A 57,671-nucleotide genomic window follows, 5' to 3' on the forward strand; every position below is an offset into this window, starting at 1 on the left:
GGTGAAAAATCGGCAAGATCCAAGTCGCCGCCGCCGTCGAAGCTGTCAACGCCGTTCTTGAGGTCGATGCCTTCCTGGGTGTCGGTGAAATCGTCGCCGCCGTAGACATAGGTGTCTTCTCCGGCGCCGCCGAAGCCGTGGTCATTGCCCGCGCCGCCGATCAGCGTGTCGTCGCCAGTGCCGCCGCGCAGGAAGTCATTGCCATCGCCGCCGTCCAAGTAGTCGTTTTCGTCGCCGCCCTCCAGAACGTCATCGCCTTCGTCGCCGTAAAGCTGGTCGCGGCCTTCATCGCCATAAAGCGTGTCGTTGCCTTCGTCTCCGGACAGCAGGTCGGCCCCCTGACGGCCGGCCAGAGTATCGTTACCATCGGCCCCGAAGAAGATATTGGCGGCGCGGTCGCCCAGCAGGGTGTCGCCGTTGTCGGTGCCGAACAGGTTTTCGATGCTGACGAGGATCTCGCCATCCGCAATGCCCCGCGACCCGGCGCGATAGATCAGGTCCACGGAGACGCCCGAAGTGCCGCCCAAGGCGTTGTAGGACACCGAATCCGCGCCCGCGCCGCCGTTCAGCAGGTCGGCCCCGGCGCTGCCGTTGAAGAAGTCGTCGCCCGCAGCCCCGGTCAGGTTGTCGGCCAGCGCCGAGCCTTGTGCGCCGAGGTCGTCATCGCCCGGGGTGCCGGTGGCGGTGGTGCCCGCCGCAGCCGGGGTGACGATGGCGCCGCCCAGATGTGACAGGTCGATGCGTCCGGTGAAGTCGGTGAAATCGTATTCGAAATCCAGCCCGCGTCCGCCGGTGGCGAAATAGTCGTAAATCACCAGCGTCGGAATGCTGCCGCCGGTTTCGGTCAGCGCCAGATCGTCGGTGCCGGTGCGCGCGAAGGTGACATCGCCGCGCGCGACATTGTCGAAGTAGATGCGCGCGCCCTGATGGGTCTCGCGGGCAATGAAGTCGGCGCCATCGCCGGAGCGGAAGGCGTAGGTGTCCAGCCCGTCACCGCCGACCATGATGTCGATGCCAAGGCTGGAGACGAGGATGTCGTCGCCGCCATTGCCGAAGAGGTTGCCGTTGCGCAGGGGGGCGACAAGGAAATCATCCTGATCCGAGCCCTGGATCAGCATTTCCTCGATGTTGCGATAGGTCAGGGTGTTGGTGCCGTCGCTGAGGGTCAGCCCCGCCGCGAAGGACGGATTGGCGGCGAACATGGCCGTCAGATCGGCACGGCTGGTGGAGGCGCCGGTCAGGGTGGCGCCGATCCGGGTGCCGGCCTGATCGAGGATGGCGAAGCTGAGCGCGCCGGTGGTGGCCTCAATATTCAGAATGTCATAGTCGCCCCCGGAACTGCCGCCGTCCACATCCGCAACCCCGCCGCGATAGGTGATGACGTCATCGCCCAGCCTGGTGTTGGCCCGGTCCGGCGTGGCCTGCGTGCCGCCGGTGCCCAGATCGACGATGTCATCGCCATCGCCGGTGTCGATGCTGTCGGCCAATGCGCCGCCGAACACCGTGTCATTGCCGCTGCCGGTGCGCACATGCAGCCGTTCGAACCCGCCGACATAGGTGCCGTTGCCGATGTCCTGCACGCCGGAAAACCCGGTGAAATTGCCGTCTTCGTCAAAGGCCTGCGTGCCATCTGCGGCGGCATCCCCGGCATTCTGGTCGCTGTCGGCATAGAGGGTCAGATCGGCGGTCTCGGCACTGAGATCGGCGGCGAACAGATCGGCGTCCCCGGCCTGATCGCCGCCGTAGTTGATGAGCCCGTTCTGATAGAGCACCAGATCATCGTGATCGTGCGCGCCGGCCACGTTGACCGCCTCGATCTCTTGATAGAGCAGCGATTCCCCGTGCGAGCGGGCCACCATCAACTCGGCCAGCGGCAGGTTGTCCAGCGCCGTATCCAGTTCGGCGCGGGTTGCCCCGGCGCCCAGGTTGCCGGTGCCCAGGGCGGTGAAGCTGGCGTCAAACAGCGACCATTTCAGCCCTTCGCCACGCCCGCCCATGACCAGGTGATCCAGCCCGTCGCCGCCGCTGATGAAGTCCGAGCCGTTGCCGTCCCAGAACAGCAGGTCGTCGCCGGCCTCGCCATAGATGCGGTCGTCGCCGTCGCCGCCCTGGATGATGTCGGCACCGTCGCCGCCGAACAGGCGGTCTTCAAGCGCGCCGCCCTTGAGGCGGTCGTTGCCGCTGCCCGCCTTGACGATGCCGCGTTCGAAGCCGCGCAGGAAGACGCCGTTGGCCAGGGTCACCCCGGCGGCGTTCTCGGCGCCGAAGGCCAGGTCGATGCCCACCTGCTGGGCCGAGAAATCGGCGGCGAACACATCGCCGGGACCGCTGCCCTCGCCACCCGCGTCATAGGTGGCCCCGCCTTCGTAGAAGATCAGGTCCGAGGCAGAGTCGCTGCCGGTGACATTGACATGCTCGATGCCATGGTAGCTGAGGAAGGGATCGTTTCCGGCAAAGCCCAGCGTGTCGCCAAAGCGCATTCCCCGGCCCAGCGTCAGGGTCTGGCCCGCGACGGGGACGATGAAATCCGCCAGCAGCCCCATCGCCCGTTCGATGTCATCGGCCGAGGCGGTGGCGTCGAACACCTCGCGCGTGGGGGTCGCGGTGGTGATGGCGGTGGGGGTGTAGAGCCCGTATTCCAAACCCTGCGATCCGGCCTCGGCCGCGACGATCAGCCAGTCCTGCCCGGCGTCGCCGTGCAGGATATCGGCGCCATCGTCGGACCAGAAGAAGATGTCATCGCCATCACCGCCTGACAGGTCGTCGCGTTCCTGGGTGATGGTGCCGGGGGTCAGAAAGCCGCGCAGATCGAAGACCATGCCGTTGAAGGGATCGAACTCGCCGCCGTTGATCAGGTCATTGCCTGCGCCGCCGTCAAAGCCGTCGCTGTAGCGCCCGCCAAGGAAATGGTCGGCCTGGTCGGTGCCAATGGCCACGATCCGTTCAAACCCGTCAATGACCGTGTCGCCGAAGGTCAGAACCTGGTTGGCGCCGGTCTGTTCCAGCCGGTTGGCGGCCACCAGATAGACCCCGGTGGTGACGTCCTTGCGGGCTGCGTAGGTCCCGAAATCAGCCAGCAGGGCGTCTTGCATCTGGCGGTCGGGAGACCATTCGCCATCGCCGCCAAAATACTGCAGCCCGCCGGTGTAGAGGACGGTGTCCTCGGAGAAATCCGAGCCGATCACGTCGATGGCCTCGACATCCGAGTAGAAATCCGCGCCAACGCTGAATCCCAGTTTGCCGTAGCGCAGGAAGTCCTGATCCGCCGGGTTGGTCAGCGACGCGTCGACGTTCAGCGGGGTGTTCTTGATCCGGACATCGCCGAAACTGCCGCCGTCGTGAACCTCAAGCACGTCGAACATCGCGCGCACCGATTGGCGTGCCGTGGCATAGGCTTCGGTATTGCCGTCCACCACCAGTGTCAGGTTGATCTCGGTCGCCACGTTTTCCGGCGCGGCGCTGGTGCGATTGATGTCGGTGGCCTTGAAGACGCCGATATCAAACCCGGTTCCGCCGAACACCGCGTCCGACAGTGCCGTATGCTGACTGCGGTCTTCGATGTCGAAACTGTAGTAGATGACGTCGTCATCCGCCCCGCCAAATACATAGTCCTTGGCCAGATCCGGCGAGAGCTGGATGAAATCATTGCCGCCCGACGCTTCGAACCAGTCTTCGTACAGGCCGCCCGACAGGAAGTCGTCCTGATCGCCGGTGCGCAGGACGAAGGCTTCGATGTCTCGCAGGGTCACGCTGCCGGCCACTTCCACGCCGCTTGCGTAATTGGCCTCGGTGCTGTCGAAGCTGATCGCGGTGTTGGGAAAGATGTGCTTGAAATCCGCAATGAAAACATCGCCCACGACGACGTCGCCAAAAACTCCGCGCGTCTCGCCCCCGCCATCGAAATACATGCCCTGGCTGTCGCGCATCACCATCACGTCGCCGTTGGTGCTGCCCTGAACCTGCGCGGTGCGCTGGTTCTTCAGGATATTGTCTTCATTTCCGGGGGTATATTGATAGGCCACATAGGTCGAGTTCGCGATGCCGTTCAACAGGGCGACCTTGTGGTCGATCGAGGCGTTTGCGTAGATGAACGTGGGATCGGTGGTGCTGTTGGGGTCGATATCAAGAAGTGCGTCGGAAAAGCCGGGGGTGCCGTCGTCCACCGAAACGGTTGCACCCAGAACATCGTTGACCACGGTGTTTCCGGACACATCGACAACGGTGTAGGTGTTGTTTGTGGTCAGGGTTACGTCGGCCGAGACATTGCCAAGCCAAACCCGGGTGACATCCGACGTGCCCGGTGCGGGATTGTTGAACCCGGCCAACACATTCCGGACATCCTGGTTGGGATCGTTGCCCCACAGGTGCCCAAAGGTGGCAACCGCACTGGCCACGTTTTGCGTGACGGCGGCCTTGTATTCATAGACCCGCTGCGCGGCATTGGGGGCTTCGGGGTCCCATCCGGCGGGGGAATCGTCGGTGACGAAGACTTCGTAGCTGTCGGTCTCGCGGTTGAAGGACCCGGCGCTGTAGCCCCATGTGCCGGGGTCGGTGCCATTGCCGGGGGCCGTCGCGTAACTGCCGGTCGGCAGGGCAAACTTGTCGTTGTAGAAATCGAACAGCTTGGCCTGAAAGCCGCCTTCGGGAAAGGTCAGGTCCAGAAGCGGGCCAAAGCTGAAGGCCAGATCGTCGGACACCCAGGCGCCGCCGAATTCGGCTTGCAGCGCACGGATGGTCAGGGCGGCGTCGATGCCCAGCCCGACCGAATGGGAATACTGCACATCGGTCAGGTCGTAATAGCCGGTGACCGTCACCACGGCGGTGCCATCAGGCCCCAACTGGCTGGAACGCGGCAGGTCCACTTGCGCGACATTGCCCAGCGTTGTCTGGGTGACCACGTCATCGCTGAAATCCGTCGGCGTGCCCGCGTCCGAACGCAGCACCACGCGCACATCCGGCGTGGCGTCGCCGCCGCCGATATCCAGCGCCACATCCTCGGTCAGCACGGTGCCGGCGTTGGCATCGATGTCCAGAACCGTCGCCGAAAGCTCGAACTTGCCGCGCGGGACGTAAGGAATGTAGTCGGCCAGATCGAAGGTTTCGTCAAAGAACACCACGTCGCCGACCTTGCTGATGATCGGCCCGACGGGGGGGGGCAGCTTGCCGGCCAGTTCCAGAAACAGCTCGTCCACATCGACGTTCAGTTCCAGAAACTTGGTGTCCGAGAACCCCGAGCCGGATACAAGGCTGCTGCCGAAACTGTTGCCGAACGTGTCGGCGCCGGTGGGCAGGCGGGCAAAGACCTCGATCCCCGGATAAAGCTGGCCCGAAATTTCGAACTCGGGCTTGATCTCGATGATCGGGACGCGTTCTTCGATATCGATAAGCTTGAAATCGTCTTCTTCGCCCGACGCGCCGAAGGCAAACCACTGGATATCGCGAAAGCCCAGTTCGATCTCCAGGATGAAATCCAGCCCGGCACCGGGGCTGCCACTGAACCCCTTGCTGTCGATTTGCGCCGTGCGCACCGTCCATTTGGTCAGGTCGAAACTGGCGCTGGCCGGGGTGGTGGTGGTCTGGGTCAGCGAAACATTCACGCCCGGTGTATATTCCACCGCCACGTCGATGTCGTAGCTGGCATTGAAGTGGCCCGCATCGACGAGTTCGGCATAAGCCTCCAGCCCGACCATGAAATTCATGTAGGCCTCGCCCGAAACGCCCGCGACCCAGATATCGAAGTCGAAGGATTCGGTCAGTTCCGGGGCGGTATAGATCAGCAGATCGCCGGTGGAGATGCGGAATTCCCGCGCCTGTCCGGGGGCCCAGAGCGACTGGTTCGCGGTTCTGAATTCCAGCGACGTGTTCTTGACGACCATGAAGGGCCCCTTTCATGATTAAACGCGATGGCCCGGTGTCGAGCCAAATCAGATAACCATAATCGGGGTCTTCAATACATGTTAATTGACACCCGCGGGGTGAGGCGATCCGGCATTGCCCCGGGCGTCAGTCTTCCAGCAGGTGTTCGTAGCGGGCGTCGGTCAGGGTCTTCAGGAAGGCGACGATGGCGTCGATGCGCATGTCCTTCAGGGCGGGCCCGTGGGTCAGTTCTTCCAGGGCCAGCGTGTCGGGCACCGACGGCGGGCCGAAAGGGTTGCCGGTTTCGGGGTTGATCTTCCGCGCGTCCGAAACGGTGTTGTAGGTGTTGTAGAACAGCACAACGGTGCGCAGGTCCTTGAAGATGCCGTTGTGCATGTAAGGGCCGGTGACGGCCACGTTGCGCAGGGTCGGCACCTTGTATTTGCCCATGGCCTGCGGATCGGTGACCAGGGGGTTTTCGGCCAGCCCGATGTCAAGCTTGGCCGGATCGACGCCGTTCATCGCGCGCAGGGCCACATTCACCGGCACGCCGATGTTGAAGTATTCGTGGTTGGTGAACACCTCTTGCTGGTCCGCCGCGCTGAGGCCGATCTTGTGGCACTGGTCGCAATTGGTGAACTGCGGCGAGAAGAACAGCACGCGGCCCAGTTCTTCCATGTCGGTCAGGTCCGCCTCGCCGCGCAGGAAGCGGTCGTACTTGCTGTCGAAGGGCGCAAACCGGGGCGTGCGTTCGAAGGCGGCGATGGCTTGCGTCATGGCCGCATAGCCGGTGTCGGGATCGTCCAGGGTACCGGGGCCGAAGAGGGCCGGGAAGGCCTGCGTGTAGACCGGGTTTTCCAGCAGACGGGCCAGTACGGCGGCAGTGTCGGGCATGCCCATTTCGGCCGGGTTCAGGGGCGGGCCGCCGGCCTGATCCTCCAACTCCGGCGCGCGGCCATCCCAGAATTGGCCGCCGACCCAATCGCCGGCCTCGTTGCGATGAAAACCGGGGCGCAGCGCCGTATAGGTCACGGTGGGTGCGTTGCGATCGCCCAGCGACACACCGTCGTCGCCGGTCGAGGCCATGCCGCGCGGATCGGCAAAGCCGCTGTCCGGATCGTGGCAGGTGGAACAGGACTGGGTGCGATTGAACGACAGGTTTTCATCGAAGAACAACAGTTCGCCAAGCGCCTCTCGGGTGGTTGGTACCGGGGTGTCGGCATGGGCGAGGGGGGCGAGCAACAGGGAACACAGAACAATGGAAAGGCGCATGGCAAAGACTTCTTTTCTGGGACGGGTGTTTCCTAGCAGGCAGTAGAGCGGTGTCCTTGATCCCGATCAAGTTAGTCATGGCGGGCATGACTGAGGGCCGGGAGGGATGTGATCCCAAGGGGAGAAACCGCGCGACTCACGCCGCCTGCGAAGTGGTCGCTGGGGTCAATCCGGGCTGGACCGACGGTTTGCACGGGTTGCGCGGAAAGATGAGAAATAAAAAGAAAACAGTGGCAAACCTGTTTCTGAGGTACGAACCTCAAATTTTTCTTTACGGATCGGAGCACCCTCTCGTACCGTAAACCTATCCAGCGATTCGCCATCCACGGTCGCCGGCGAGAAAAAAATGGGGAGGAATGGATGTCTTACAAGAAACTGGTTTCGGCCAGCGCGATTGCGCTGTGCACATCCTCGATCACGACGCTTGCACAAGCCGATGATCTAACCTTGTGCTGGGCGGCATGGGACCCGGCCAACGCGCTGGTGGAGCTGTCCAAGGAATTCGAGGCCGAGTCCGGCCACACCATGAATTTCGAATTCGTCCCCTGGCCGAATTTCGCGGACCGGATGCTGAACGAGCTGAACTCGGGCGGCAAGCTGTGTGACCTTCTGATCGGCGACAGCCAGTGGATCGGCGGCGGGGCCGAGAACGGGCACTACGTCAAGCTGAACGACTTCTTCGATGCCAATGGCATTTCGATGGACGATTTCGCGCCGGCCACCGTTTACGCCTATTCGACCTGGCCCAAGGGCACGCCGAACTACTATGCGCTGCCCGCCATGGGCGATGCCAACGGCTGGTTCTATCGCAAGGACTGGTTTGCGCGCGACGACATCCGCGCCGCCTTCCAGGATGCCACGGGCCGCGAGCTGGGCGAACCGAAGTCGCAGAAGGAATTGCTGGAGATTGCGCAGTTCTTCCAGGGCCGCGAGATCGACGGCAAGAAGGTCTATGGCGCGGCGATCTTCACCGAGCGCGGCTCGGAAGGGATCACCATGGGCGTCACCGGGGCGCTGTATCCCTGGGGTTTCAAGTACGAGAACACGCCGGGATCCTATGACATGGAAGGGGCGGTAAACTCACCCGAGGCCGTCGAGGCGCTGGAATTCTACAAGGAGTTCTACGAAACCGCGACACCGCCGGGCTATACCAACTCGTACATGGGCGAGAGCCTGGATGCGTTCAAATCGGGCCAGGTCGCGATGGCGATGAACTGGTTCGCCTTCTTCCCCGGCTTGTATGCCGATCCCAACACCGGCGGCGACAAGATCGACTTCTTCGTCAACCCGCCGCAGAACCAGGCCGGGTCGACGCTGGGCGGGCAGGGCATTTCTGTGGTGTCCTATTCCGAAAAGAAGGATGCGGCGCTGGAATACATCCAGTGGTTCGCACAGCCCGAGGTTCAGGCCAAGTGGTGGGAACTGGGCGGATATTCGGCCCACAATTCCGTGCTGAACGATCCCGGTTTCGTGGAAAGCCAGCCGTTTGCCGGCGATTTCCTGGAAGCGATGAGTGCGGTGCAGGACTTCTGGCAGGAGCCGGCCTATGCCGAACTGCTGCTGGCGATGCAGAAGCGTATCCATGACTATGTGGTGGCCGATCAGGGCACCGCGCAAGAGGCGCTTGACCTGCTGATCGAAGACTGGACCGAGGTCTTTGAGGACGAAGGCAAGCTCTGACGCCAGACCCGGAAGCAGGCTTCGGCCTGCTTCCGACACGTCCTTCGGCATCTTGCGCCGAACCCTAGAAAAATCGGAAGTTTTCCCATGTCCGAGCGGACCATAGACCGCGTTGCCACGGCAACGCCCCAGAAAGTTGCGCGCAAAATCAAGGGACTGTCCGACAGGGCCATCGCCTGGATCTTCGTGGCGCCGACGATTTTCCTGCTGCTGGCGATCAACATCTTTCCGCTGATCTGGACCATCCAGTTGAGCTTTACCGATTTCAAGGCGAACCGCATCGGGCGCGAGGTCAAGAACATCGGGCTGCGCAACTACGAGCGTATCCTGACCGACAATGACATCTGGCTGAACATGCAGGCCACGGCGCATTTCCTGTTCTGGACGATCTTCTTCCAGGTGCTGATCGGCTTCACGCTGGCGTGGCTGATCAACAAGAAATTCAAGGGCAACGATCTGTGGACCACGATCATCGTGCTGCCGATGATGCTGTCGCCGGCAGTGGTCGGCAACTTCTGGAAATTCCTGTACCAGCCGCAAATCGGCCTGTTCAACTACATCGTGGCGTTCTTTTCGGGCAAGGATCCGTCCAGTTTCCAGATGCTGGGGCAGGTCAACCTTGCGCCCTGGTCCATCGTCATCGTGGACACATGGATGTGGACGCCCTTCGTGATGCTGATCTGTCTGGCCGGGCTGCGGTCGATCCCCGACTATATCTATGAAGCCGCCGAAATCGACCGGGCCAGTAAGCTGCGCCAGTTCTTCACCATCACCATTCCCATGGTGCTGCCCTTCCTGATGCTGGCGGTGCTGTTCCGGGGGATCGAGAACTTCAAGATGTTCGATCTTGTGGTGCAGCTGACCGGCGGCGGTCCCGGCTCCACCACCGAGCTGACCTCGATCAACCTGAAACGCGAGGCCTTCGAGAAATGGCGCACCGGCTATGCCTCGGCCTATGCGATTATCCTGTTCGTGACGGTGTTCGGGCTGGCCTCGATCTATGTCAAGGCGCTGAACAAGGTGAAGGAACGCTGAGGATGCCTGACATCAATCCCGCCCCGCGCCCCGGTTTTCTTTCAGTGAAAGTGTCCGCGTCATGAGCAGCTTTTCCGTCACCACACCGTCGAACCGGTCGAAATGGCTGGCTGGCACGCTGGTCATCACCTACGCGCTGATCACCATGCTGCCGCTGGTCTGGATCCTGTTGACCGGGTTCAAATCTCCGGCGGATTCGATCAGCTATCCGCCCAAGGCGATCTTCGAGCCGACGCTGGAAGGCTACGTCAACCTGTTCACCACCCGCACCCGGCAGACGCAGGAATTCCTGGCCGAGAACCCGCCGCAAAACTGGGCCGACGACATCGTGCGCAAGTACGACATGGTCATCGTCGGGCCGTCGAAATTCGGCGAACGCTTCCTGAACTCGGTCATCATCGGCTTCGGCTCGACCTTCCTGTCGATCTTTTTGGGTACGCTGGCGGCCTATGCCTTCAGTCGATTCAAGATCCCACTGGCCGATGACCTTCTGTTCTTCATTCTCAGTACCAGGATGATGCCGCCCATTGCCGTCGCCATCCCGATCTTCCTGATGTACCGGAAATTGGGATTGTCCGACACGCATCTGGGGATGATCCTGCTTTATACGGCGGTGAATATCAGCCTTGCGGTCTGGCTGCTGAAGGGCTTCATCGACGAGATCCCGCGCGAATACGAAGAGGCGGCCCTGATCGACGGCTACACGCGGTTTCAGGCCTTCTACAAGGTGGTGCTGCCGCAGGCCGCCACCGGTATCGCCTCGACCGCGATCTTCTGCCTGATCTTCGCGTGGAACGAATATGCCTTCGCGGTGCTGCTGACCTCGGCCACGGCGCAGACAGCACCGCCCTTCATTCCCACGATCATCGGCATCGGCGGGCTGGACTGGCCCGCGGTGGCGGCTGGCGCGACGATCTTCCTGCTGCCGGTCATGATCTTCACCATCCTGCTGCGCAAGCATCTGCTGCGCGGGATCACCTTCGGAGCGGTTCGCAAATGATCCAGTTCTTGTCCGGCCTGATGCGCCTGCGCCGCGGTCCCTGGGAAATGGTGGCCACCATCCTGATTGCCCTGGGGGTGTTCATGCTGATGCAGCCGTTTGTGCTGTGGGCCTTCACCTATTCCTTCATCGTCACGCTGGTGGGCACGGTGATGTTCATCGTCGTCAGCCACTTCCCGGAGTAACCCATGGCCCAGATCGTCATCCGGAACCTCCAGAAGAATTTCGGCGATTTCACCGCCGTGCGGGAAAGTTCCTTCACCATCGAAGACGGTGAGTTTTTCATGCTGCTGGGCCCGTCGGGCTGCGGCAAGACCACGACGCTGCGCATGATCGCGGGGCTGGAGCTGCCCACTTCCGGCGAGATATTTCTCGATGGCGAAGAGATCAGCCAGCGGCCGCCGTCCGAACGTGACATCGCCTTCGTGTTCCAGATGTTCGCCCTGTATCCGCACATGAACGTGCGCAAGAACATGAGCTATCCGCTGGTGTCGCAAGGCATGCCGCGCGCCAAGGTGCGCGAGAAGGTGGCCGAAGTGTCCAAGATCCTCGGCATCGAGGATATCCTTGACAAGCCGGTGGGCGGGCTGTCGGGCGGCGACCGCCAGCGCGTGGCGCTTGGCCGGGCCATCGTGCGCGAGCCCAAGGCCTTCATGATGGATGAGCCGCTGGGGGCGCTGGACGCCGAGTTCCGCGAACATATGGCCGAGGAGTTGCGCGCCCTGCACGACCGCATGGAGGCAACCACGGTCTATGTCACCCACGATCAGCTTGAGGCCATGCAGATGGGCGACAAGATCGTGGTGATGAACAACGCGGTGGTCGAGCAATTCGGCACCCCGCAGGAAATCTACGACAAACCCGCCACCATGTTCGTGGCCAATTTCATCGGCTCGCCGTCGATGAATTTCCTCGACTTCCAGGGCAAGGTCGGGCCAGGGGCGACCCATGTGGGGCTGAACGGCCATGACACCCAGGTGCCGGCGCTGCGCGAAGGGGCCGAGGGCGATCTGGTCTTCGGGGTGCGCCCGGAACATGTGCGGCTGTCCGACGCCAGCAATTACCGCGCCCGCGTGCTGGCCACCGAATATCTGGGCACCACCCAGATCCTGACGCTGGAAACCGCCAACGGCGAGATCAAGGCGCGGATCAGTGCGGCGACAAACGTGCAGCCCGACACCCATGTGGGGCTGGATTTCAAGTCCGAAGCCGTCACCCTGTTCGATCGCGGCAGCGGGCGGGCGTTGCGCTCGTCCCTGAATGAAGGAGTGCTGTCCCATGGCTGAGGTCACGCTGGAAGGGATCTCCAAGGCGTACGGCAAGACGCAGGCGGTCAGCGACATCACCATGACCATTGCCGATGGCGCTTTCGTGGTGCTGCTGGGGCCGACCGGGGCGGGCAAGACCACGACCCTGCGGCTGATCTCGGGGCTGGAAAAGCTCGACACGGGGCAGATCACCATCGGCGGGCGCAACGTCGGCACCGAGACCCCGGCGCAGCGTGACGTGGCGATGGTGTTCCAGCAGTATTCGCTTTATCCACACATGACGGTGCGGGAAAATCTGGCGTTCCCGCTGCGCTCGCCGATCCTGAAGACGCCCGAGGCCGAGGTGACCGAAAAGGTGCGGCGCATCGCCGAGGTGCTGCAGATCCCGCACAAGCTGGACAACAAGGCCACCGAACTGTCGGGCGGCGAGATGCAGCGCGTGTCCATCGGCCGGGCGCTGGTGCGCGATCCGTCGATCTACCTGATGGACGAGCCGCTGAGTTCGCTGGATGCCAAGCTGCGCGCCGATCTGCGGGTGGAATTGAAACGCATTCACGCCGATCTGGGCTCGACCCTGCTGTATGTGACCCACGACCAGATCGAGGCGATGACCATGGCCACCCATATCGGGGTGCTGGAGGAAGGCCGTCTGGTGCAATACGGCACCCCGCGCGAAGTCTATGAAAACCCCGCCAGCATCTATGTGGCCAGCCGACTGGGCTCGCCCCGGATCAACGTTCTGCCGTCGGATCTGTTTGCCGGAAGCCACAAGGGGCCGCTGATCGGGTTGCGCCCGGAAAACATTCGCGAAGGCAGCGAGGGCGTCGAGGCGCGGGTGATCCGCGCGGAACACCTGGGCGACCAGACCCGCCTGCATCTGGAGCTTCGGGGCCATGCGATCACCACGGTGATCGACGCCCACGAAGATTACACCGCTGACACCACGATCAAGATTAGCCCGCAGGCGCCGCTATATTTCAGCGCCGATGGCGCCCGTGTATTCTGAGGGAGGACAGACATGGCACAGTTTCTGAACGCCAAGGAAAATCTGGTGACCGAGGCCATCGACGGCCTGCTGGCAGGCTCGGGCGGGGCGTTGTCGCGGCTGGATGGCTACCCGCATATCAAGGTGGTGTACCGGTCCGACTGGGACCGCTCCAAGGTGGCGCTGATTTCGGGCGGCGGCTCGGGCCATGAACCGGCCCATGCGGGGTTCGTGGGCAAGGGGATGCTGACCGCGGCGGTTTGTGGCGAGGTCTTTGCCTCGCCCTCGGTGGACGCGGTGCTGGCGGGCATTCTTGCTGTGACCGGGGCGGCGGGCTGTTTGCTGATCGTCAAGAATTACACCGGGGACCGGCTGAACTTCGGGCTGGCGGCGGAACGGGCGCGGGCGCTTGGCCGCAAGGTCGAGATGGTCGTGGTCGATGATGACGTGGCGCTGCCGGACCTGCCGCAGCCGCGCGGGGTGGCGGGCACGCTGTTCGTGCACAAGATCGCCGGGGCCATGGCCGAGGCCGGGGCCGATCTGGCCAGTGTCGCGGCTGCGGCGCGCGACGTGATCGGACGGGTGGCCAGCATCGGCATGAGCCTGGACACCTGCACCGTGCCCGGCTCGCCCAAGGAAGATCGCATCGCGCCGGGCAAGGCCGAACTGGGGCTGGGCATCCACGGCGAGCCGGGGGTCGAGCAGGTCGAATTCTCGACCGCCATGCACGCCATGGACACGGTGATCGAAAAGCTGCGCCCGCGACTGGGCGGCGCCAACAAGGTGGCGCTGGTCAACAACCTGGGCTCGACCACGCCGCTGGAAATGTCGGTGCTGACCCATGCGCTGACCGAAAGCGGCGCGGTGGGTCATCTGATCGGCCCGGCGCCGCTGATGACCTCGCTCGACATGCACGGGTTCTCGGTCTCGGTGCTGGATGCGACCGAGGCCGAATTGCAGGCGCTGGCCGCCCCCGTGAACCTGCCCGCCTGGCCGGGGATGGCCGAACTGGTGCCGATCCGGGTCACCCCGCTGCCCGATGGTTTAACGCCGATCAAGCCGATCCCGTCGGACAATCCGCGCACCCATGCGATCATCGAACGGGTCTGCGATCTGTTGGTCGGGGCCGAGGGCAGGCTGAACGAGCTGGACGCGAAATCCGGCGATGGCGACACCGGCGCGACCCTGGCGACGGCGGCGCGGGCGCTGAAACAGGGGCTGGGGCGGATGCCGCTGGCCGATCTGACACAACTGTTCCCGGCGCTTGGCAATGAATTGAGCCAGACCATGGGCGGCTCCTCCGGGGTGATCCTGGCGATCTATTTCAACGCTGCCGGGGACGCTTGTGCCAAGGGCGCGCCGGTGCCTCGGGCGCTGGTCGATGGTCTGACGCGGGTGTCTCAGGTGGGCGGCGCGCAAGTGGGCGACCGCACCATGGTCGATGCGCTCGCCCCGGCGCTTGAGGCCTTGCCGCAGGGCATCGCCGCCGCCGCCGCCGCCGCGCGGGCCGGGGCCGACAGCACCGCCGCGATCCACCGTGCCAAGGCGGGCCGCGCGGCCTATGTGCCCGAGGAAAACCTGAAAGGACACAACGACCCCGGGGCCGAGGCCGTCGCGCTGCTGTTCGAAGGGCTGGCCGCCGTAATGGGCGGCTGATTTCGGGGTGACGAAGCCGGACGTCCATACCGCCCAGAAACCTACGGTCAACGACATCGCGCGTGTGGCCGGGGTCAGTCTGGCCACCGTGGACCGGGTTCTGAACGAACGTCCGGGCGTGCGGCGCGTGACCATCGAGAAGGTGCAGAACGCCATCGCCGAACTGGGCTATGTGCGCGACACGGCGGCGGCCAATCTGGCGCGCAAGCGGGTCTATGACCTGCTGTTCATCCTGCCCGACAACGGCAATGAATTCGTCCAGGCCCTGCGCAGCCAGATCACCGAACAGGCCGGCAAGCTGGTCAACGAGCGGACCCGGATCTCGGTCCGGCAGGCCGCCCCTTTCGAGCCGCAGGACATCGTGCGCATCCTTGACCGGCTGGAGCGGTCCTCGACCGACGGGGTGGCGGTCTTCGGCCCGGAAACCCCGGCGGTGCGCGACGCGGTGCGGCGCACCCGGGCCCGGGGGATTGCGGTGGTGACGCTGGTGTCGGACCTGCCCAGTTCCGACCGGGATCATTTCGTCGGCATCGACAATGTTGCCGCCGGGCGAACGGCGGCGCAACTGATGGGCCGGTTTGCGCGCCGGACGGGCAAGGTGCTGGTGATCACCGGCTCGCGGTTGGCGCGCGACCATCTGGAACGGCGGCAGGGCTTCGATCTGGTGATGGCGCGGGACTTTCCGCATCTGGACGTGGTCGCCTCGGTCGAGGGGCGCGACGATCCCGACCTGATCGGGGCGCTGCTGCCACAGGTCTTTGCCAGCTATCCGGACCTGTGCGGCATTTATTCTTCGGCGGCGGGCAATGCCGGGTTGATCCGCTTCCTGTCCGAGCATGATCCGGGCGGCGACGTGGTGGTGATTGCACACGAGTTGACGCCCATGACGCGCGCCGCCCTGCACGCTGGGCTGTTCGACGCGCTGATTTCGCAGGACGCGGGCCATCTGGTACGCTCGGCTGTGCGGCTGCTACGGGCCACCGCCGATGACGTGCCGTTCAACGCCGCGCAGGAGCGTATCCGCATCGACATTCATCTGAAGGAAAACACACCGCCCTGAAGGGCGGAGCATTGGGGAGGAGACACCATGAAGACCATCAAGGGCCCGGCCCTGTTTCTGGCACAATTCGCCAGCGACGAGGCGCCGTTCAACTCGTGGGACGCGATCACGAAATGGGCCGCCGACTGCGGCTATAAAGGGGTGCAGGTGCCCAGTTGGGATGGCCGCCTGTTTGATCTGGACAAGGCCGCGGCCAGCAAGGACTACTGCGACGCGTTCACCGGGCAGGCCGCCGAAAACGGGGTCGCGGTGACCGAACTGTCGACCCATTTGCAGGGGCAGCTTGTGGCCGTGCACCCGGCCTATGATACGGCCTTCGACGGCTTCGCTGCGCCTGAGGTCCGGGGCAACCCGGCGGCGCGCCAGGAATGGGCGGTGGATCAGGTGAAGAAGGCGCTGACGGCCTCGCGCCACATGGACATCGGGGCGCATGCGACGTTTTCCGGCGCGCTGGCCTGGCCCTATATCTATCCGTGGCCGCAGCGCCCGGCCGGGCTGGTCGAGACCGCGTTTGACGAATTGGCACGGCGCTGGCGTCCGATCCTGGATCATGCCGAGGATTGCGGCGTCGATGTCTGCTATGAAATCCATCCGGGCGAGGATCTGCACGACGGCGTGACCTACGAGATGTTCCTCGAACGCACCGGCAACCACGCGCGGGCCTGCATGCTGTACGACCCCTCGCACTATGTGCTGCAATGCCTCGATTACCTCGACAACATCGACATCTACCGCGACCGCATCCGCATGTTCCACGTCAAGGATGCCGAGTTCAATCCGACCGGGCGGCAGGGGGTCTATTCGGGCTATCAAAGCTGGGTGGACCGGGCCGGGCGCTTCCGCAGTCTGGGCGACGGGCAGGTGGATTTCGCGGCGATCTTCTCCAAGATGGCCGCCAATGATTTCGACGGCTGGGCCGTGGTCGAATGGGAATGCTGCCTGAAGCATCCCGAAGACGGTGCCCGCGAAGGCGCGCAGTTCGTCACCGACCACATCATCCGGGTCACCGAAAAAGCCTTCGACGATTTCGCCGACGGCGGCACCGATGACGCGGCCAACCGCAAGATGCTGGGGATCGACTGATGGTGACAGGACGCAACGAAAACCTTGGCCGCCGTATCCGTCTGGGCATGGTCGGCGGTGGCAATGATGCCTTCATCGGCGGGGTGCATCGCATCGCGTCGCGCATCGACGACAAGTTCGAACTGGTGGCAGGCGCCCTGTCCGCGACCCCGGAAAAGGCGCAGGCCAGCGGCGCGGCGCTTGGCCTGCCGCGCATCTATGATGACTACAAGCAGATGGCGATCCGCGAGGCGCGGCTGAAGACCGGGATCGAGGCCGTGTCCATCGTCACCCCGAACCATGTGCACTATGCCGCCGCGCGCGAGTTTCTGAAGCGCGGCATCCATGTGATCTGCGACAAGCCGCTGACCTCGACCCTGGCCGACGCCAAGAAGCTGGTGAAGGCGGCAGAGGCCTCGGACGCGCTGTTCATCCTGACCCACAATTACACCGGATATCCGATGATCCGGCAGGCGAAAGAGATGGTCGATGCGGGCGAACTGGGGGCGCTGCGCGTGGTGCAGGTGGAGTATGCGCAGGACTGGCTGACACAGGACGAAACTTTCAAGCAGGCCGAATGGCGCACCGATCCGGCGCGCACCGGGGCCGGGGGCTCGACCGGCGACATCGGCACCCATGCCTACAACCTCGCCTGTTTCGTCACCGGGCTGACCGCCGAAAGCCTTGCCGCCGACATCCAGGCCTTCGTGCCGGGGCGGCAGGTGGATGACAACGCTCATGTGATGCTGCGCTATGTGGGCGGCGCGCGTGGGATGCTGTGGTGCAGCCAGGTGGCGCCGGGCAACGAGAACGCGCTGAAGCTGCGGGTTTACGGCGAAAAGGGCGGGCTGGAATGGGAGCAGGAGAATCCCAACAACCTGTGGTTCACGCCGTTCGGAGAGCCCAAGCGCCTGATCACCCGCAACGGTGCCGGGGCCGGGGCCGCCGCCGGTCGCATGAGCCGCGTACCGCCGGGCCATCCCGAGGGTTATCTGGAGGGGTTCGCCAATATCTACAGCGAGGCCGCCGAGGCGATCATCGCCCATCGCGACGGGAGCGCGCCTGACCCGGCGGTGACCTATCCCACCATTCAGGACGGGTTGAAGGGCGTGCAATTCGTGGCCGCCTGCGTCGAAAGCTCCAAGCGCAACGCCGCCTGGGTGTCGCTGGACAAGTAGCGCGTCGAGCCGGGGATCTGCGGATCGCCCGGCCCGCGTTTGCGCCGCCGCGACCGGCGCTGAGAAAGGTTTAACCTCTGCCCCCTAGGCTGCGCGCCATCCGTGTCGTCTGGGAAACTGTCATGTCGCGTCCTGAGTTGTCCATTGCTGTCCCCCCGCCCGAAAGCCTGAGTGCTGCTGCCGCACAGGTCGCCAAGGGGCTGGCCCGTCCCTCTCTCGCGCCGATCCGCCTGGCTGCCATAGCGGCCGGGATCGAAGGGCTGGTGTTGTCGGTGACCTTCTGGTTCGTGCAATACGCGGCCACCCCGGTCGCGCTGTTCCATCCCGGTATGGCCGGTCTGGCCGGGATCGGCATGGCGATGCTGGCGCTTGGGCTGACGGCGGCTTTTGGCGGCTATGCCCTGCGGGTGATGGTGGACGCGCGGCGCAGCTTACCGCGCACCCTGCCTGGATACCTGTTCGCCCTTGTGGCGATGGGCGTGGCGGGCTTGGGTCAAAGCCTGCCCGGCGGCGTGTTCTGGGCCGGACTGACCGGCTTTGCGCTGGTCCTTGTGCCGCTGCGGTATTGCCTGTCGCTGGTGGCCGACTGGGCCGTGGCCAGCGGGCTGACGGCGCGCCGTGCGGTGCTGGCGGGCGGCGGCCCCGAGGCCGAGCGGCTGGTGCGTGGCCTGTCCGAGCAAAGCGGCAACGAGGTGCGCATCTGCGGGATTTTCGACGACCGCACCGGCAAGCGCGCGCCGGACGTGGTGCTGGATGTGCCCAAGATCGGCAGTTTCGACGATCTGGTGCAATTCTGCCGGCTGGCCGAGATCGATCTGATCATCCTGTGCCTGCCGCCCACGGCAGAGGAACGGATCGGGCAACTGCTGGAGAAATTCCGGGTGCTGCCGGTGCCGGTGCACCTGAGCGCCTTCAGTCAGGATTTCAGTTTTGCCGATGCCCCCGATGGCACCGCGCTGCTGCCCGCGACCTTCCGGGCGGAGCGGCGCCTGGCCAAGCGCGTGTTCGACCTGACCCTTGGTGCGGCGATGCTGGTCAGTCTTGCCCCGGTGATGCTGGCCGTGGCGCTCGCGATCCGCCTCGACAGTCGCGGTCCGATCTTCTTCCGGCAAGAGCGGCACGGTTTCAACGACAGCCTGATCCGGGTCTGGAAGTTCCGCACCATGTTTGCCGATCAATGCGACGCACGCGGCAGCCGGATCGTCACCCGCGGTGACCCGCGGGTGACGCGGGTGGGCCGCATCCTGCGCAAGACCTCGCTGGATGAACTGCCGCAGCTGTTCAATGTGCTGGATGGATCGCTGTCTCTGGTCGGGCCGCGTCCGCATGCCGTCGATGCCCGCTCCAGCCGGCAGGAACGCTTCGCGCAGATCGTGCAGGGCTATTCCGCGCGCCACCGGCTGCCGCCGGGCATCACAGGCTGGGCGCAGATCCACGGCTGGCGCGGCGAGGTCGATGACCCCGAAAGTCTGCGCCACCGGTTCGCCCACGACCTGTTCTACATCGAGAACTGGTCGCTCTGGCTGGACCTTGCCATTCTTTTGCGCACACCGCTGAGTTTGCTGGACACAAGGCGTGCGTATTGATCCGTCCGGTGTCGTCGGGGGTTGGCCTGCCCGACTGCCCGCCGTAGGGTTTTCTCAAGGGCCGACGGGGATCGGCCCGCTGAACAACCGGGAGGTTCTTGAATGAACATGTTCACACGCGCGACCGCGGCCGCGCTGACTCTGGCCGTTTCCGCCGGTCTGTCCGCTCCAGTGGCGCAGGCCGAAGAAGGCAACTACATCCTTGCCACCGCATCGACCGGCGGCACTTATTATCCGGTCGGCGTGGCGCTGGCGACACTTGTGAAAGTGAAGCTGCAGCCGACCGAAGGGATCGGCATGTCGGCCATCAACTCGGCCGGTTCGGGCGAAAACGTGCGGCTGCTTCGCGAAAATGAAGCCCAGTTCGGCATCCTTCAGGGCCTTTATGGCCACTACGCGGCCACCGGCACCGGCCCGCTGGAAAGCTCGGGCGTGCAGGAGAACCTGCGCTCGGTCACCATGCTGTGGCAGAACGTGGAACACTTCGTGCTGGCCAGCGACAAGGCCGAAACCGGCACCGTCGCCGACATGGTGGCGCTGAAAGGCGACTCGATGGCGCTTGGCACCCAGAATTCGGGCACCATCGGGTCCAACGCGGCGCTGATGGCCGGGCTCGGGGTGGACATTTACACTGACTTTGAGCTGGTGCACGCGGGCTATGGCCCCTCGGCCGAAGCACTGCAGAACGGCCAGGTTTCGGGCATCAGCACCCCGGCCGGTGTGCCCGTGGGCGCCGTCAGCAAGCTGCTGGCCTCGGCGGGGGACAAGGTCACGTTGCTGAACTTCACGCCCGAACAACGCGCTGCCGCCGATGGCGGTCGTGAACTGTGGACCGAATACCTGATCCCCGCCGGCACCTATCCGGGTCAGGCCGAGGACGTGACCACCATCGCGCAGCCCAACTTCCTGGCCACCAACGCAGATGTTCCGGAAGAAAACATCTACCTGATCACCAAGGCGATCTACGAGAACCTTGCTTTTCTGCAGGCGATCCATCCGGCGACCAAGGCGATGGCCATCGAAAAGGCAATCTCGGGCCTGCCGCTGCCCCTGCACCCCGGTGCCGCGCGGTACTATCAGGAAGCCGGGGTCGAGATCCCCGAGCGTCTGATCGCCAAGTAAGATGGACCTGAAAACCCTGGCTCAGCATGTGCTGACTGCCTTTTGCGCCACCGTAGCGGTGGCGCATCTTTACCTCGCAATTTTCCCCGTGGTGTCCGAGTTGGAGCGCAACGCCTGGCACTTCGCCTGCTTTGCCTTCCTCGCAGCACTGCTGACACCGATGACAAAAAGCGGCCATCGGACACAGACGGCGCAAGCCATCGATGCGGTATTCGGGGCCGTGGTGGCCATCGCAGCGGTGCACCTGAGCTTTGCCGAAAACGCCATCTACGCCCGCGGCGTCAAGCTGGCGCCGGTGGATTGGGCCGCGGCCTGCATCTGTATCCTGGGGGCCATCGAACTGACCCGCCGCCTGACCGGCTGGATCATCCCCTCGCTGATCATTCTGTCCATCACCTATGTGACGGTCTGGGGCAGTTGGGTTGGCGGCGTGTTCAGCTTTTCGGGGCTGAGCTGGGAGACCGTGATCTTCCGCTCGATCTACGGCGATGACGCGATGTTCGGCTCGATCGCGCGGATCTCGTCAACTTATGTCTTCCTCTTCATCATCTTCGGGGCCTTCCTGTTGCGCTCGGGCGCGGGCGATTTCGTGATTGCCCTGGCGCGCGCCGTTGCGGGCCGCTGGGTCGGCGGACCCGGCATCGTGGCGGTGATCGCCAGCGGGCTGACCGGCACCATCTCGGGCTCTGCGGTGGCCAACACCGCCTCGACCGGGGTCATCACCATCCCGCTGATGCAACGCGCGGGCTTCCGTCCCACCTTTGCCGGCGGGGTCGAGGCCGCGGCCTCGACCGGCGGGCAGCTGATGCCGCCGATCATGGGGGCAGGCGCCTTCGTGATGGCCAGTTTCACCCAGATCCCCTATGAGAAAATCGTGGCGGTCGCCGCCCTTCCGGCGCTGCTGTATTTCCTGTCGGTCGCCTTCTTCGTGCGGATCGAGGCGCGACGCACCAACCTGCCGCCGATCCCGTCGGATGGCGAGACTCTGGGCTCGGCCTTCCGCAAGGGCGGCGCCAGCTTCGTCATTCCCATCGGCCTGCTGATCGGGATGCTGGTCAGTGGCTTCACGCCCACCTATGCGGCGGTCTTCGGCATCGTCGCGGTGATCGTGTCCAGCTGGTTCACCCAGACCCGCATGGGCCCCCGCGCCATCATCGAGGCGCTGGCCCTGGGCACGCGCAACATGATGATGACGGCGGTGCTGCTGTGTTCGGTGGGTCTTGTGGTCAACGTGATCGCCACGGCGGGTGTCGGCAACACCTTCAGCCTGATGATCGCCGAATGGGCCGGGGGTCATATCCTGGTGGCGATCCTGCTGGTGGCTCTGGCCAGCCTGATCCTGGGCATGGGCCTGCCAGTGACGGCGGCCTATATCGTGCTGGCCACCCTGTCGGCCCCGGCCCTGGCCGGGATGATTGCCGACCGGGCGGTCATCGACGCATTGGTGCAAGGGGCGCTGGACCCGGCGGCGCAAGCGGTGCTGATGCTGGCCGCGCCTGAGCGGATGGCCGAATTCGCCGCGCCCATGTCGCTTGAAGCGGCCCGCGAGCTGGTGCGCAACCTGCCGCTGGAAGTGGCCGGTCCGCTGCGCGATCTGACCGTCCCGCCCGAAGTGACGCTGGCGGCCTTGCTGTCGGCACATATGATCATCTTCTGGCTCAGTCAGGACAGCAACGTCACGCCGCCGGTGGCGCTGGCCGCCTTCACGGCGGCGGCGATTGCCAAGGCGCCGGCCATGGCGACCGGCGTGGCCAGCTGGAAACTGGCCAAGGGGCTGTACATCGTGCCGGTGCTGTTCGCCTATACCCCGCTTTTGTCGGGGGATTGGGGGGCGGCGCTTTGGGTGTTCGGCTTCGCGGTGCTGGGCATCTATGCGCTGGCCGCCGGGATGCAGGGCTGCATGGAAGCCAAGGTCGGCCCCGTGTTGCGTGTCATCCTGCTGGTGGCCGGCCTGGCCTGCCTCTGGCCGGGCGCTCCGCTGATCCAGGCGGGCGGGGCCGTCGCGGTCATCGGGCTTCTGGTCCTGAACGTCCGTGGCATGCGGGCCGCCGCCGCCGCGTAAGACCTCTTCGTGGCCGGCCGTAGCGGCCGGGCCCCGATACATAAGACCCCCAGTTGCGAAAAGTGGGTGAGCAACACCCCCCGGGCAAAGGCCAGCAGGAACATCACCGTCAGCCCCAGCACGATGGTCGGCGCCGGTGCGCTGTCGAGGAAGAATGACAGATAGGTGCCGCCTAGGGCCGCGATCAGGGTTACCACAACCGAGATCCACAGCATGTGCCCGAACCGTTTCGTCAGCAGGAAGGCGATGGCACCGGGCGAGATCAGCAGCGCAATTGCCAGGATGATCCCCACCGACGACAGGGTCGCGACGATGGTCAGCGACAGGATCGACAGCAGCCCGTAGTGCAGCCATTTCACCGGCAAACCGCTGGCCTGCGCCTGTGCCGGATCGAAGGCGTGCAGCAGCAGGTCCTTCCATTTGCCCAGCAGGATCAGCGCCACAAACGCCGAGATCAGGCCGGCCGTCCACAGGTCCTGCACGCCGACCCCCAGCATGTTGCCGAACAGGATGTGGTCAAGGTGCTGGTCGGTCTCGATGCTGGTGAACAGGATCAGCCCCAGCCCGAACATGCCCGAGAAAACTACCCCCATCACCGTGTCCTGCTTGATGCGGCTGTTGGTGTCCAGAAATCCGGTCAGCAGGGCGCAGATCATGCCCGCAGCGAAGGCGCCGATGATCAGCGGGATGCCCGCGACATAGGCCAGCACCACCCCTGGCAGCACCGCGTGGCTGACCGCATCGCCCATCAGCGACCAGCCCTTGAGCACCAGGAAATTGGACAGCAGCGCCGTCGGGATCGAGATGATCGCCGCGATCCAGAAGGCGTTCTGCATGAAGGGAAACTGGAAGGGTTGCAGCAGGGTGTCGATCATTCCGCGGGTTCCACCCGTTGCGTGGCGGTCGGCGGGGCCGGGGGCGTTTTCAGTGCTGCGGCGGCCTTGCGGCGCGCGGCCAGCATGCCGTGCTTGGGCGCAACAAAGAACGTGATCAGGAAAATCAGGGTTTGCAGCACCACGATGATCCCGCCGGTGGCGCCATCCAGGAAATAGCTGGCATAGGCCCCCAGGAAACTGGTCGAGGCCCCGATCACCACCGACAAGGCAATCAGCCGGGGGAAGCGGTCGGTCAGCAGATAGGCGGTGGCACCCGGCGTGACCACCAGTGCGATCACCAGAAAGGCGCCCACCGTTTGCATCGCCGCCACGGTGCAGGCCGACAGCAGGGTGAAGAACACCACTTTCAGCAGTCCCGGCCGCAGCCCGATCGACCGCGCGTGGCTTTCATCGAAGAACACCACCATCAGGTCCTTCCACTTGGCCAGCAGCACGGCCAGAGACACGCCAGAGATCAGCACCAGTTGCAGCGTGTCCTCGGGGGTGATGGCCAGAATATTGCCCAAAGTGATGGTCTGGATACTGACCGACATCGGCGAAAGCGAGACCATGAACAGCCCCAACCCGAAGAACGAGGTGAAGATCAGCCCGATCACCGCGTCCTCTTTCAGGCCCGAGCGCTGGTTCAGGAACAGCATCGCCCCGGCCGCCAGCCCGCCCGACAGGAAGGCCCCGAAGGCGAAGGGCAGGCCCAGCATGTAGGCCCCCGCAACGCCGGGCACGATGGAATGGCTCAGCGCATCGCCGATGAGCGACCAGCCTTTCAGCATCAGGTAGGCCGACAGAAAGGCGCAGACCCCGCCAACAAGGGCCGAGACCCACATGGCGTTGGTCATGTAGCCGTAGTTGAAAGGCTCCAGAAGCAGGCTCATCGCGGGCCGGCCCCGTCGTCATCGTCATAGAAGACCAGCGGGCGTTCATCGTCGGTGATGACATTCAGGCGGCGCGGATCGTCGTCGTCGTGCAGGTCGGCGCCCTCCAGTGTGAAGTGGCGCAGCACGCCACCGAAGGCCAGTTCCAGCTTTTCGCGGGTGAAGACATCTTCAGTGCGGCCATAGCCCAGCACGGTGCCCTTCACCAGAATGGTGCGGTCGCAGAACTCGGGCACCGAGCCGAGGTTGTGGGTGGACACCAGCATCACCCGGCCCTCGGCGCGCAATTCGCGCAGCAGGGCGATGATCTGATCCTCGGTCTTCACATCGACGCCGGTAAAGGGTTCGTCCAGCAGGATCACCCGCCCCTGTTGCGCCAGCGCGCGGGCCAGGAAGACGCGCTTGCGCTGGCCGCCCGACAGCTCACCGATCTGGCGCTGGCGGAACTCGCGCATGTTGACCCGGCCCAGGGCCGCATCCACTGCCGCATGGTCGGCCTTCGACGGACGGCGCAGAAACCCCATGTGGCCGTAGCGGCCCATCATCACCACGTCCTCGACCAGCACCGGGAAGGACCAGTCGACCTCTTCGGCCTGCGGCACATAGGCGACAAGGTTGCGGCGCAGCGCTTGCCGGACGCTCATGCCCAGCACCTCGATGGTGCCGGCGGCGGCGGGCACAAAGCCCATCAGCGCCTTGAACAGGGTCGATTTGCCCGCACCGTTGATGCCCACAAGTGCGGCGATGGTGCCGGTGGGGATCTCGAAACTGGCATTGCGCAGGGCGGTGTGGCCGTTGCGATAAGTCACCGTCACGTCGCGCGCACAGATGCCGCTGGACTGCGCGGGGGCGGTGGGGGACAGGGTTTCGGCAAGGCTCATGTGCCGTCCCCGCTCAGCCCGTTCACCACGGTTTCCGAAGTCACGCGCAGCAGGTCCAGGTAGGTCGGCACCGGGCCGTCGGGTTTCGACAGGCTGTCCACATACAGCACCCCGCCATAGGCCGCGCCGGTTTCCCGTGCCACCTGTTTGGCGGGCGCATCCGAGACGGTGCTTTCGCAGAACACTGCCGGGATCGCGTTGTCGCGCACCCCGTCGATGACCTTGCGCACCTGTTGCGGCGTTCCTGTCTGATCGGCGTTCATCGGCCAGAGATAGAGCTCGTTCAGGCCAAAGTCCCGCGCGAGATAGCTGAATGCGCCTTCACAGGTCACCAGCCAGCGCTTGTCCTCGGGGATCTCGGCGATGCGAGCGCGCAGCGGCGCCAGTGTCTCGGTGATCCGGGCCTTGTAGCTTTCCGCGTTGGCGGCATAGATGGCGGCGTTGTCCGGATCGTGTGTCGAGAAGGATGCCGCGATATTGTCGATGTAGATCAACGCGTTGTCGACGCCCATCCAGGCATGGGGATTGGACTTGCCGGCATAGGAGCCTTCAGAGATCGGGATCGGATCGATGCCATCGGTCAACGTGGCCGAGGGCACATCGCTGAGGTTGGACAGGAATTGCTCGAACCACAGTTCCAGGTTCAGCCCGTTCCACAGGATCAGGTCGGCATCCTGCGCCCGCACGATGTCGCGCGGGGTCGGGGAATAGCCGTGGATCTCGGCACCGGGTTTGGTGATCGACACCACCTCGGCGGCGTCCCCGGCGACGTTCCGGGCCATGTCGGCCAGCACGGTGAAGGTGGTCACCGCCTTGAACTTGTCATCGGCCTGCAGGGGCACGGCCAGACAGCACAGCACCAGAGCCTTGGACATCAGACGCAAACGGATCACGGGGCAACCTCTCGCTGGGGGTGATGGCGGCACTATATGCAAGCCATTCGCAACTGGCAATGCAATTGCGAATTAGTCTCAAGTTAATCCGCTTTGGGTCACCGCCTAGCTTTTCGCCGTGATTGCTGCTTACCTTGGCGCGACACCTATGGATGGGATCTGATGCATCGGACAGCGACCGACAGCGGGCCAATGCGGACTGGGGCGTCTGACACAACCAGGCTGGCCTTTGCGACCCACGGTCTGACCAAGGTCTATGGCGAAGGCCGCGCGGCGGTGCATGCCCTGCGCGGCGTCGATCTGGAAATTCCGCAGGGCGAGATCGTGGTGCTGTTGGGCCCTTCAGGGTCGGGAAAATCCACGCTGCTGAACATCATCGGCGGGCTGGACCGGGCCACGGACGGAACTGCGTATTTCCGTGACCAGAACCTGTCCGAGATGAGCGATGCGGCCCTGACCCGCTATCGCCGCGAACACGTGGGCTTCGTGTTTCAGTTCTACAACCTGATGCCCAGCCTGACCGCCCATGAAAACGTCGAGCTTGTGACCGAGATCGCCGCAGATCCGATGGACCCGGACGAGGCGCTGCGGCTGGTCGGGCTGGACAAGCGCAGCGATCATTTTCCGGCGCAACTGTCGGGGGGCGAGCAACAGCGCGTCGCCATCGCCCGCGCCATCGCCAAGCAGCCCGAGGTTCTGTTCTGTGACGAGCCGACCGGCGCGCTGGACAGCGAAACCGGCCGCGCGGTGTTGCAGGTGTTGCACGACGTGAACGCACGGCTTGGCTCCACCGTCTTGATGGTGACCCATAATGCCAGCACGGCGGCCATGGCCGACCGGGTCATCCATTTTTCCGACGGCAGCATCCGCGAGGTGGTGCGCAACACCGTCAAGCTGCCTCCGTCCGAGATCGTCTGGTGAGCCCGCTGGATCACAAGCTGTTGCGCGACCTGTGGCGCATCAAGGGGCAGGCCACGGCCATCGGCGCGGTGATCGCCATGGGCGTGATGATGCTGGTGATGATGACCGGGCTGACGGCCTCGCTGACCGAAACCCGCAATGCGTACTATGAACGTTACCGGCTGGCCGATGTCTTTGCGCCGGTCAGCCGTGCGCCGGAACACCTGGGCGATCGTCTGGCCGAGATCCCCGGCGTGTCGGCGGTGCAGACGCGGGTGCAGGGGCGGGCGCTGATCGATCTGCCGGGCGAGGTGCTGCCGGTGCAGGCGCAGGCGGTGTCGCTGCCCGAGCATCGCCGGCCGGCGCTGAACGATGTCTACCTGACCGATGGCCGGTTGCCGGCACCGGGACGGCCCGACGAGATCGTGCTGCTGCAAAGTTTCGCCGCGGCCCATGATCTGCGCCCCGGCGATCATCTGCGCGCCACCATGAACGGCGCCCGCCGCAGCTTTGACATCGTCGGTTTGGCGCAGAGTCCCGAATTCTTGTACACCACCGCGCCGGGGGAACTGGTGCCCGATGATGCCCGATTCGGCGTGATCTGGATGGGGCGGCGGGGGCTGGCCGCGGCCTATGATATGGACGGCGCTTTCAACGAGGCGCTTCTGGGGCTGGCGCGGGGCGCCAGTGACGACGCGGTGATCGCGGCGGCGGATCGTCTGCTGAAGTCCTATGGCGGGCTGGGCGCCTATCCGCTGGCCGACCAGACCTCGAACCGGTTTGCCTCCGAGGAGATCGCGGGTCTGGAGGCGTCCTCGACCTCGGTGCCGCCCATCTTTCTGGCGGTGGCGGCCTTCCTTCTTTACATCGTCGTCAGCCGGATCGTGCAGGCCGAGCGCGGCCAGATCGGTCTGATGAAGGCCTTCGGCTATTCCAACGGCGAGGTCGGGCTGCACTATTTCAAACTGATCCTTGCCATCGCTTCGGGCGGGGCGCTGGCGGGATGCCTGTTCGGCATTGGCGCGGGGCGGGCGATGATCGGGCTCTATTCCGACTATTTCAAGTTTCCCTTTCTGGTCTTCCAACTGGATCCGGCCGCCTTCGTCATCGGGGTGGTGGTCAGCATCCTTGCGGCCTCGGGCGGCGGGCTGATGGTGTTGCGGCGGGTCTTTGCCCTGACCCCGGCCGAGGCCATGCGCCCCCCGGCACCACCGGACTTCAGCCGCACCGGGCAGGTGGGTCGGGCGTTGGGCCGGATTCTGGATCAGCCGTCGCGCATGGTGCTGCGCCGGATCACCCGGCAATTCGGACGCATGGCCGGGGCCACCATCGGCATCGCTGCGGGCATGGCGCTGTCGGTGTCGATGATCACCATCATGGCCGGGTTCAACCGCACCATCGACCTGACCTTCTCGGTCACCGACCGCAGCGATGTGACGGTCACCTTCACCCATCCGGTCAGCGACAAGACCCTGCTGGAACTGGCGCGTCTGCCCGGTGTCGAAAGGGTCGAACCCCTGCGCCATGTCGGCGCCGTGTTGCGCAACGGGCTGATCACCTATCGCGGCGGGCTGATCGGCCTGCCGGAAATGGCCGAGCTGTACCGCGCGCTGGACAGGGATCAGGCCCCGATCGAGCCGCCCGATCACGGCGTGGTCCTGTCGCGTGCGCTGGCCGATGTGCTGAACATCGCGCCCGGCGATACCCTGCGGGTCGAGGTGCGCGAGGGTCGGCAGCCGGTGCTGGATCTGCCGGTGTCGGGCGTGGCCGAGACCCTGCTGGGCGCACCCGCCTACATGAACATGGCCGCGCTGAACCGGGCGCTTGGCGAGCCCGGACGGGTGTCGGGCGCCTATCTGGCCATCGACGAGAACTCCGAGACCGCGATCTATGCCGCACTGAAGGATTTGCCAACGGTTGTCGGGGTCAGTCTGAAGTCGCAGGCCCGCGATGCGCTGCTGGCGCAGATGAACACCGGCGCGGGCAGTATCCGCTATGTCATGGGTTCCATCGCCTTCGTCATCACCTTCGGCATCGTCTACAACGCCGCCCGCATTGCCCTGGCCGAGCGCGCGCGCGATCTGGCCTCGCTGCGGGTGATCGGCTTCAGCAAGGGCGAGGCGGCCTTTGTCCTGCTGGGGGAACTGGCCGTCGTGACGGTGATGGCCCTGCCGTTGGGGGCGGTGATGGGGTATTACCTGTCCTTCGGGATCGCGCAGGGCTTTTCCAACGATCTGTACCAGATCCCGGCGGTCTTCGATCCCGCCAGCTATGGTCAGGCGATGATCGTAGTGCTGCTGGCCGCCGTGGTCTCGGGCGGGCTGGTAAAACGCGATCTGGACCGCGCCGATCTGATCGAGGCGCTGAAAACACGGGAGTAGACAATGGCGAGGGCAAGAAAGAGATCGCGGCTGGTGCTGACGCTGATCACCGGCCTTCTGATCGCCGGGGCGCTGGCGGCGGCCTTCTGGCCCCGACCGGTGATGGTCGATCTCGACGAGGTGACGCGCGGGCCGATGATGGTGACCATCGACGAAGAGGGCCGCACCCGCGTGGCCGAGGCCTATATCGTCTCGACCCCGGTGGCGGGCCGGTTGCAGCGGGTGGAGGTGGACCCCGGCGATCCGGTGATCCGGGGCGAAACCGTGGTGGCGCATATGCTGCCCACCAACCCGGCGGCCCTGGACGTGCGCACCCGCGAACAGGCGCTGGCGGCGGTCCAGGCCGCCGAAGCCGCGCTGCGGGTTGCGCGCGCCGATCTGAACGCCGCCATCGCCAACCGCGATCTGGCCGAGGCCGATCTGCGCCGCGCCGAAACCCTGGCCGACCGTCAGCACACAAGCCCGGCGACGCTGGACCGGGTCCAGCAGGGGTATCGCGTGGCCGAAGCCCAGGTCGAAACCGCCGAGGCCGCGATCTCGATGCGCGAAGCCAATCTGGCCAATTCACGGGCGCAACTGATCGGCTTTGACGATCAGGGGCTGGCCTCGGCCATCGGCAATCCGCGCAGCGACGACATTCCGCTTCATGCGCCCACCGACGGGCGCATCCTGCGCATCATGCAGCAAAGCGAAACCACGCTGCCCGCCGGCGCGCCGATCATGGAAATCGGCGATATCGAGGGTGCACTGGAGGTGGTGGTCGATCTGATCTCGTCGGATGCGGTGCAGGTCGAGATCGGCAATCAGGTCATCATCGAGGATTGGGGCGGCCCCACCGCCCTGCATGGCAAGGTCATCCGCATCGACCCGCTGGCCGTCACCAAGTTTTCCGCACTGGGGGTCGAGGAACAGCGCGTCCCGGTGACCGTCGACCTGTCCGGCCCGGCGGAGGAGCGCAAGGCGCTGGGACACGGCTATCGGGTGGTAGCGCGGATCGTGGTCTGGAAACAGGAAGACGCCCTGCGTGTACCCTCAAGCGCGCTGTTTCGCAGCGGCGGCGACTGGGCGGTGTTTCGGGCGCAGGAGGGCAAGGCCCGCGTGACCCCGGTCGAGATTGGCCGCAACAACGGCGTTCAGGCCGAAGTGCTGGCCGGGCTCGAGGCCGGGGATCTGGTCATCCTCTACCCCTCGACTGCGGTCACGGATGGTGCCGCCATTGCCCGCAGGGTGGTCAATTGACCTTGGTCCGGGGTTGCCGATCCGCCCAGTCTTCGTCACTGGTAAACCATCGTCTCTGCCCGCGCCGCTTGGACAGCAAGGAGCACAAATGGTTTCGATCCTGCTAATTTTTCACTTCTGTATCGTTGTCGCCTTTACCATCCGGATCCTGCTGCGCGACGACCTGTTCCCGCCGGCGCGACTGGCGTGGTTCGTGGTGCTGATCATGGTGCCGTATTTCGGCAGCGTCATCTATTTCCTGTTCGGCGAGATCGACATCGGGCATGAGGCCGACAAGCGGCACAATCGGATCTTCCACCAGATCCGGGCCAGGGCCGCCGATATGATGGGCTCGCCCCAAACATCCGACACGCTGATTGACCCGAAGTACCGCCCGGCCTTCCGCTATGCCGCTTCGATCAACGGGTTCAACCCGGTTGACGGCAACCGGGCCAGGCTGATGGCCGATGCGGCCGACACCAATGCCAGCCTGATTGCCGATATCGATGCCGCGACCGAGCAGGTGCATGTGCTCTACTACATCTGGCTGACCGACAAGACCGGTACCGAGGTCGCCGAGGCGCTGATCCGCGCCGCAGGCCGGGGCGTGACCTGCCGGGCAATGGCCGACGGGCTGGGGTCGCGCGTGATGATCAAGTCAAAGCTGTGGGCGCGCATGAAGGAAGCCGGCGTCCAGATCGCCGTGGCCCTGCCGTTGAACAATCTGCCGCGCACCCTGCTGACCAGCCGTGTCGATCTGCGCAACCATCGCAAGATCACCGTGATCGACGGCCGGATCACCTATTGCGGCAGCCGCAACTCGGCCGATCCCGAGTTTCAGGTGAAGGCGAAATACGCGCCGTGGGTCGATATCATGCTGCGATTCGAAGGCCCGATCGTGACCCAGAACGAACTTCTGTTTCTCAGCGACTGGATCGCCGCGACCAACGAGCCGCTGGACCGTTTCTCGCTGAAACCCAACGACGGGGCGGAGGGCTTTCCGGCGCAGGTCATCGGTGATGGTCCGACCGAGCGTCGGGGCGCAACCCCGCAGATGTTTTCCAGCCTGATCGCCTGCGCGCAGGACACGCTGACCCTGTCCACGCCCTATTTCGTGCCCGACGCCACCGTGCTGGAGGCGCTGTGCGCCGCGGCCCATCGCGGGGTGAAGGTGACGCTGATCTTTCCCCGACGCAATGACAGCTGGATCGTCGCCGCCGCCAGCCGCAGCTACTATCGCAAGCTTCTGACGGCGGGGTGCAGGATTTTCGAATACGAGGGCGGGCTGTTGCATGCCAAGACCCTGACGATGGATGGTCTGGTGACGCTGATCGGGTCGTCCAACCTTGATCTGCGCAGCTTCGACCTGAACTATGAAAACAACATCCTGCTGCAAGATGCGGGTGTCACGCAGGCCGTCTGCGACCGCCAGGCCAGCTATGTGGCTCGATCCGAGGCGGTGCATCTGGAGCATGTGCACGCCTGGCCTGTCCACATGCGGATCTGGAACAACGCCATCGCCACCATCGGACCGGTGCTGTGATCGACGGGGGATGACCGGGGGAGGGGATGTTCCGGATCACCGGTGTCCCCTCTGATGGCTGTTTTTCCTGCGCCCAAGCCCCCGAAAGTCGGGGCGGCGTGCACCTGGATCCGGTCAATCCGGCGCCTGAATGCTCAAAAATGAACAGTTGCCCGGCAATTGTTGCGCAGTCTCTCGTTGTCCAATTATCTGCACGCAATGGGGGAGAAGGCTGCATGATACAAGGACTGCATCGCGCGCGACCGCTGCTTGACGAACAGGGCGTGGTGCTGGAGTCCGTTCTGCAACCCGAGATTTCGGCAAGTTGGCAGCGTTGTCTTGAGCAGGGCCTCGACCCGCGCGGGGACTCGCCCGATTGCGTTCTGACGTATGAGAAATTCCACCTGCACAAGCAACGCGCCGAACGGCCCCTGATGCTGGCCCGGCCCGAGATGGAGCTTCTGGCCAGCCAGATCGCCGGGCATGACTACCTGATCGCCTTCGGCGACACCGATGGCGTGGTGCTGGACGTGCTGACCGACAGCCAGGCCGACGGCACGCCGATGGCCCGCAGCATCATTCCCGGATCGGTGTGGAACGAGGAACTGCGCGGCACCAATGCCCTGGGTCTGGTGGCCAAGCGCGCCAAGCGCCTGACCGTGTCGGGGCCGGAGCATTTCTTCGCCGCCAACGCCACCATTTCCTGTATCGCCGCGCCGGTCTTTCGCAGCGACGGCAGCCTGGCGGGCGTGCTGGATGTGACCTCTCCGATGTCGGATCGGGAGCGGCACACAGCGACCCTTGTGGGGCTGGCGGCGCTGAACATCTCGAACCGGCTGTTCGTGGAAGATCACCGCAACGAGTTGATCCTGTACTGCCACCCGCGCGAGGAATACCTGACCACCCAGAGCGCCGGCCTGCTGGCCTTCGACCGCGATGGGCGCATGACCGGTGCCACCGCCATGGCGCGCGACATTCTACCCGATATTGCGGGACTCAGATCTCGGCATTTCAGCGATGTCTTTCAGGATGGCTATGCCCGGACCCTGGACAGCATCCAATCCGGTGATACCGCTCAATTGCGCGATCGGCGCGGCTCCAGCGTTTTTGTCCGGATCCGGCTGACCCGCGGTCCGGTCATGGGACTGCGCGCACCCGGGCCGCAGCTGACACTGGGCCTGCCTGCGCTTCAGATCGACCGGTCGGACACGCCTGTACCCGCCGAGGCGCAGATCACGGGCGATGACTATATGAATAAACAGATCGCGCTTTGCGCCGAAGTCGCCGAGGCCGGATTGCCGGTGCGGATTTGCGGGCGCTCGGGCAGTGGGCTCAGCCAGACCGCGCGGGCTGTTCATGCGCACCTGCGCGGCAAGGATCGCTGCATCGAGATCGATTGCGTCATCGCCAAGGAAAGCCATCTGGATTTCTCGTTGCGCGGGCAGGTCGTGGGCGGCGCCGGGCCAGCCTTCGGGCCGCTTCTGGAAACGCGGGGCAATGTGACCCTGATCCTCGACGGGATCGAGGCCCTGGGCGACCGTGCCCTGCCGGTGACCAAGCGGCTTCTGGGGCAGCTGGATCAGGTCTCGCGCGACAACCGCGCGCCGGGAAGCTGGACCCTTCTGGTGATCGAACGCTGTTCGCAGGTTGACGCCTGCTTGCAGGACAGCAGCGCCGAGGCTTTCGACGATTTCTGGGGCCACAGCTTTTGCGTGCCGCCGCTGAGCGCGCGCATGGATCTGGGCGCGGTCTCGCAAACCATCCTGTCTGAATTCGCCCCCGCCGCGCGGCTTGACGAAGACGCCCTGCCGGTGATGCGCCAGTTGGGCGATCACCTGACCTTCTATTCTTTGCGCCGATTGCTGTTCCAACTGTCGCGTCGCGAGGCCACCGGCCTGATCGGCGCCGACCGCGTGCGTGAATTGCTGCCCTGGCTGGCCGGACAAGACCCGGTCTGCGAGGCCTGCCTTGGCCATTCCACCCGCGAAGCGAACTGCCGCCGCATCCGCAAGACCATGCGCGAATGCGATGGCAACGTCAGCCTAGCGGCCCGCCGTCTGGGCGTGTCGCGCAACACCGTCTACAAACACGCGGGCCCGGCGAAATGACCCGCCGCGATCCCGCCTTCCGCATCACCGGACCCCCGCCCGGCTGACGCTTTCGATCCCTGACCACTGCCCACGACCGCCCGAACATCGCTTCGGGCGCCCGATCCCGGCTGCCCAGCGGTTGCCGGTCACGACCGAGACTTCACGTCAACAGGAGGAAAACCGTGAAAACACTTCTTACCACGCTCGCCACCACCACGCTGCTTGCCGGTGGAGCCTTTGCGCAAGGCGCCGATGTGCCCGACAATCTTGAAAAGCTCTCGGGCTTCAAGACCACCGGCACAACCGAGTTCACCTTCATCGACCAGACCGGCCCTTTCGCGGACGGTATCAAGAAGACCCTTGAAAACATCGTGCTGCCCGATGGCTTCAAGATCGAGCTTTACGCGGTGGTGCCGGATGCGCGCCATATCGCCGTGGGCACCCAGGGCGTTGTCACCTTCGTCGGCACCCGCAAGGACAAGGTCTGGTCGGTGACCGACCGCAACAAGGATCGCGTCGCCGACGAGGTCAAGGATTTTGCCCCGTCGCTGACTTTCTCGATCCCCAACGGTCCGTGCATGTCGAAAGACGGCTTCCTGTACATCGCCGAACAGAACCGCGTGCTGCTGTTCCCGGCGGCCGAGTTCTTCTACGAAAGCCCCGACGTGGCGGCCTTCAACCTGGTGGCCAAGGGGGACCTGATCCCGGCCGAGGAGGAAAGCTACAACCACACCGCGCGGGTCTGCAAGATCGGCCCGGACAACAAGATCTACATCTCGCTGGGACAGCCGTTCAACGTGGCACCGCCCGAGAAGCTGGAAGTCAACACCGAGTTCGGCATCGGTGGCATGATCCGGATGAACCTGGATGGGTCCGAGCGCGAGGTCTACACCTACGGTATCCGCAACTCGGTCGGGCATGACTTCCATCCGGAAACCGGCGAGCTGTGGTTTACCGACAACCAGGTCGACGGCATGGGCGACGACATCCCGCCAGGCGAGATCAACCGTCAGACCGCCGCCGGTCAGCACTTCGGCCACCCGTGGTTCGGCGGCGGCACCGTGCGCACAAACGAGTATGACGACGACGAAGTTCCGGTCGAGGTGGTGCACCCGGCGGTGGAAACCGTGGCCCATGCCGCGGATCTGGGCATGATGTTCTACACCGGCAAGATGTTCCCCGAGAAGTACAAGAACGCCATCTTCTCGGCCCAGCACGGGTCGTGGAACCGCACCACGCCGGTCGGCGCGCGGGTCATGGTGACCTTCATCGATGACGAGGGCAACGCCACCATCGAACCCTTCGCCGAAGGCTGGATCGACGAGAACGAGGAATACCTCGGGCGTCCGGTGGATGTGGCCATGCTGCGTGACGGCTCGCTGCTGGTGTCGGACGACCTGGCCGGTGCGCTGTATCGCATCTCCTACGAGGGGTCCGAATGAAGACCGCAACACTCTTGATCCTGGGCGGAGTTTTCTCCGCCCAGGTCGCCCTGGCCGAGACCGCGGGCGACCGGGAAAACGGGCGGACCGTGGCGCGCCAGTGCAAGACCTGTCACGGCATCGACGGGGTGGCCAAGCTGCCCATCGCGCCCAACATCGGCGGCGAGTCCCAGGGATATCTGGTGCGCCAACTGACCGCCTTCCGCGATGGCGACCGCTATCACGAGATGATGTCGGTGGTGGCCTCGGGGCTGGACGATCAGTCGATTGCCGATGTGTCTGCTTGGTACGCCGGGCACACCGCCAGCGCCGGTCTGATGCAGGGGGTTGATGCCGGGGGCGCGCCCGAGGCCTGTGTCAGCTGTCACGGGGTCAACGGTCTGGCACAGATCGAAGACGCGCCCAACCTTGCCGGGGAAACCGTGATGTACATCGACACGCAGCTGAAGGCGTTTCGCACCGGCAAGCGGCATCATGACATCATGTCCGCCGTTGCGGCGGAAATGAGCGACGCCGACATTCGTGCCGCTGCCGAGTGGTACGCGCAGACATTCTTCACAGTTGAGCCCAACGAGTGAACACGCGCCGGGGCAGGCCGGCTATCCGTTCAAGGTCTTTGGCATCCGGATCGGGCCGCCCCGTACGGGCGGGCCGTCTTTTTCGTCTATCGCGATGATCCTCCGTACACTGGTCTTTTGCGGGCGTGCCGCCTAGCATTGCGCCAAAGCCCGCCCGCAATGACGGTGGCTTGGGTCGACGCAGCGCGTCGTGGTGATTTCGCGGTATCGAGGGGGAGGGGCGACATGACGGACCGGTCATCGCCATTGCAACTGTTCTCCAACCAGACGTTCCGGATGCTCTGGATCGCGTCACTGGCGTCGAACTTCGGCGGGCTGGTGCAGGCGGTCGGGGCGGCGTGGATGATGACCTCGCTGACCTCGTCAGAGAGCATGGTTGCTCTGGTTCAGGCCTCGGTCACGCTACCGATCATGGCGTTTTCCTTGTTGGCAGGGGTGTTTGCCGACAATTTCGACCGCCGCCGCGTGATGCTGATCGCCCAAAGCTTCATGTTCGTGGTGTCGATCGTGCTGACGGTGATGGCCTATCAGGGAATGCTGACGCCGTGGCTGCTGTTGTCCTTCACCTTCCTGATCGGCTGCGGCACGGCGTTGCACAACCCGTCGTGGCAGGCCTCGATGGGCGATATCGTCGGCCGCGAGGAACTGCCCTCGGCGGTGTCGCTGAACAGCATGGGTTTCAACCTGATGCGCAGCGTCGGACCGGCGGCGGGCGGGGCGATCATCGCGCTGGCCGGGGCGGCGGCCGCCTTTGCCGTCAATGCCTTCAGCTATATCGCGATCATCCTGGCGCTCAGCCGCTGGCGCGCGCCGGTGCGCGATACCCGTCTGCCACGGGAACCCATGGGCTCGGCCTTTCTGGCAGGACTGCGCTATGTTGGAATGTCGCCGAACCTGCTGCGCGTCATCCTGCGCGGGTTCCTGTTCGGCCTGTCCGGTATTGCCCTGCTGGCTTTGCTGCCGGTGGTTGTGCGAGAGATCTTGCAGGGCAAGGCGTTTCTTTACGGCGTGATGCTGGGCTGTTTCGGGATGGGCGCCGTGGGCGGCGCGTTGATGAACAAGCGCCTGCGCGAAATGTTCCGCAACGAGCTTCTGGCCCGTGGTGCCTTTACCGGCTTCGGCCTTGGTTGCCTTGTGCTGGGTCTCAGCCCCTGGGTTCTGCTCAGCGGGGCTGCGCTGCTGCTGGCCGGGGCCTGCTGGGTGCTGGCCATGTCGATGTTCAACGTGACCATCCAGCTTTCGACGCCACGATGGGTCGTGGGCCGGGCGCTGGCCCTGTACCAGACCGGCGCTTTCGGCGGCATGGCCGCGGGCAGTTGGCTGTGGGGCGAGGTGGCGGAACGCGCTGGCCCGTCGGGCGCCCTGACCACCGCCGCGGTACTGCTGTTTTGCAGTGCGCTGGTCGGCATCCGCCTGCCCCTGCCCAACATCGAAGGGCTGAACCTTGATCCGCTGAACCGCTTTCGCGAACCCGCGCTGCAACTGGATCTGAACTATCGCAGCGGGCCGGTGATGGTGATGGTCGACTACATCATCGATCAGGCCGATGTGCCCGAGTTCCTGACGGTGATGAGCCGCCGCCGCCGCATCCGCATCCGCGACGGTGCGCAGAACTGGGCCATGCTGCGCGATCTGGAACAACCCACCCATTGGAGCGAGAGCTACCACGTGCCCACATGGGGCGAATACGTGCGCCACAACGAACGCCGCACCCAAGCCGATGCCGAGGTGGCCGACCGCCTGCGCGCCCTGCATCGCGGCCCCAAACCCGTTGTGCATCGCATGATCGAGCGTCAGACCGTGCCGCTGCATGACGACATGCCGCTGAAGAAGACGCCGCCCGTGGAAAGCTGACCTTCGCAATTCGGCCAGTGCCGCGTAGGAGGCAAAGGTCGGGGTGTCCGCTTGACGGGTTGTCTAACAAATTTGTAGATATTGTTAGTCAAGTGGTGGCAAGCGAACGTCATGAATCTTACTTCGGCAAGCAAGCTATTGGACGGGCAGACGCCCGCCAAAGACCGGCTGGAAAGCCAGGTCTATCGCCAACTGCTCGACAAGATCCGATTTGGCACCTTTGCCATGGGCGCGCGGCTGCCAAGCGAGGCAGATCTGTGCAACGAATACGGTGTTTCACGCCCTGTTGTGCGCGCAGCTTTGTCCAAACTCCGGGATTCAGGCCTGATCGTGTCCCGGCAGGGGGCGGGATCCTTCGTCAGCAGCGGTGCGCCCGCTGAACACCGGGGCTTTGAGCCGCTGCACAGCATCAATGACATCGCGTGCTTCTTTCAGTTCCGCCGGACCATCGAGGCCGCTTCGGTCGAGATGGCGGCGGAAGATGCTTCGGCCGAGGGTGTCGCGATCTTGCGCCAGATGATTGCCGAGACCGAGGATCTGTTGGGCAAGGGAGAAGCTGGTGCCGCTGAAGATATCCGGTTTCATACAAGAATTGCCGAGTTGTCAGACAGCCGGTTTCTGATCGAGACCATGGACATGCTGCGGTCGCACTGGTTGTTTGTTGGCAATTTTGTCGCCAGTCTTGGCCTCACAGGCGCGCGCACCGGCCAGCGCATGATCGAGGAACACACCGCCATCGTCGATGCGATCGAGGCTGGCGATGCCAACCGCGCCCGCAGCGCGATGGTGAAACATATCCACGGGTCCGAGCGGCGCGTGTTCAAAGGGGGATAGGATGCCAGTCATCGAATGCGTCAGCGAGGTCCGCGCCAGTCTGGGCGAGGGCGCGGTCTGGGATGACCGCGCCAATGTGCTGTGGTGGGTCGATATCCCGCGCGGCCATGTCCACAGCCTCGACCCGGTGTCCGGTGCCGAAACCCATCACGAGGTGGGCGAACCGGTGGGATGCCTTGCGGTGCGCGAAGCAGGCGGGTTGCTTCTGGCCACAAGGTCCGGATTCTGGTTCTACGACCCGGAGACCGGCGACAAGACCCCGATTAGCGATCCGGAGGCCGACCGGCCGATGAACCGGTTCAACGATGGAACCACCGATGCGCAGGGGCGGTTCTGGGCCGGCACCATGCGGGACGGCGGTTCCGACACGCCGGACGGGGCTTTCTATCGCCTTGATCCCGACCTGACTGTCACCCTTTGGCGGGACAACATCTATACCACCAACGGGCTGGCGTTTTCGCCCGACGGCAAGCGGATGTATTTCTCGGACAGCTATCCCGCCGTGCGCACGATCTGGGCCTGCGACTATGACACCGAAACCGGAACACCCGGCACGCCCGAGGTGTTTTTCGACACCAACGCGGTGGCGGGGCGACCCGATGGCGGCACGGTGGATGCCGAGGGCTGTTATTGGCAGGCCGGTGTCAGCGGCTGGCAGGTGTACCGTCTTTCGCCCGAGGGCGAGGTTCTGATGACCATCGACATGCCGGTCGAGAAACCGACCAAACCGATGTTCGGCGGTCCCGATCTGGATATCCTGTTCGTGACCTCGCTGGCCGGCGGCCTGACCGAGGGCAGCCACCAGCCCGATGCCGGGCGCCTGTTCGCGATCACCGGGTTGGGTGTGCGCGGTGTCCCGCAAACGCGCTTTGCAGGCTAGAGGGTCATGGAGATCACCGGTCTGCACAGCATCCTGCCGCGCATACGCCCTTGGGACCGTCGTCATGGGGGCAACTCTTCGGCGGGCGCAAACGCTTTGGCCATGGGTTACCCACACCCCGCTGCGGGGATCACCTGCTGCTGCCAATCCCTGACACATTGAAAAACACTCGATCGAGGCCAGAATGCTGAAAAAACTCCTGATTACCGGCGCCAACGGCCAGCTTGGCGCGGAATGCCGGGCACGGCTGAAACCCTTTGCCGAAACCATCCGTCTGGGGGCCCGCCACGGGCTGGGCGATGCCGCGCCACACGAGGAAATCGTGTACTGCGACCTTGGCGACAAAGCCGCCGTCGAAGCCATGGTAGAGGGCTGCGATGGCATCGTGCACATGGGTGGCCAGGCCATCGAGGCGCCGTGGGACACCATCCGCAATGCCAATATCGACGGTCTGTTCAACCTGTACGAGGGCGCGCGCAAGTCCTCGGTCAAGCCGCGCATCGTCTTTGCCAGTTCCAACCATGCCATCGGGTTTCATCGTCAGACCGAACGGCTGGATGCCAAGTCTCCGACCCGGCCCGACGGGCTGTACGGGGTGTCCAAGGTGTTCGGGGAAGGGCTGGCCTCGATGTACCATGACAAGTTCGGGATCGAGACGGCAAATGTCCGCATCGGCTCTTGCGCGCCCGAGCCTGTCAACCATCGCGCGCTGTCCACATGGCTGAGCTATGACGACCTGATCCGGTTGATCGTATGCATCTTCCAGGTGCCGCGCCTGGGATGCCCGATCATTTACGGCGCCTCGAACAACGATGCCGGGATCTGGGACAATCGCGAGGTCGGCTATATCGGCTGGCAGCCGCGCGACAATGCAGAGGCGTTTCGCGAGAAGATCGACGCGGCCATGCCACGCCCGGCGGTCGATGACGTGCTTTCGCTCTACCATGGCGGCGCTTTCTGCGCTCTCGGCATTCATGAAGATTGAAGCGCGGGGACACGCGGCATGATCACGCCAACCGAATTGCGGGACATCATCCGGTCCGGTCTGCTGTCCTTTCCGGTCACCCCGTTCGATGACGATGACCGTTTCAACGACCAGGCGTTTGCCGCGCATCTGGAGTGGCTGTCGCCCCACAAGATCGCCGGGTTAATCGTGGCAGGCGGTACCGGCGAGTTCTTCTCGCTCGCCCCGGCGGAAGTGGTCGACGTGGTGCGCACCGCCCGCGCCGCCCAGCCCGGACAGCCGGTGATTGCCGGGTGTGGCTATGGCACCAGGATGGCTTGCGATCTGGCGCGCGAGATCGAAGCCGCCGGGGGCGACGGCATCCTGTTGCTGCCGCACTACCTGATCGGCGCGCCGCAGGACGGGATCGAGGCCCATATCCGCGCGGTGTGCAACGCCACCAACATGGGGGTCATCGTCTACAATCGCGGCAGTTCGGTGGTCTCGGCCGAAACGCTGGCCCGGCTGGCCGATGATTGCGCCAACCTGATCGGGTTCAAGGATGGCACCGGCGACATCGACACCGTGAAACGCATCACCGTCGGGCTGGGTGACCGGCTGGCCTATGTGGGCGGGATGCCGACGCATGAGTTGTTCGCGCAGGCCTACCGCGGGGCAGGGGTCGATACCTATTCCTCGGCGGTGTTCAACTTCATTCCCGAAACGGCGCTGAAGTTCCACGCGGCCTTTGTCGCCGGGGATGACGCCACCTGCGAAGATCTGCTGCGCACGGTCTATTACCCGTTCGCCAAGGTGCGGGATCGCAAGACCGGCTATGCTGTGTCGGCGATCAAGGCGGGCGTGGCGCTGCGCGGCTTCGACACCGGGCCGGTGCGGTCGCCGCTGACGGACCTGAACGACGACGAACGCGAGATGCTGAGGGGCGTCATCGGGGATCTGCGCTAGTCGGCGGCCATGGCAACGGCGGTGGTGTCCGCCGGCCCCGCTACCCGCGCCTTGCGTGTCAGAGCAGCCCGCGGGCAGACAGGTTGTTCATCAGCGCCCGCAGGCCAAAGGTCCACTCCGGGCATTCGGTGGCCAGATCGACCCGGTTGCGCAGCGCGCCCAGACCGGGCGCCGAGATCGTGACCACATCGCCGATCTTGTGGGTGAACCCTTCGCCCGGCACGTCCCGATCCTCGGTGGGGGCGAACAGCGTGCCCAGAAACAGCATCAGCCCGTCGGGATACTGATGGTGCCGTCCCAGCGTCTGACCCACCAGATCGGCGGGGTCGCGGCTGATTTCCGACATGCGCGAGGTGCCGTTCAGGACATAACCTTCCGGCCCGTGCACCGTCAGGGTCAGTTCCGCCGCGCGCACATCGTCCAGCGAGAACCCCTCGTCGAACAGGCGGATCATCGGGCCGATGGCGCAAGAGGCGTTGTTGTCCTTGGCCTTGCCCAGCAGCAGGGCCGAACGGCCTTCGACGTCGCGCAGGTTCACGTCGTTGCCCAGCGTTGCACCAACGATCCGGCCCGAAGAGGCCACGGTCAGCACCACTTCCGGTTCGGGGTTGTTCCATTTCGAGATCGGATGCAGGCCGACCCGCGCGCCGCTGCCCACCGAGGACAGCACCGGCGCCTTGGTGAAAACCTCGGCGTCGGGGCCGATGCCGACCTCAAGATATTGCGACCACAGCCCTTCGGCGATCAGCGCGGATTTGACCTGCGCGGCTTCCTCGGACCCGGCCCGGATGTCGCGCAGGCTTTGGCCGATGGCGGTGCCGACGCGGGCGCGAATCTCTTCGGCGCGGGCAGGGTCGCCGGCGGCCTGTTCCTCGATCACCCGTTCGACCATCGAACTGGCGAAGGTCACGCCGCAGGCCTTAACTGCCTGCAGGTCGCAAGGCGCCAGCAGGTGCGGCACATCGGGATCTTCGGGGTTGGCGGAGAGGATCGCGGCGGCCTCGCCCAGATCCTCGCCCTCGGCGCTGCGCACATAGGCGGCGGGATCGTCCATCTCGCAGATGTCGCGCACCAGCGGCGCCTTGGCCGAGGTGATGTCGATCACCCGATCGCCGCGCACCGTCACCACGGAGGGCCCCTTGGCGTCGGGGCGCCAGATTCGGCCCAGCAGGCATCCGTCGGGCAGGGCGGGGTGTTGATCGGTCATTCCGGGCTCCTTCACATCCGGGCCGCGCCGGGGGCGACACTGGCCAGCGTCCGCGGCCCCGCCGGGGGCCGCGATCATTGCGGGAAGGGTTGGCCGGAACCGGCGGCCCCGTCAACCAGCCGATGGCACCCGTCGATCAGGTGCCGGGCGCGGGTTGGCTGGCGTCGTCGGGAAAGGCGAAGTCGGGCAAGCCGTGGAAAGCATCGCGCAGCGCACTGCCCCAGCCCGACGAAATCGTCTCGTAGTAGGGATCGTCGGCCTCGATGCGGAAGACCTCCCCGTTCTTCAGGCTGCCCGCGTGATAGACATGCACGTCCAGCGGCAGGCTGACCGAGAGATTGGCCTTGATCGTCGAATCGAAAGACAGCAGCAGCAGCTTGATGGCATCCTCGAAGCTCATGTCCGGATCATAGGCGCGCACGAGGATCGGGCGGCCGTATTTGGTTTCGCCGACCTGGAAGAAAGGCGTGTCGAAGCTGGCCTCGATGAAATTGCCCTCGGGATAGATCAGGAACAGGCGCGGTTCGCCGTCGCCCACCTGGCCGCCCAGGATCATCGTGGCGTTGAAGGCCGAATTGGCCTGCTGACCGGTCAGGGCATGGGTAGAGATGACTTCTTTCAACACGTTGCCCACAAGCGTGGCCACCTGGAACATCGACGCCGCTTCCAGAATGCCGGGTTGGCGGTCGCCGGGCTGCTTGCTGCGCTCGTCCAGCAGGCTGACCACGGCTTGCGTGGTGGCCAGGTTGCCCGCTGTCATCAGGCTGATGGACCGCTCTCCGGACACCTCCCAGGTGTGCATCTTCCGAAATGTCGAGATGTTGTCGATGCCGGAATTGGTACGGGTGTCCGACATGAACACCAGCCCCTTGTTCAGCATTAGGCCCACGCAATAGGTCATGGAACGCTCCTTTGGTCCCGACCCTATAAGCAGGCTATTGCTGAACCTGCAAGCTCACTTGCAACTGCTCGTCTCCGGCGCCGTGACGCACCCCCTGGATGGGGGCCGCATCGCCATAGTCGCGCCCTGCGGCGACCCGCACATAGCGCGCATCGGGGCAGATCTGGTTGGCCACGTCGAAGCCGATCCAGCCCAGGGATTCGGTCCAGACTTCGCACCAGGCGTGGCTGGCGTCCTGATTGACCTGGCCATCCATGAACAGGTAGCCGCTGACATAGCGTGCGGGGTAGCCCAGTTGCCGCGCCACCGCGATCATGACATGGGCCTGATCCTGGCAGACCCCGTGCCCGGCGGTCAGGGCCATTTCAGCGGTGGTTTCCGCATCGGTGTGGCCGGTTTGGTATTTCACCGCCTCTGACACGCGGGTGGCCAGTTCGTGCATGCGGGCGATGTCATCCATCTCGGCACAATCGGCGCGGATCTGCCCGGCCATCTTGCGCACGGTGTTGCCGGCCGCCGTCATCGGGGTGGGTTCTGCATACAGCCACAGCGGGGTATAGCCCGAATGCTTGCCGATCACACCGTTGCGATCCTCGACCTCGACCACCCCTTCGCTGACGATCTCGACCCGGATGGCGCCGGGGTCCAGCCGCACCAGTTCGGTCCTGTTCATGAACTGGTCATCAAAGGCGACCTGTTTTTGCCCGCCGGTGACCGTGGTCTTCCAGTCGACCACCCGCTGCCCATGCCCGTTGCGGGGGAACATCCGCAACTGCTGCAGCGCGTATTTCACCGGCTGGTCGAAGGAATAGGTCGTGGTGTGCGTGATGGCGAAGGACAGCGTGTCACCCATAGAAGCTGAAATCCTGTTCGATGTGTTTCGCCAATTGTGTGGTGTCGGCGATGAATTCCGCAAGGAATTCGTGCAATCCGTTCTGGAAGACCGACTCGATGGTGTTCTGCGACATGCGTTCGGACATGCGCTCGGCCAGGATCTGGCTCTCCTGCCGGGTGCCGTATTCCTGTTCAAGCTGTTCCAGGTAGCGCACGGTTTCGGCCGCGCAGAAGGCCAGCGACCGGGGCATGCGGCGGTCAAAGACCAGGAAATCCACGATCCCCTGCGCCGAGATATCGCCCCCGTGCAGCCAGCGATAGGATCGCTGCGCCGAGACCGAATGCAGGATCACTTCCCACTGCACATTGTCGATGCTGGAGCCAACGAAACTGGCCGAGGGCAGCAGCAGGTAGTATTTCACATCCAGAATCCGCGCCGTGTTGTCAGCCCGTTCCAGAAAGGTGCCCAGCCGCGAGAACGCGAAGATGTCGTTGCGCAGCATGGTGCCGTACAGGGCGCCGCGCACCACCGAGGTGCGATAGCGGATCGTGCTCAGCAGATCGTGCAGGTTGCGCTCGGCCACCGGGCGGGCCAGTTCCTGCTTCAGGATCATCCAGCATTCGTTGGTGGCTTCCCAGACCTCGCTGGACAGGGCGGTGCGCACCTGCCGGGCGTTGGACCGTGCCAGGTCGATGGAATTCATGACGCTGGACGGGTTGTCCTTGTCGCGCAGAAGGAAGTCGATGACACGGCTGGCGCTGAATTCGTCATGCTTCTGGTTGTAGGCGTTCAGCACCCCTGCGGTGGTGACAACGGATTGCCATTCATTCGACGCGGTAGACGACCGGTTCAGGGCCATGTGCCATCCGGCTTCAAGAAGTCGGGCGGTGTTTTCGGCGCGCTCCAGATAGCGGAACATCCAGAACAGGCCGCCTGCGGTTTTTCCCAGCATCATCGCTCAGTCCCCCAAAACCCAGGTGTCCTTGGTTCCGCCCCCTTGGGAGGAATTCACAACAAGCGATCCCTGTTTCAGCGCCACGCGGGTCAGCCCGCCCGGCGTGATGTCGATCTTGTTGGGAGAGACCAGAACGAAAGGCCGCAAATCCACGTGCCGTGGGGCCAGCCCGGATTTCGCCAGGATCGGCACCGTGGACAGGGCCAGCGTCGGCTGGGCGATGTAGTTGGCGGGCTTGGCGCGCAGCTTGGCCTCGAAGTCCGACAATTCCTTCTTGTTGGCCGCCGGACCCACCAGCATCCCGTAACCGCCCGAGCCGTGCACTTCCTTGACCACCAGCTCGCTGAGGTGCTCCAGCACATAGGCCAGGCTGTCCGCTTCGGAGCAGCGCCACGTCGGCACGTTCTTCAGGATCGCCTGCTCGCCGGTGTAGAACTCGATGATATCGGGCATGTAGGAATAAAGCGCCTTGTCGTCGGCAATCCCGGTGCCCGGTGCATTCGCCAGCGTGATGTTCCCGGCGCGATAGACATCCATGATCCCCGGCACGCCCAGCAGGCTTTCGGGGTTGAAGTTCAGCGGATCCAGATAGGCATCGTCGACCCGGCGATAGATCACGTCCACGGGCTGAAACCCCTGCGTGGTGCGCATGGCGATGCGGCCGTCCACGACGCTCAGGTCGGTGCTTTCGACCAGCTCCGCCCCCATCTGATCGGCCAGGAAGGCATGTTCGAAATAGGCAGAGTTGTGGATACCCGGCGTCAGCACCGCCACCACCGGCTTGCGGTTGGGCGAGTTTTCGGGGGCGCAGTTGGACAGCGACCGGCGCAGCAGGCGCGGATAGGCGCTGACCGGGCGGATCTTCATCCGGGTGAACAACTCGGGGAACATCTGCAGCATCGTTTCCCGGTTTTCCAGCATGTAGGAGACGCCGGACGGGGTGCGAACGTTGTCCTCCAGAACGAAGAAATCATCCTCGCCGGTGCGCACCAAGTCGATGCCGGCGATGTGGGAATAGACGCCGCCGGGCGGGTTCACCCCCATCATCTCGGGCAGGAAGGCCGCGTTTCGGGCAATCAGTTCGGCGGGGATGCGGCCAGCGCGCAGGATCTCCTGCCGATGATAAATGTCGTGCAGGAAGGCGTTGATGGCGCGGACGCGCTGGTCGATGCCGCGCTCCAGCCGCGCCCATTCGCGGGACGAGATGATGCGCGGCACGATGTCGAAAGGGATCAGCCGCTCGTCGGCCTCATCCTGTCCGTAGACGTTGAAGGTAATGCCGATCTTGCGAAAGAAGGCTTCGGCCTCGGCCGATTTCAACCGCAGCCGTTTCAGATCTTCCTTGCTGAACCAGTCATAGTAATCGCTGTAGGGATCCCGGACCTGGTCCTGCGAGATCAGCATTTCGTCGAAGCAGGGCGGTGTTGTTGTCATTTTTTTACACGCCAGTTGGGGTCAACCATTGACACGATAGTTTCACCATCCGTCAGGCGGCGTATAGGGGGGGAAGCGATCAAAGTTTGAGCATTCAGGAAATCCGATGCCTGCGAGGCCTTTGGAAACAGAGACGAATTTGGGCCTGGCAGCCGGAAGGTTTCCCTGGATCAGGTGCAAGAATCAGGCCGCAAAAAATGCGCCAGATCATCTGAGAAACATCCTGTAACCAGTTGATAAATAGATATATATAAAATGAAGTTGGTGGGCGTGCCGTCACTGTGACCCCGGCATTGTCAGGCCACACTATCCTGCTTGCCAAGACCGTCCCGCATGGCGTCGAAGCCGCCGCGGCTCAAGCCCCGGACGCCGTCGATTTTTTTTGCGATCGGGCCAGGAACAGCAGCAGCGCGCCCAAGCCACCGGCGGCAAACATGATGGCCTGCCAGACCAGCCCGGCGGCCACGATGCCCGCGGGATCGGCGCCGAACGGGGCAAGGATCGCCGCCAGCACGCCCTCGCGCAGGCCCAGCCCGTTCAGGGCCACCGGCAGCACGGCGATGATCTTGGCTAGCGGCCAGGCGAACAGCCAAGGCCCCACGCCCACATCCGCACCGGCCGCCGTGGCCAGCCAAAAGGCCAGAAGAACAAGCGCGGTCTGCACCGCCAGCGAGGCCGAGAGCACCAGTGCCAGAAGACCGGGCTGGCGCAGCAGATCGCCCAGCGACGCCACGGTCTTGCGCGCAAACCCCTGTCCCGGCAGGCGCGGCACCAGCCGCCACAGGTGATCCACCAGCCAGGGCAGCAGCAGCAGGCCGATGAATACCGCGCTTACAAACAGGGCGGCCACCAGCAGCAGGCCCGGATCGCCGCCGCCCTCAGCGGCCAGCATCAGCCCGACGACGGAAATGGTCAGCAGCGATACCATGTCGATCAGCCGATCCGCCGCCGCCACGGCCACGACCCGCGCGCCGTCGCGTGCCGACGATTGTGCGATGGCCGCGCGCACCGCGTCGCCGCCAATGGCACCGGGCAGACACAGGTTCGCCGCCAGTCCCGAGAAATGCGCGCGAATGGCCACGGTCGCCGGGATGATCCGGCCCAGAAGGCACCACCATTTCAGGGCCGCGCCCACATGGGCAAGCAGGAACAGGAGCAGCACCTGCACGAACACCCCGGCGGGCAGGGCCTTCAGCGCATCGAAGATGGCGTCGTCGGGCAGCAGCCAGAACAGGATGGTCAGGGCAATGGCCGAGCCGGCAATCCGCACAAGCCAGGATTTGGTGGTTTTCGACATCGCCATAATACACGACCCTTGAAGGCAAGACACACGCGGCACGCAACGGCCCGGAAAAACAGCAACCGCACGAAATGGCGCGTCGCGATGACGCAAAGTTAAGTGCGATGCAAGAGACACTCGATTGAGTCGCCGAACCATGCCATAGATCAGCCTGTCATGCCATGAAAGCGGTGGCGCGCCACGCGGGGCATGACGGTCTGGTAAACAGCGGCCCCGGAACCTGCCGGATTTCCCGGGCGAATGTGTGTAGGTGATCGACAGTGTCTGGGCAGAGCGGGACGAAATCTCAATACGCGATCCTTGCGGGGATCCTTGTGCTGGCCTTGGGGCTGCGCCTGATCGGGGCCAATGCGCCGCTGTGGTTTGACGAGTTGACGACACTGCACACACATCTGCGCCTGCCGTGGTCGCAGATGATGCACGACTTCGAGATGAACCATCACTACCTGTTCAGCCTGCAAGCCAAGGCGGCGATGGCGGTCTGGGGAGAGGCGCCCTGGGTGCTGCGCCTGCCCTCGATCCTGTTCGGCACCGCAACGGTGGCGGCGGTCTGGGTGCTGGCGCGCGATGTTCTGGGGGTGCGGATCGCGCATGTCTCGGGGCTGCTGGTGGCGATGTCCTATCACGAGGTCTGGTTTTCGCAGAACGCGCGTGGCTATGCGGAACTGGCCTTCTGGTGCGGGCTGGGGCTGATCGCCTTCCTGCGCGGGATGGACGCCACGCGCCTTGCGCCGTGGCTATGGTTCGGTGGCGCGCTGGCGGCGGCGGGCTTTACCCATCTGACCGGCACCACCTTCTTTCTGGCGCTTGGCGTGCTGTGGCTGGCCACGGTGGCGGTTCGGGCCCTGCGCGGGCAATTTACGCGCGAAACGCTGGTGCAGCCGCTGATCGGGGCCGGGCTGGGGCTTGTGGTTCTGGCGGCGGTGTATCTGCCGATGGTGCCCAGCATGCTCGACACCGTGGGCGGGGTCAGCGGCACCTCGGCAGTCGATCCGATGAAGGAATACCAGAACCCGCTGTGGACGGTGCTGGAGGGTGTGCGCACGGCCCTGGGCAGTGGTGGCGGGCTGACCGCGCTGGTGGCCCTGGCGGTGCTGGTGGTTTGCGCTGCCGGGGCTTGGAGGGCGCATCCCCACGCGCCGCTGTTCGCGCCGGCCGTGGTGCTGCACATCGTGGTCACCATCGGACTGCTGATGGCCGTGCACATGCGCATCTGGCCACGGTTCTTCTTCGTCGATATCGGGCTGATGATGATCCTGATTGTGGCCGGGGTGGCGCAAATTGCCGACTGGATTGCCGCGGTCCTGGGCCGCGACCGTCTGGGCCCATTGCTGTGGCGGGGCGGCGTTCTGGCTATGGTGCTGATCTCGGCGGTGCTGCTCAGCCGCAACTACCTTGCTCCGAAGCAGGATCTTGCGGGCGCGCTGGCCTATGCCGAAAGCCAGCGCCAGCCGGGAGAGCGCGTGTATTCGCTGGGGCCGGGCGGCGTTCTGTACCGCAGCTTTTTCGGGGCCGACTGGGGCGAGGTGCGCACTTCGCCGGAATACATGGCGATGATGGAAGATCCCTCCCCGGTGCTGCTGGTGGTGCCGTTTCCACAGCGCGTGCGCCGCGCCATCCCGGAATTCGCCGTGGATCAGGAGGGCGTCTTGCAAGAGTTGACCTTGCTGCGCGGCACCCTTGGCGACGGCAATATCGTGATCCTGCGCCGCCCCTGACAGGTGTTATCCGCGCAGTTTGGGCGCGCGGGGCGGCTTCCAATAGGCGCCGGTGGTATCGCGCAGCGCCTGATAGCGGGTCATCCGGTCTTGCGCCGCAGCCCCGCCGGTTTCAAACAGATGCCCCACAAGGCAATCCAGCACTGCCATCGCCCCGGCATAGCAGTCAAAGCCATGGGCGCTGCGGGTGGCCACATGCAGCACGATGTCGGGGTCGATCCTTGGGGCGATGACCTCGCTGTCCGACAGCAGGATCAGCGTTGCGCCACGCTCCCGCGCCAGCCGCATCGACTGGATTGTTTCGGTGGAGTAGGGCGAGAAGGTGATCGCCAGCAGGCAATCCTCGGGGCCGATGTCCAGCAATTCGTCGGTGGCCGTGCCCATGTGGCGGGGGATCAGTTCCAGCCCCGGCAGCGCCATGCGGCCCACATAGTGCAGATAATAGGCCAGGGCATAGCTGCCGCGCGTGGCGGTGACATAGGCCGTGCGGGCGCGGGTCAGGGCGGTGACCGTGCGGTTCAGCCGATCCTGCGACAGCAGCCGCAGCGACCGGGTCACGATGTCGATCTCGTTGCGGGCCATGGCGGCTTGCGCCTGGCTGGTCTGGGTGTCTTGCTCCAACCGCTCCAGCCAGTTGCCGCTTTGTGTGCCGGGGTCCGAGGCCAGCGCCTGCCGAAAGGGCGTGCGGAAGGCATCGAAGCCGGTAAACCCCATCTTCTCGGCCAGCCTTACAAGCGAATTGGCGCTGACCCCGGTTTTTCGGGCGGTGACACGGACCGGGTCCAGCGCGAAATCACTGGGGCGGTCGATGATGTACTTGGCCACATGCTTCAACCGTGGCGGCAGATCGTCGATCTGTGCCTTCAGGCGGCGGGTCAGGTCGGATTGCGGATCCATGCCATATAAAGAACATATGTTCTGAAAATGGCAAATTGAAAACGAACGCGGGATGGGCGATCTGTTGGGCACACCGCAGAAAGGCGTCCACCCATGCCCCAGACCTATATCCTTGCCGCCCCCAACGGCGCGCGCCGTGGTCACGCCGACCATGCCGCCCTGCCAGTGACACTGGATGAGATCACCGCCACCGCTGCCGCCTGTTTTGCCGCCGGCGCACAGGGGCTGCATCTGCATGTGCGCGATGACGCCGGTCAGCATTCGCTGGACGCGGGTCGGTATACCGAAGCGCTGGCCGAGCTTGCCCGCGCCGTGCCGGACATGGATCTGCAAATCACCACCGAATCCGCGGGCAAGTTCGATGTGCCCGAACAACTGGCCTGCCTGCGCGCGGTGCAACCGGGCTGGGCGTCGATCTCGGTGCGCGAAGTGGCGCGGGCGCCGGATCTGGCCGATACGCTGTACGGCACCTGCGCAGCGCAGGGCACGCGGGTGCAGCACATCCTGTATGACGCCGAGGACGCAGGCCTGCTGGCGCGTTGGCAGGCCGAGGGCATCGTGCGCCCAGAACAGGCCGAACGCATCTTCGTGCTGGGCCGATATACGACGGGCCAGGTGTCCACACCCGCCGATCTGGACGTTTTCACTGCGCCGGGCCTGCCCGAGACGCCGTGGATGGTCTGCGCCTTCGGGCCGCAGGAACACGCCTGCCTTGCCGCCGCTGCCGCCCTGGGCGGACAGGCGCGGGTCGGTTTCGAAAACAGCCTGACCGATGAAAACGGCAGTGCCTGGAAAGATAACGCCGCCTCGATCGCGGCCCTTGTCACCCGTCTGGACGGAGCCCGGACATGAGCCATGTTTTCCCCCGCCACACCAAATCCGTCCTGCCCGTCGCGGCCAGCGGCGATGGCCCCTACCTGATCGATGATCAGGGCAAGCGCTATCTGGATTGCGGCGATGCGGCCGTGTCCTGCCTGGGCCACTCCAACCCCGCCGTTATCGCCGCCGTGCAGGCGCAGGTGGAAAAGATCGCCTTCGCCCACACCGGGTTCATGACCTCGCAACCCGCCGAGGCGCTGGCCGATCTGCTGATCGAACATGCGCCGGGCGATCTGGACCGGGTCTATTTCGTCTCGGGCGGCTCCGAAGCCACCGAGGCCGCGATCAAGCTGGCCCGCCAGTATTACATGGAGATCGGCCAGCCCGAGCGGTGCCACGTCATCGCCCGCCGCCAAAGCTATCACGGCAACACGCTGGGCGCGCTGTCGGCCGGGGGCAACGAATGGCGTCGGGCGCAATTCGCGCCGCTGCTGGTGGACATGACCCATATCGCGCCCTGCTATGAATACGCCGAGAAGGCCGAGGGCGAGAGCAGCTTCGACTATGGTCAGCGGGTCGCCAACGAATTGGAGGCCGAGATCCTGCGCGTCGGCCCGGAAAAGGTCATGGCCTTCATGGCCGAGCCGGTGGTTGGCGCGACGCTGGGGGCGGTGCCCTCGGTGGATGGCTACTACAAGCGCATCCGCGAGATTTGCGACCAATACGGCGTGCTGCTGATCCTGGACGAGGTCATGTGCGGCATGGGCCGGACCGGCCATCTGTTCGCCTGCGATCATGACGGTGTGGCCCCCGACATCCTGTGCATCGCCAAGGGCTTGGGCGCGGGCTATCAGCCCATCGGCGCCATGATGTGCAGCGCCCGCATCTACGCGGCGATCCGCGACGGCTCGGGCTTCTTCCAGCACGGGCACACCTATGTGGGTCACCCGGTGGCCACGGCGGCGGCCCTTGCGGTGGTGACAGAGCTGACCACGCGCAACCTGCCGGCGCGCGCGGCACAGATGGGCGAGAAGCTGCAATCGGCACTGGAAGCCGCCCTTGGCCAGCATCCCAACGTCGGCGACATTCGTGGGCGCGGGCTGTTCCGGGGCATCGAACTGGTGGCCGATCGCGACAGCAAGACCCCGCTGGATCCGGCGCTGGGGACGGCGGCGAAGGTGAAGAAAGCGGCCCTGGCGCACGGGTTGATCTGCTATCCGATGTCGGGCACCCGCGACGGCAAGTATGGCGACCATATCCTGCTGGCCCCGCCGTTCATCATCGAGGACGATCAGATCGACGAATTGGTCACCAAGCTGACCGCCGCCCTGACCGAAGCTCTGGGCTGATCTGGCAAAATCATCCGGGCCGGGGGAGGGATCTTCCCCGGCCCGGATCTGTTTCAGGTCAAAGGCAGGGCCGGTGTGGGGCCGCTGTCTTCCAGGTGCCAGACCGCCTGCCAGTCGCGCCCCGTCCGCTCCAGCACCAGGAAATTCCGCTCGGCCATATAGCGTTGCTTTTGCCCCGGCAGCGGGTGGATGCGGATCTTCTGGTCAGGGATCGGCGAGGCGCCCAGCCCGGCCAGCGTTCCCAGCGACCGCGCAAAGGCCTGCGGCGGGGCCCGGTGGGCGATACCCGAGGCGACGAGCTGATGGATCAGGGTCGGGCCGCGCCCCATTTCGGCGCGGGTGGCCAGGTGAATCTCGCCCGACAGCACCGTCACCGGGGCCTTCTTGCGCAGGCGCAGCATCTGTTTCAGCATCCGCACCCATTCGGTGCGATGGGCACGGCTTTGCCATTGGTCGCGCAGGTCGTCCTCGTATTGCTGGATCTTCGGGATCATCAGCATGACCCCTTCCAGCAGCGACAGGCGCGGCCCCAGCAGCGGCACCGAGGACACCATCATCACATGATCGCCCTGCGGTTCCAGAGCCTCGACCGACTGCCAACCGGCCTCGCGCATCACATGGCGCCGGCCCCGCTCGGACCGCAGATCGGGAGCAAACAGGGTCAGGCCGGGCAGTTCATGCGCCCAACTCAGGCTGCGCCCCTGCGGGTCCAGAAACAGGGTGGCCACGTCGTCCTCGGTGGCGGCATGCTGGAACAGCAAGTACATCTCGCGAGCCACCCGGAACAGGGTTTGTCCGAGGGTCGAGGACGTGTGGTCGCGGGGCAGCGAGCCCCAGCCGTCGCAGATATCGTGATCGTCCCAGACGCACAGGCTGGGCACGCGCGCCGACAGCCAGCCATAGGCCTGGCTGCCCATGGCCCCCAGATAGCGCTGCACGAAGGCCGCGCGCAGGTGCTCGGTGATTTCAGCCTGCTGGGCCTCGTCCAGATCGGGCGGGGTTTCGCCGGGCCAGCCTTCGGTCAGCGGGTGGCCGTGGGTGGCTTCATCGGCATAGATCTGGTCGCCCCCCTGCAACAACAGGGCGAAGGGCGCGTGGTCGTGGTTCCGGCCAAGCCGTTCCCACATGGCATTGCGTTCTTCGGGCGCACGATCCATGTCGCCGTTTTCCTCGCCATTGCACGAGGCGAAGGCGATGCGCAGATCGCCGGTCAGATCGGTCTGCACCGGATAGTGACTGTCGCCCAGACCATAGCCGTCGTCCTGCGGGCCAAGGTCGAAGTCGTGCCGCCAGGCGGTGACCTCTCCCAGCTCCCGCAGTTTGACCGCCGCGATCTCGCGCCCGCCGGCCTGAACCGGCGGCGGGGTTTCGCCCGGCGGCAAAAGGCTCAGGGCGGCCAGCGCCAGCCGCCCGTCGCCCCACCCGCGAAAATACAGGAACGGACCGGCGCGGTCGGGGAAGGGGTGCATTGTCACGTATCTGGCCCTTTCTCAGGCGTGCCACGGGTCGGGTCCAGCTTTTCAAGTGCCATCGTGCCCCCCGGCGTTCAAGTCCCGTCGCGGCGCGCCGCAACGTTTGAACCTATACAACGGGCGCAGAACCCGTTAGGTGCCATCGATCACCCATTTTTGACTCGCGCCGCCGTGGGTCCCCGGACCGCGCGGCTGTTTGCAACAGCAGCCGCTCCGGCTTTGCCAGAAAAGACGACCACTTCGTGAAACAAGCTCTCGCAGATGCGCTTCAGCAGCGCGGCTATACAACGCTCACCCCGGTGCAAGAGGCCGTCTCGCGGCCCGAACTGGTGGGCGTGGATCTTCTGGTATCGGCCCAGACCGGGTCGGGCAAGACCCTGGGATTCGGCCTGGCCATCGCGCCGACCCTTCTGGGCGAGGACGAGAGCTTCGGGCGGGCGGACACACCGCTGGCGCTGATCATCGCGCCGACGCGGGAACTGGCGTTGCAGGTCAAGCGCGAGCTGGGCTGGCTGTACGAAAAGGCCGGGGCAGTCATGGCGTCTTGTGTGGGCGGCATGGACATGCGCACCGAACGGCGCACGCTGGAACGGGGCGCGCATGTCGTCGTCGCCACGCCGGGCCGTCTGCGCGACCACATCACCCGCGGCTCCATCGACCTGAGCGGCATCCGAGCCATCGTGCTGGACGAAGCCGACGAGATGCTGGACCTGGGCTTCCGCGAGGATCTGGAATTCATCCTTGGCGAAGCCCCGGACGAGCGTCAGACCCTGCTGTTCTCGGCCACCGTGCCGCGTTCGATCGCGGAACTGGCCAAAAGCTATCAGAAAAACGCCGAGCGCATCGTCACCAAGTCGGAAACGACCCAGCACGCCGATATCGATTATCGCGCGATGTCGGTGTCGGATCGTGATGGCGAGAACGCGGTCATCAACACGCTGCGTTTCTACGAGGCCCCCAATGCCATCGTGTTCTGCAACACCCGCGAGATGGTGAACCGCCTGACCACCCGCCTGTCGAACCGCGGGTTCCAGGTGGTGGCGTTGTCGGGAGAGCTGTCGCAGGCCGAACGCTCGCACGCCTTGCAGGCGATGCGCGACGGGCGGGCGCGGGTTTGCGTGGCCACCGATGTGGCGGCGCGCGGCATCGACCTGCCGAACCTCGATCTGGTGATCCACGCGGAACTACCCAACAGCTTCGAAACCCTGCTGCACCGCTCGGGCCGTACCGGGCGCGCCGGGCGCAAGGGCGTCAGCGCGATGGTGGTGACCTACAAGAACCGCCGCAAGGCCAACCGCATTCTCAGCATGGCGCAACTGACGGCGGAATGGGGCGATGCGCCCTCGGCCGAGGACGTGCTGGCCCGCGATGAAGAGCGGATGCTGGCCGACCCGATCTGGACCGAAACCGGCGATGCCGACCCCGAGACCGTCACCCGTCTCGCCGAGAAGTTCACGCCCGAACAACTGGCGCGCGCCTATCTGACGCTGTACCGGGCACAGCATACCGCGCCCGAGGAACTGTCGGCGGCCACCGACGAACGCCCCGCCAAGCGCGCCGAATTCGGGCCCTCGGTCTGGTTCCAACTTTCGGTGGGCCGCACCCAGCGGGCCGAACCGCGCCGCCTGTTGCCGATGCTGTGCAAGGCCGGCGACATCACCAAGAACGAGATCGGCGCGATCCGCATCCAGGACGATCACACCGTGTTCGAGATCCGCGAACCCAATGCCGAGGCCTTCCTGGCCGCCATCGGACCCGAGCGTGTGCTGGAAGACGGGATCAAGCTGGAACGTCTGGACAGCGCCCCGACGCTGGCCCCGATGACGCGCACGCCCTATGAAGATCGCCCGCGCAAGCCGCATCGCGGGGCCGACAAGCCCCATTATGCGAAAGGCGGCAAGGACGGCGAGAAACGCTTTGACCGCCCGCGCGACGATGCCGGGTCCAAGCCTGCGGGTGGTCGTCCCAAGGCGAAATTCGACCCTGACCGGGCGGACAAGCCTTACAAGAAAGACAAACCCTTCAAGAAGGATGGCGACAAACCCGCGTCCCCCTACAAGAAGGACAAGCCGTTCAAGAAGGACGGCGCGGCGAAATCGGACAGCCCTTACCGCAAGGACAAGGAAAGCTATTCCAAGAAGGGCCCCAAGCCACCTGCGGGCAAGCCGACCAGCAAGAAAAACAAGGCCCGCGCCAGCACCGGCAAGCCGGTCAGCGCCATGGACACCAGCAAGCGCATGGACAACCGCGGCCGCCGCAAGCCCTGAACCTCAGGGCCGGGGGGATGAAACCCCCTCCGGCCCGGCGATCAATAGCCGAAGAACCGGGCGTAGAAGGACCTTGCGAAGACCTCGCGCAGGCGGCTGTCGTCATAGGCGTCCAGCACGTCGCGGATGGTGTCCGCGTGCAGCTTGCCGGTGCTGCGGTTTTCCGACACGCCCAGGTCGATGTCGCCCAGCCCCAGCCCGGCGATCAGACCCGGCAGTTGCTCGGCCATATCCTCGTACCGCAGCACGGCGATGGTCTCGCTGTCGTCTTGGCGCAGCCACAGACCATCCTGCGCGCTCAACTCTCCGATCCCGACGCCAAGGGCGCTTTGGAAATGGGTGCGGTACCAGTTGAACGGGCGCAGGACCAGATAGGTGAAGGGCACCAACGCCGGGGTCAGACCTTCCTTGATCTCGGCCGCCGAGGCCCGCGATTGCACCGAGATGTCCCAAAATGTGTCCGAGGTGGTGAACAGCGTGGAAATCTCGTCGAGCATGGCCGGAAGGGCCGCCCGGATCACCGCATCGCCATCCTCTGGCACGGT

Annotated in this window: 43 protein-coding genes and 1 pseudogene (2 of these 44 running past the window's edge); 29 read left to right on the plus strand and 15 right to left on the minus strand. The window is 64.7% G+C overall.

The features are described from left to right. On the minus strand, positions 1–5,876 hold the 5' portion of the coding sequence (locus tag ACP15K_RS04835) for a hypothetical protein (protein ID WP_424989957.1). The gene continues 2,995 nt to the left of window position 1, outside the view; only the first 5,876 of its 8,871 coding nucleotides appear in the window; the start codon lies at positions 5,874–5,876; its stop codon lies off the left edge, out of view. Between the two features lie 127 nt (positions 5,877–6,003). Further along, on the minus strand, positions 6,004–7,128 hold the full coding sequence (locus tag ACP15K_RS04840) for a cytochrome-c peroxidase (RefSeq protein ID WP_424989958.1): 1,125 nt from the start codon (positions 7,126–7,128) through the stop codon (positions 6,004–6,006). A 360-nt stretch (positions 7,129–7,488) separates the two neighbouring features. Here ACP15K_RS04840 and ACP15K_RS04845 point away from each other — a divergent pair, with 360 nt between their 5' ends. The 13 genes from ACP15K_RS04845 (at position 7,489) to ACP15K_RS04905 (ending at position 22,822) form a co-directional block, all read left to right on the plus strand. After that, positions 7,489–8,808, plus strand: coding sequence for an ABC transporter substrate-binding protein (locus ACP15K_RS04845; protein ID WP_193141452.1), 1,320 nt, complete (start codon positions 7,489–7,491; stop codon positions 8,806–8,808). A gap of 87 nt (positions 8,809–8,895) precedes the next feature. Then, on the plus strand, positions 8,896–9,843 hold the full coding sequence (locus tag ACP15K_RS04850; RefSeq protein WP_424989959.1) for a carbohydrate ABC transporter permease: 948 nt from the start codon (positions 8,896–8,898) through the stop codon (positions 9,841–9,843). 61 nt (positions 9,844–9,904) lie between these two features. Beyond that, entirely contained in the window at positions 9,905–10,843 is a 939-nt protein-coding gene (locus ACP15K_RS04855) for a carbohydrate ABC transporter permease (protein ID WP_193141450.1), read from the plus strand. After that, positions 10,840–11,028, plus strand: coding sequence for a hypothetical protein (locus tag ACP15K_RS04860; RefSeq protein ID WP_193141449.1), 189 nt, complete (start codon positions 10,840–10,842; stop codon positions 11,026–11,028). The genes ACP15K_RS04855 and ACP15K_RS04860 overlap by 4 nt, the downstream gene beginning before the upstream one ends. Positions 11,029–11,031: 3 nt before the next feature. Beyond that, the gene (locus ACP15K_RS04865; protein ID WP_424989960.1) at positions 11,032–12,129 is read left to right on the plus strand and encodes an ABC transporter ATP-binding protein; all 1,098 of its coding nucleotides are present in this window, start codon (positions 11,032–11,034) and stop codon (positions 12,127–12,129) included. Continuing rightward, positions 12,122–13,117, plus strand: coding sequence for an ABC transporter ATP-binding protein (locus tag ACP15K_RS04870; RefSeq protein ID WP_193141447.1), 996 nt, complete (start codon positions 12,122–12,124; stop codon positions 13,115–13,117). The genes ACP15K_RS04865 and ACP15K_RS04870 overlap by 8 nt, the downstream gene beginning before the upstream one ends. 12 nt (positions 13,118–13,129) lie before the next feature. Beyond that, positions 13,130–14,752, plus strand: coding sequence for a dihydroxyacetone kinase subunit DhaK (locus tag ACP15K_RS04875; RefSeq protein WP_424989961.1), 1,623 nt, complete (start codon positions 13,130–13,132; stop codon positions 14,750–14,752). A gap of 7 nt (positions 14,753–14,759) precedes the next feature. Then, a complete protein-coding gene (locus tag ACP15K_RS04880; RefSeq protein ID WP_193141445.1) occupies positions 14,760–15,812 on the plus strand; it encodes a LacI family DNA-binding transcriptional regulator in 1,053 nt (350 codons plus the stop codon). Between the two features lie 27 nt (positions 15,813–15,839). Beyond that, positions 15,840–16,895, plus strand: a complete 1,056-nt coding sequence (locus ACP15K_RS04885) for a sugar phosphate isomerase/epimerase family protein (RefSeq protein WP_193141444.1) — start codon at positions 15,840–15,842, stop codon at positions 16,893–16,895. Beyond that, positions 16,895–18,052, plus strand: coding sequence for a Gfo/Idh/MocA family protein (locus ACP15K_RS04890; protein ID WP_193141443.1), 1,158 nt, complete (start codon positions 16,895–16,897; stop codon positions 18,050–18,052). The genes ACP15K_RS04885 and ACP15K_RS04890 overlap by 1 nt, the downstream gene beginning before the upstream one ends. 122 nt (positions 18,053–18,174) lie before the next feature. Continuing rightward, positions 18,175–19,638: an exopolysaccharide biosynthesis polyprenyl glycosylphosphotransferase gene (locus ACP15K_RS04895; RefSeq protein WP_193141442.1), complete on the plus strand. Its 1,464-nt coding sequence runs from the start codon at positions 18,175–18,177 to the stop codon at positions 19,636–19,638. 102 nt (positions 19,639–19,740) lie between these two features. Next, positions 19,741–20,760: a TAXI family TRAP transporter solute-binding subunit gene (locus tag ACP15K_RS04900; RefSeq protein ID WP_193141441.1), complete on the plus strand. Its 1,020-nt coding sequence runs from the start codon at positions 19,741–19,743 to the stop codon at positions 20,758–20,760. Between the two features lies 1 nt (position 20,761). Further along, positions 20,762–22,822 carry a TRAP transporter permease gene (locus ACP15K_RS04905; protein ID WP_193141440.1) on the plus strand — a complete coding sequence of 687 codons (2,061 nt, stop codon included), beginning with the start codon at positions 20,762–20,764 and terminating at the stop codon, positions 22,820–22,822. Positions 22,823–22,887: 65 nt separating this feature from the next. Here the strand turns inward: ACP15K_RS04905 and ACP15K_RS04910 are convergent. From ACP15K_RS04910 to ACP15K_RS04925, 4 genes and pseudogenes are all read right to left on the minus strand, one after another. Beyond that, a pseudogene (locus tag ACP15K_RS04910) lies at positions 22,888–23,697 on the minus strand (metal ABC transporter permease); the annotation flags it as partial. Next, the gene (locus tag ACP15K_RS04915) at positions 23,694–24,590 is read right to left on the minus strand and encodes a metal ABC transporter permease (protein ID WP_424989962.1); all 897 of its coding nucleotides are present in this window, start codon (positions 24,588–24,590) and stop codon (positions 23,694–23,696) included. The pseudogene ACP15K_RS04910 and the gene ACP15K_RS04915, both read right to left, overlap by 4 nt. Continuing rightward, a complete protein-coding gene (locus ACP15K_RS04920; protein ID WP_193141437.1) occupies positions 24,587–25,471 on the minus strand; it encodes a manganese/iron ABC transporter ATP-binding protein in 885 nt (294 codons plus the stop codon). Before ACP15K_RS04920 ends, ACP15K_RS04915 begins: the two co-directional genes overlap by 4 nt. Then, positions 25,468–26,346 carry a metal ABC transporter substrate-binding protein gene (locus ACP15K_RS04925; RefSeq protein WP_424989963.1) on the minus strand — a complete coding sequence of 293 codons (879 nt, stop codon included), beginning with the start codon at positions 26,344–26,346 and terminating at the stop codon, positions 25,468–25,470. Before ACP15K_RS04925 ends, ACP15K_RS04920 begins: the two co-directional genes overlap by 4 nt. A gap of 210 nt (positions 26,347–26,556) precedes the next feature. Between ACP15K_RS04925 and ACP15K_RS04930 the strand changes: the two genes are divergently transcribed. The 12 genes from ACP15K_RS04930 to ACP15K_RS04985 all read left to right on the plus strand — a co-directional run bounded on the left by ACP15K_RS04930 (position 26,557) and on the right by ACP15K_RS04985 (position 41,972). Then, complete coding sequence (locus tag ACP15K_RS04930) at positions 26,557–27,285, plus strand: ABC transporter ATP-binding protein (protein ID WP_424990001.1); 729 nt, start codon at positions 26,557–26,559, stop codon at positions 27,283–27,285. Continuing rightward, complete coding sequence (locus ACP15K_RS04935) at positions 27,282–29,645, plus strand: FtsX-like permease family protein (protein WP_424989964.1); 2,364 nt, start codon at positions 27,282–27,284, stop codon at positions 29,643–29,645. The genes ACP15K_RS04930 and ACP15K_RS04935 overlap by 4 nt, the downstream gene beginning before the upstream one ends. A gap of 3 nt (positions 29,646–29,648) precedes the next feature. Continuing rightward, positions 29,649–30,884, plus strand: coding sequence for an efflux RND transporter periplasmic adaptor subunit (locus ACP15K_RS04940; protein ID WP_193141436.1), 1,236 nt, complete (start codon positions 29,649–29,651; stop codon positions 30,882–30,884). A gap of 88 nt (positions 30,885–30,972) precedes the next feature. Then, positions 30,973–32,406, plus strand: coding sequence for a cardiolipin synthase (cls, locus tag ACP15K_RS04945; protein ID WP_424989965.1), 1,434 nt, complete (start codon positions 30,973–30,975; stop codon positions 32,404–32,406). Between the two features lie 215 nt (positions 32,407–32,621). Further along, a complete protein-coding gene (locus tag ACP15K_RS04950; RefSeq protein ID WP_424989966.1) occupies positions 32,622–34,493 on the plus strand; it encodes a sigma-54-dependent Fis family transcriptional regulator in 1,872 nt (623 codons plus the stop codon). A 164-nt stretch (positions 34,494–34,657) separates the two neighbouring features. Continuing rightward, positions 34,658–35,917 (plus strand): PQQ-dependent sugar dehydrogenase, encoded by a 1,260-nt coding sequence (locus tag ACP15K_RS04955; RefSeq protein WP_193141433.1) that lies wholly within the window; start codon positions 34,658–34,660, stop codon positions 35,915–35,917. Then, entirely contained in the window at positions 35,914–36,495 is a 582-nt protein-coding gene (locus ACP15K_RS04960) for a c-type cytochrome (RefSeq protein WP_424989967.1), read from the plus strand. The genes ACP15K_RS04955 and ACP15K_RS04960 overlap by 4 nt, the downstream gene beginning before the upstream one ends. A 225-nt stretch (positions 36,496–36,720) precedes the next feature. Next, positions 36,721–38,349: an MFS transporter gene (locus ACP15K_RS04965; protein WP_193141431.1), complete on the plus strand. Its 1,629-nt coding sequence runs from the start codon at positions 36,721–36,723 to the stop codon at positions 38,347–38,349. Positions 38,350–38,460: 111 nt separating this feature from the next. Continuing rightward, positions 38,461–39,183, plus strand: a complete 723-nt coding sequence (locus ACP15K_RS04970; protein ID WP_424989968.1) for a FadR/GntR family transcriptional regulator — start codon at positions 38,461–38,463, stop codon at positions 39,181–39,183. Position 39,184: 1 nt separating this feature from the next. Then, positions 39,185–40,063 (plus strand): SMP-30/gluconolactonase/LRE family protein, encoded by an 879-nt coding sequence (locus ACP15K_RS04975; protein ID WP_424989969.1) that lies wholly within the window; start codon positions 39,185–39,187, stop codon positions 40,061–40,063. 184 nt (positions 40,064–40,247) lie between these two features. Next, complete coding sequence (locus ACP15K_RS04980) at positions 40,248–41,048, plus strand: NAD-dependent epimerase/dehydratase family protein (protein ID WP_226925815.1); 801 nt, start codon at positions 40,248–40,250, stop codon at positions 41,046–41,048. 21 nt (positions 41,049–41,069) lie between these two features. Next, the gene (locus ACP15K_RS04985; protein WP_319022462.1) at positions 41,070–41,972 is read left to right on the plus strand and encodes a 5-dehydro-4-deoxyglucarate dehydratase; all 903 of its coding nucleotides are present in this window, start codon (positions 41,070–41,072) and stop codon (positions 41,970–41,972) included. Positions 41,973–42,030: 58 nt separating this feature from the next. On the opposite strand, the gene ACP15K_RS04990 is transcribed toward ACP15K_RS04985, so the two are convergent. The 6 genes from ACP15K_RS04990 to ACP15K_RS05015 form a co-directional block, all read right to left on the minus strand. Beyond that, positions 42,031–43,179, minus strand: a complete 1,149-nt coding sequence (locus tag ACP15K_RS04990) for a fumarylacetoacetate hydrolase family protein (RefSeq protein ID WP_424989970.1) — start codon at positions 43,177–43,179, stop codon at positions 42,031–42,033. A 136-nt stretch (positions 43,180–43,315) separates the two neighbouring features. After that, the gene (locus tag ACP15K_RS04995; protein WP_193141426.1) at positions 43,316–44,080 is read right to left on the minus strand and encodes a proteasome-type protease; all 765 of its coding nucleotides are present in this window, start codon (positions 44,078–44,080) and stop codon (positions 43,316–43,318) included. A gap of 34 nt (positions 44,081–44,114) precedes the next feature. Further along, the gene (locus ACP15K_RS05000; RefSeq protein ID WP_226925814.1) at positions 44,115–44,933 is read right to left on the minus strand and encodes a transglutaminase family protein; all 819 of its coding nucleotides are present in this window, start codon (positions 44,931–44,933) and stop codon (positions 44,115–44,117) included. Then, positions 44,926–45,867, minus strand: coding sequence for an alpha-E domain-containing protein (locus tag ACP15K_RS05005; protein WP_193141556.1), 942 nt, complete (start codon positions 45,865–45,867; stop codon positions 44,926–44,928). Before ACP15K_RS05005 ends, ACP15K_RS05000 begins: the two co-directional genes overlap by 8 nt. A 6-nt stretch (positions 45,868–45,873) precedes the next feature. After that, on the minus strand, positions 45,874–47,304 hold the full coding sequence (locus ACP15K_RS05010) for a circularly permuted type 2 ATP-grasp protein (RefSeq protein ID WP_226925813.1): 1,431 nt from the start codon (positions 47,302–47,304) through the stop codon (positions 45,874–45,876). Between the two features lie 355 nt (positions 47,305–47,659). After that, a complete protein-coding gene (locus ACP15K_RS05015) occupies positions 47,660–48,607 on the minus strand; it encodes a lysylphosphatidylglycerol synthase transmembrane domain-containing protein (protein ID WP_193141425.1) in 948 nt (315 codons plus the stop codon). A 257-nt stretch (positions 48,608–48,864) separates the two neighbouring features. Between ACP15K_RS05015 and ACP15K_RS05020 the strand changes: the two genes are divergently transcribed. Then, positions 48,865–50,322, plus strand: coding sequence for a glycosyltransferase family 39 protein (locus ACP15K_RS05020; protein WP_424989971.1), 1,458 nt, complete (start codon positions 48,865–48,867; stop codon positions 50,320–50,322). A 6-nt stretch (positions 50,323–50,328) separates the two neighbouring features. Here the strand turns inward: ACP15K_RS05020 and ACP15K_RS05025 are convergent, their stop codons facing one another. Beyond that, positions 50,329–51,219 (minus strand): MurR/RpiR family transcriptional regulator, encoded by an 891-nt coding sequence (locus tag ACP15K_RS05025; protein ID WP_424989972.1) that lies wholly within the window; start codon positions 51,217–51,219, stop codon positions 50,329–50,331. Positions 51,220–51,312: 93 nt separating this feature from the next. Here ACP15K_RS05025 and ACP15K_RS05030 point away from each other — a divergent pair, with 93 nt between their 5' ends. Further along, a complete protein-coding gene (locus ACP15K_RS05030) occupies positions 51,313–52,071 on the plus strand; it encodes a 3-keto-5-aminohexanoate cleavage protein (RefSeq protein ID WP_424989973.1) in 759 nt (252 codons plus the stop codon). Beyond that, positions 52,068–53,387, plus strand: a complete 1,320-nt coding sequence (locus ACP15K_RS05035; protein ID WP_424989974.1) for an aspartate aminotransferase family protein — start codon at positions 52,068–52,070, stop codon at positions 53,385–53,387. Before ACP15K_RS05030 ends, ACP15K_RS05035 begins: the two co-directional genes overlap by 4 nt. Before the next feature lie 53 nt (positions 53,388–53,440). On the opposite strand, the gene ACP15K_RS05040 is transcribed toward ACP15K_RS05035, so the two are convergent. Then, positions 53,441–54,856, minus strand: coding sequence for an alkaline phosphatase D family protein (locus tag ACP15K_RS05040; protein WP_424990002.1), 1,416 nt, complete (start codon positions 54,854–54,856; stop codon positions 53,441–53,443). Between the two features lie 245 nt (positions 54,857–55,101). On the opposite strand from ACP15K_RS05040, the gene ACP15K_RS05045 reads away from it, so the two are divergent. Next, positions 55,102–57,126, plus strand: coding sequence for a DEAD/DEAH box helicase (locus ACP15K_RS05045; protein WP_193141420.1), 2,025 nt, complete (start codon positions 55,102–55,104; stop codon positions 57,124–57,126). A 41-nt stretch (positions 57,127–57,167) separates the two neighbouring features. Here ACP15K_RS05045 and ACP15K_RS05050 read toward each other — a convergent pair whose 3' ends face one another. Beyond that, positions 57,168–57,671, minus strand: the 3' portion of a protein-coding gene (locus tag ACP15K_RS05050; RefSeq protein WP_424989975.1) for a hypothetical protein. Its footprint extends 402 nt past the window's final position; 504 of the gene's 906 nt are visible here — the last part of the coding sequence; its start codon lies beyond the right edge, outside the window; its stop codon occupies positions 57,168–57,170.

This window comes from Fluviibacterium sp. S390 (genome assembly GCF_049800695.1).
GTDB lineage: Bacteria > Pseudomonadota > Alphaproteobacteria > Rhodobacterales > Rhodobacteraceae > Meridianimarinicoccus.

What these genes read in the sequence shown, in the direction of transcription:
- ACP15K_RS04970 (WP_424989968.1), top strand. Translation starts at nt 38,461, where the DNA reads ATGAATCTTACTTCGGCAAGCAAGCTATTGGACGGGCAGACGCCCGCC.
- ACP15K_RS04920 (WP_193141437.1), bottom strand. Translation starts at nt 25,471, where the DNA reads ATGAGCCTTGCCGAAACCCTGTCCCCCACCGCCCCCGCGCAGTCCAGC.
- ACP15K_RS04885 (WP_193141444.1), top strand. Translation starts at nt 15,840, where the DNA reads ATGAAGACCATCAAGGGCCCGGCCCTGTTTCTGGCACAATTCGCCAGC.
- ACP15K_RS05015 (WP_193141425.1), bottom strand. Translation starts at nt 48,607, where the DNA reads ATGGCGATGTCGAAAACCACCAAATCCTGGCTTGTGCGGATTGCCGGC.
- ACP15K_RS04860 (WP_193141449.1), top strand. Translation starts at nt 10,840, where the DNA reads ATGATCCAGTTCTTGTCCGGCCTGATGCGCCTGCGCCGCGGTCCCTGG.
- ACP15K_RS04930 (WP_424990001.1), top strand. Translation starts at nt 26,557, where the DNA reads ATGCGGACTGGGGCGTCTGACACAACCAGGCTGGCCTTTGCGACCCAC.
- ACP15K_RS04840 (WP_424989958.1), bottom strand. Translation starts at nt 7,128, where the DNA reads ATGCGCCTTTCCATTGTTCTGTGTTCCCTGTTGCTCGCCCCCCTCGCC.
- ACP15K_RS04850 (WP_424989959.1), top strand. Translation starts at nt 8,896, where the DNA reads ATGTCCGAGCGGACCATAGACCGCGTTGCCACGGCAACGCCCCAGAAA.
- ACP15K_RS04925 (WP_424989963.1), bottom strand. Translation starts at nt 26,346, where the DNA reads ATGTCCAAGGCTCTGGTGCTGTGCTGTCTGGCCGTGCCCCTGCAGGCC.
- ACP15K_RS05010 (WP_226925813.1), bottom strand. Translation starts at nt 47,304, where the DNA reads ATGACAACAACACCGCCCTGCTTCGACGAAATGCTGATCTCGCAGGAC.
- ACP15K_RS04950 (WP_424989966.1), top strand. Translation starts at nt 32,622, where the DNA reads ATGATACAAGGACTGCATCGCGCGCGACCGCTGCTTGACGAACAGGGC.
- ACP15K_RS04980 (WP_226925815.1), top strand. Translation starts at nt 40,248, where the DNA reads ATGCTGAAAAAACTCCTGATTACCGGCGCCAACGGCCAGCTTGGCGCG.
- ACP15K_RS04890 (WP_193141443.1), top strand. Translation starts at nt 16,895, where the DNA reads ATGGTGACAGGACGCAACGAAAACCTTGGCCGCCGTATCCGTCTGGGC.
- ACP15K_RS04870 (WP_193141447.1), top strand. Translation starts at nt 12,122, where the DNA reads ATGGCTGAGGTCACGCTGGAAGGGATCTCCAAGGCGTACGGCAAGACG.
- ACP15K_RS04965 (WP_193141431.1), top strand. Translation starts at nt 36,721, where the DNA reads ATGACGGACCGGTCATCGCCATTGCAACTGTTCTCCAACCAGACGTTC.
- ACP15K_RS04960 (WP_424989967.1), top strand. Translation starts at nt 35,914, where the DNA reads ATGAAGACCGCAACACTCTTGATCCTGGGCGGAGTTTTCTCCGCCCAG.
- ACP15K_RS04900 (WP_193141441.1), top strand. Translation starts at nt 19,741, where the DNA reads ATGAACATGTTCACACGCGCGACCGCGGCCGCGCTGACTCTGGCCGTT.
- ACP15K_RS04940 (WP_193141436.1), top strand. Translation starts at nt 29,649, where the DNA reads ATGGCGAGGGCAAGAAAGAGATCGCGGCTGGTGCTGACGCTGATCACC.
- ACP15K_RS04975 (WP_424989969.1), top strand. Translation starts at nt 39,185, where the DNA reads ATGCCAGTCATCGAATGCGTCAGCGAGGTCCGCGCCAGTCTGGGCGAG.
- ACP15K_RS04905 (WP_193141440.1), top strand. Translation starts at nt 20,762, where the DNA reads ATGGACCTGAAAACCCTGGCTCAGCATGTGCTGACTGCCTTTTGCGCC.
- ACP15K_RS04990 (WP_424989970.1), bottom strand. Translation starts at nt 43,179, where the DNA reads ATGACCGATCAACACCCCGCCCTGCCCGACGGATGCCTGCTGGGCCGA.
- ACP15K_RS05030 (WP_424989973.1), top strand. Translation starts at nt 51,313, where the DNA reads ATGCCCCAGACCTATATCCTTGCCGCCCCCAACGGCGCGCGCCGTGGT.
- cls (WP_424989965.1), top strand. Translation starts at nt 30,973, where the DNA reads ATGGTTTCGATCCTGCTAATTTTTCACTTCTGTATCGTTGTCGCCTTT.
- ACP15K_RS05005 (WP_193141556.1), bottom strand. Translation starts at nt 45,867, where the DNA reads ATGCTGGGAAAAACCGCAGGCGGCCTGTTCTGGATGTTCCGCTATCTG.
- ACP15K_RS04855 (WP_193141450.1), top strand. Translation starts at nt 9,905, where the DNA reads ATGAGCAGCTTTTCCGTCACCACACCGTCGAACCGGTCGAAATGGCTG.
- ACP15K_RS05025 (WP_424989972.1), bottom strand. Translation starts at nt 51,219, where the DNA reads ATGGATCCGCAATCCGACCTGACCCGCCGCCTGAAGGCACAGATCGAC.
- ACP15K_RS04865 (WP_424989960.1), top strand. Translation starts at nt 11,032, where the DNA reads ATGGCCCAGATCGTCATCCGGAACCTCCAGAAGAATTTCGGCGATTTC.
- ACP15K_RS05000 (WP_226925814.1), bottom strand. Translation starts at nt 44,933, where the DNA reads ATGGGTGACACGCTGTCCTTCGCCATCACGCACACCACGACCTATTCC.
- ACP15K_RS04845 (WP_193141452.1), top strand. Translation starts at nt 7,489, where the DNA reads ATGTCTTACAAGAAACTGGTTTCGGCCAGCGCGATTGCGCTGTGCACA.
- ACP15K_RS04995 (WP_193141426.1), bottom strand. Translation starts at nt 44,080, where the DNA reads ATGACCTATTGCGTGGGCCTAATGCTGAACAAGGGGCTGGTGTTCATG.
- ACP15K_RS04895 (WP_193141442.1), top strand. Translation starts at nt 18,175, where the DNA reads ATGTCGCGTCCTGAGTTGTCCATTGCTGTCCCCCCGCCCGAAAGCCTG.
- ACP15K_RS04915 (WP_424989962.1), bottom strand. Translation starts at nt 24,590, where the DNA reads ATGAGCCTGCTTCTGGAGCCTTTCAACTACGGCTACATGACCAACGCC.
- ACP15K_RS04875 (WP_424989961.1), top strand. Translation starts at nt 13,130, where the DNA reads ATGGCACAGTTTCTGAACGCCAAGGAAAATCTGGTGACCGAGGCCATC.
- ACP15K_RS05040 (WP_424990002.1), bottom strand. Translation starts at nt 54,856, where the DNA reads ATGCACCCCTTCCCCGACCGCGCCGGTCCGTTCCTGTATTTTCGCGGG.
- ACP15K_RS05035 (WP_424989974.1), top strand. Translation starts at nt 52,068, where the DNA reads ATGAGCCATGTTTTCCCCCGCCACACCAAATCCGTCCTGCCCGTCGCG.